Consider the following 57671-nt stretch of genomic DNA (forward strand, 5'->3'; position numbering starts at 1 on the left):
TCTGCTGGGCGCGGGCGGCATAGGCCTCTTCGCCGAGCACTTCACGGATGGTCTTGCCGTAGAGCTCCTGCGGGGTCAGGCCGTACCAGTCCAGGTAAGCGCTATTGTTCAGACGGAAACGCTCTTCGCGGTCCACGTAACTGATGAGGATCGGCATGGCGTTGATGATCAGCTGCAGCTCGGTCTGGCTCTGGCGCAGGGCTTGTTCGGTGCGCTTGCGTTCGGTCAGGTCCAGCGCCGCGCCAAGAAAACGCTTGGGTCGGCCGTGGCGATCCTTGTAGCAACGCCCACGCACGTACACCCAGCGCAACTCATCGTCGGGCTGCAGCAGTCGGTACTCCTCGGCGTATTCGGTGCCATGGGTGATGCAGTGCTTGATGCTGCGGGCAACCATCGCCCGGTCCTCGGGGTGCACGCCTTCGAGGTAGGCACTGATAGGCAACTGGCGTGACAGGCTGGGGTCGACGCCATGCAACAGGGCGAAGTGTGCATCGGCAATAAAGCGGTCTTCGCTGATGTCCCAATCCCAGGTGCCCAGCGCATCGGCGGCGGCCAGGGCCAATTGCAGGCGTTCTTCGCTTTCGTGCTGGGCCTTGAGGCTGGCCTCGGAGCGGCGTTCGAACTCCATGGCCAGGCGGCGGCGTTCGCTGGTCTCGATGGCGGTGACCAGGATGCCGGCGACGCTGTTGCTTTCGTCACGCACCGGGCTGTAGGTCAGGTCCAGCCAGACATCACAGAGACGGCCGGCGAAGGGTACGCGCCATTGCTGGTCGCGGCAGGAGTGTGTCTGGCCTTGCAACACCCGGTGATAAATCCCTTCGGTCGAGCTCTTGAGTTCGGGCCATGCTGTATGGGTCGGTTGGCCGAATGCCCGGGGGTGCTTGTCACCGGCCAGTCGGCCGAAGGCGTCGTTGTAGAGATGGGACAGCTGCGGTCCCCACAGCAAGGCCATCGCCATGGGCGAATGGAGCATGATGTCCACGGCGGTGCGCAGGCTCTGGGGCCAGTTCTGGGCAGCGCCCAGCGGGGTCAGGGTCCAGTCCACCTGGCTGATCAGGCGCTGTATATCGCTGCCGGCGGGTGTCGCGTGCATCAGGCGACCCCTGGCTGTCGTGTCTGTACCACGGCGTCTACTATCCTTTGAGGAACGTAAGTGCAGGTGGGTCTGAAGAGGTTCATGTTCGGCTCAGCTTGTTTCATTGGTGTCTCGCGGAAGTTTCAGTCCATGGAAATCGATCCGTTGTTGCGAATCCTGGCGAGCCAGAATGGTTCCGACCTTTACATGTCCACGGGGGCGCCGCCGTGCGCGCGTTTCGAGGGGGTGCTCAAACCCTTGGGTAACGAGGCGTTCAAGGTCGGCGACATTGCCAGGCTCGCCGGGTCTCTGATGGACGCCGAACAGCGCCTTGAGTTCGATCGGGAGTTGGAAATGAATCTGGCGATCTCCCTGGCCGGCGTCGGGCGGTTCCGGGTCAATATCTTCAAGCAGCGCAATGACGTGTCCATGGTGATTCGCAACGTCAAGCTGGATATCCCGCGCTTCGAAGACCTGAAACTGCCTCGAGTGCTTTTAGACACCATCATGCAGAAACAGGGGTTGATGCTGTTCGTCGGTGCGACAGGCTCGGGCAAGTCGACCTCCCTGGCGGCGCTGATCGATTACCGCAATCGCAACAGCAGCGGCCACATCATCACCATCGAGGACCCGGTGGAGTATATCCATCGGCACAAGAAATCCATCATCAATCAACGGGAAGTCGGTGTCGACACCCGCAGTTTTCATGCGGCCCTGAAAAACACGCTGCGCCAGGCGCCGGACGTGGTGCTGATCGGCGAAATCCGTGACCGGGAAACCATGGAGCATGCCTTGGCCTTCGCCGACACCGGGCACCTGGTGATTTCCACCTTGCATGCCCATAACGCCAACCAGGCCCTGGACCGGGTGATCAATTTCTTTCCGGAAGAACGCCGGCCGCAATTGCTCAATGACCTGGGCAACAACCTCAAGGCGTTTGTCTCCCAGCGCCTGGTGCGTACCCGCACCGGCCAGCGGCGGGCGGCGGTGGAGGTCATGCTGGGTTCGCCGACGGTGGCCGACCTGATCCGGCGCAACGAGCTTGGCGAGCTCAAGGGCATCATGGAAAAGTCAGAGGAACTGGGAATGCAAACCTTTGACCAGGCCTTGTTCAACCTGGTGGTCGAAGGTGCCATTGATGAGGAAGAAGCGCTGAAAAATGCCGACTCGGCGAACAACCTGCGGTTGCGGTTGAAGTTGCATACCGAGTCGGGCGCGGTGCCACCGGCCGATCCGGCGGCGGGTGAGTGGGGGCTTATGGATTGATCGTGTCGGGGACCGCCCCTGTGGCGAGGGGATTTATCCCCGCTGGACTGCGAAGCCGTCCCGATACAGTCGGCTCAATCAGTCTGACATGCCGGGGTGTAAGATTCAGGGGCCGCTTCGCGCCCCAGCGGGGATGAATCCCCTCGCCACAAAACTGCCTGTTGCGCTCAGTCGGCAAGCTCCGGTCGATCCCGAAACTGCTCCAACGCCTCGGGGTTGGCCAGGGCATCGGTGTTCTTCACCGCCTCGCCATGCACCACGTTGCGCACCGCCAACTCCACCACCTTGCCGCTGATGGTTCGTGGAATATCACTGACCGCGAGGATCTTCGCCGGCACATGACGCGGTGTGGTGTTGGCCCGGATGACCTGGCGGATCTGTTGCGCCAAGGCTTCATCCAGCGTCACGCCATCGCGCAGGCGCACGAACAGCACCACCCGGACATCGCCCTGCCATCGCTGGCCGATGGCGACGCAGTCCAGCACTTGCTCGACTTTTTCCACCTGCCGATAAATTTCTGCCGTGCCGATGCGCACGCCGCCTGGGTTGAGCACGGCATCGGAGCGGCCATGGATCAGGAAACCGCCGTGGGGCAGTTCTTCGGCGTAGTCGCCTTGGGCCCACACGCCGGGAAACTGGGCGAAGTAGGAGGCGCGAAGCTTTTCCTGCCGAGGGTCGTTCCACAAACCAATGGGCATCGCCGGGAAATGCCGGGTGCACACCAACTCACCTTTTTCACCGATGACCGGATTGCCGGCCTCGTTCCAGACCTGCACGGCCATGCCCAGGCTCTTGCCCTGCATTTCGCCCCGGCGTACCGGTGACAGCGGGTTGCCGTTGACGAAGCAGGACACGATGTCGGTGCCGCCGGACATCGAGGCCAGGCAGACATCGGCCTTGATGTCGCGGTACACATAATCGTAGCTATGGGGCGCCAGTGCCGAACCGGTGGAGAGCAGGGTTTTCAGGCTGTCCAAACGGTGCGTCTGGCGGGGCTTGAGGCCCTCGCTTTCCAGGGCGGCGAGGAACTTGGGGCTGGTGCCGAATACGCTGATGCGCTGCTGGTCGATCAGGTCCAGCAAGCGCTCGGGACCGGGGTGGAACGGCGAACCATCGTAGAGCACCACCGTGCTGCCCACGGCGAGGGCCGACACCAGCCAGTTCCACATCATCCAACCGCAGGTGGTGTAGTAGAACAGCCGATCCTCGGGCCCGAGGTCGACGTGCAGGCCATGTTCCTTGACGTGTTGCAGCAGCACGCCCCCGGTGCCATGGACGATGCATTTCGGCACGCCGGTCGTGCCGCTGGAATACAGGATGTACAGCGGGTGGTCGAAGGGCACGCTGACGAACGCCGGTTCGCCACCGCTCTGATAAAAGTCGTTCCACAACGCGACAGCGGCCGGGGTCTTGAAGTCCTCGACGCAGGCGTCAGGCTGGGCATAAGGCAGTACGATCAATTGCTGCAATGACGGCAAACGTTCAAGGATTTCGTTGACCTTGGTTCGCTGGTCGATGACCTTGCCCGCGTAGCGATAACCGGCGCAGGTGATCAGCACCTTGGGTTCGATCTGGCCGAAGCGGTCGATGACCCCTTGGGTGCCGAAGTCCGGTGACGAGCACGACCAGATGGCCCCCAGGCTGGTGGTGGCGAGCATGCCGACCAGGGTTTGCCAGGTGTTGGGCATGCACGCGGCGACTCGATCTCCCTGGGTGACGCCGGCAGCTTTCAAGCTTGTTTGCAGGCCAGCGACATGGGCGGCGAGTTCGGCCCAGGTCAGTTGTTCCTGGCTGCCGTTTTCGTCGAGCGCCACCACCGCGACGGCGTCATCGCGGCGGCGCAGCAGGTGCTCGGCGAAGTTCAGGGTGGCGCCAGGGAACCACTGGGCGCTGGGCATTTGCGCACCCTCCACCAGTACCGCGTCGGGAGCTTGGTGAAAGTGGATCTCGAAAAAATCGACAATGGCCTGCCAGAAGGCTTCGCGCTGGTCGATGCTCCAGGCGTGCAGGGCGGGGTAGTCGTGCAGTTGCAGGTGATGTCGCGCGTTGACGAACTGGCGAAAGGCGTTCATGCGCGACTGGGCGATGCGTTCGGGGCTGGGTTGCCAGAGGATGTCGGACATGGGGTGCCTCTTGTTTTTTCGGGCTTATAAACATTGCAGCACAAGGCGTTATTTATGGCGAGAACCGCTTCTGTGGCGAGGGAGCTTGCTCCCGCTCGGTTGCGTAGCGGCCGCCTAATGGGCCTGCTGCGCAGTCCAGCGGGAGCAAGCTCCCTCGCCACAAAACCGCGTTTGCCAGAGGATAGTGGGGTTATTGAGCCAACCACCCACCATCAATATTCCACGCCGCGCCGCGCACCTGGCTGCCGGCTTCGCTGCATAGGAAAAGCACCAGTTCCCCCAGTTGCGGCGGGGTGACGAATTCCAGGGACGGCTGTTTCTCGGCCAACAGGTCATGCTGGGCCTGTTGCGGATCGACGCCGGCGGCAATGCGATCATCGATTTGCTTTTGCACCAGTGGCGTCAGCACCCAGCCCGGGCAAATGGCGTTGCAGGTCACGTTGCTGGTGGCGGTTTCCAGGCCAACCACCTTGGTCAGGCCAATCACCCCATGCTTGGCCGCGACATACGCCGCCTTGCCCACCGAGCCGACCTGGCCATGCACCGAGGCGACGTTGATGATCCGCCCCCAGCCCTTGGCCCGCATGCCCGGCAGGCTCAGGCGGGTGGCGTGGAACACCGAGGACAGGTTGATGGCGATGATCGAGTCCCAGCGCTCCACGGGGAAATCCTCCACGGCGGCCACGTGCTGGATCCCGGCGTTGTTCACCAGAATGTCAACGCCGCCGAACTCGCGCTCGGCGTAGGCGAGCATGTCGGCGATCTGCGCCGGGTCGCTGACATCGGCCGGATGATGACCGACCTTGCCGCCGAACTGTTTCACCTCGGCGATCACCGCCGAGGCATCGCCAAAGCCGTTGAGGATCAGGTGGGCGCCGGCCTTGGCCAGGCTCAGGGCGATGCCCAGGCCGATGCCGCTGGTAGAACCGGTGACCAGGGCGGTCTTGCCCGAAAGAGGGGATGTCATAGGAACCTCACACAATGCCAGTGGCGTAGAACACACCGATCACGAAGAACACCGCGAGGGTCTTGATCAGCGTAATGCAGAAAATGTCTTTGTAGGCTTCGCGGTGGGTCAGCCCGGTCACCGCCAGCAGGGTAATCACCGCGCCGTTGTGGGGCAGGGTGTCCATGCCGCCGCTGGCCATGGCGGCCACCCGGTGCAGCACTTCCAGGGGAATGTTGGCGGCGTGGGCGGCGCTTATAAAGCTTTCCGACATCGCCGCCAAAGCGATGCTCATGCCGCCCGAGGCGGAACCGGTGATGCCCGCCAGCAGCGTGACGGTCACCGCTTCGTTGACCAGTGGGTTGGGAATGCTCTTGAGCCAGTCGGCCAGTACCAGGAAGCCCGGCAAGGAGGCGATGACCGCGCCGAAACCGTATTCCGAAGCGGTGTTCATCGCCGCCAGCAATGCACCGCCCACGGCGCTCTTGCTGCCTTCGGCCAGCTTGCTGCGAATGGCCCGGAAACCGAATATCAGGACCATGATGATGCCCACCAGCAACGCCGCCTGCACTGCCCAGATCGCGGTGAGCTTGGCGATGTCGCTGGTCACTGGCGTCGCCATGCCCGGCAGCGCCAGGCTGTGGGTCTTGCCGTACCACTGTGGGATCCACTGGGTGAACAGCAGGTTCATGATGCCCACCGCCAGCAGTGGCGAAACGGCGATCCAAGGGTTCGGCAGCTTGATGTCTTCGGCGGTTTCCGGCTCGTTGCGCAGTTCGGTGCCGTAACCTTCGCCCACACGCTGGGCCTTGTTGCGCTGGCGCTGCAGGAACAGCATGCCGAGGCTGAACACGAAGATCGTACCGATCACACCCAGCCAAGGTGCGGCCCAGGCGGTGGTGTTGAAGAACGTGCTGGGGATGATGTTCTGGATCTGCGGCGTGCCGGGCAGGGCGTCCATGGTGAACGAGAACGCGCCCAGGGCAATGGTGGCCGGGATCAAGCGCTTGGGAATATTGCTCTGGCGGAACATCTCGGCGGCGAACGGGTACACCGCGAACACCACCACGAACAGCGACACGCCGCCATAGGTCAGCAGGGCGCAGACCAGCACGATCACCAACATGGCCTGGCGCGTACCCAGCAGGCGAATCGCCGCGGCGACGATGGAGCGGGAGAAGCCCGACAGCTCGATCAGCTTGCCAAACACCGCGCCGAGCAGGAACACCGGGAAATACAGTTTGATGAAGCCGACCATTTTCTCCATGAACACCCCGGTGAATGCGGGGGCGACGGCGGACGGGTCGGTGAGCAGGACGGCACCGAGGGCGGCGATGGGGGCAAAGAGGATAACGCTGTAGCCACGGTAGGCGGCGACCATCAGCAGCGCGAGGGCTGCCAAGGCAATGATCACACTCATGGTGTGTCTCCTGGATTGTTATTGTTGTGATGAAGCTGTGGGAGGGGCTTTAGCGAGTTTTGTGCCAGGTATGTAACTGACTGAAATATAAGGAAATTAATTGAGATTGTAGGGCGCGAATGAGAGGTATGTCTCTGTTTTGAGAATTTTGTGGAGTGTACAGGCCTCATCGCGAGCAAGCTCGCTCCCACAGTTGACCGCGTACTTCAGAGGAACTCCTATCCCTGTGGGAGCGAGCTTGCTCGCGATGAGTGCAAAGCGCTCCAAAACTACAGGTCTATATTTTGAGAATGAAGTCTCTCTATTGAGACTCTGCAATCCCCAGAGCCACCATCTTCTTGTACAACGTCGACCTCCCCAACCCCAACCGCTCGGCCGCTTCCACCACCTTGCCCCCGCATTGCGCGAGGGTGGTTTCGATCAACTGTCGGTCGAAGCGTGCCCGGGCCTGGCTGAAAGTTTCTTGCGGCAACGGCTCCAGGCTCGGACTCGCCGGGCGGGTTACCGGTATGAACGTGCCGATGGCCGCGCGGATGTCCGCCGCCGTGAGCATCAGGTCGTCGCTGAGCAACGCGGCGCGTTCCAGCACGTTGCGCAGTTCGCGGATGTTGCCCGGCCAGGCGTGTTGGCGTAGCAGGGCGAGGGCGGTGGGGTTCAGTTCGTGCTGGCTGCGCAACTCTTCCAGGATCGCTTCGCTCAGGGCCGGCAAATCATCCAGGCGTTCACGCAAGGGCGGAACGTGGATCGGCAGCACGTTGAGGCGGTAATACAGGTCGGCGCGAAACTCTCCGCGCTTGATCGCCGCCTCCAGGTCCATGGAGGTGGCGGCGATCACCCGCACGTCGCTTTGCAGCACCTCGTTGGAACCCACCGGTTCGTATTCCTTTTCCTGAAGCACCCGCAGCAGCTTGCTTTGCAGCGGCAGCGGCATGTCGCCGATCTCGTCGAGAAACAGCGTACCGCCCTGGGCGATCTGCAGTTTACCGGCGCGGCCCTTGCGGTCGGCCCCGGTAAACGCCCCTGGCGCGGTGCCGAAGAATTCGGCTTCCAGCAGCGATTCAGGAATCGCCGCGCTGTTGATGCTGACGAACGCCTTGTGCGCCCGCGGCGAAGCACTGTGGATGGCCTGGGCCAGCAGTTCCTTGCCGGTGCCGGTTTCGCCGAGCAGCAGCACCGGCGAATCGGCGCTGGCGCTGCGCCGGGCACGACGCTTGACCTCAAGGCCGGCGTTGCTGGTGCCAATGAAATGGGCAAAGTTGTACTTGGTCTGCCGCGCCCGCAGCAGCGAGCGGGTGGAGGCCAGTTCTTCCTGCATGCTCAGGTAGCGCTTGAGCATCGGCGACAGGCTGCGCAACTCATCGAACAAGGCAAAGCCGATGGCACCGATCACCGCACCCGCGCTGTCGTGGATCGGCAGGCGCATCACCACCAACGGCTCCTTGGGCGTGTCTTGCATGTCCAGCAAGATCGGGCGCCCGGTGCGCACAACCTCGCGCAACAGGCTGCCGGGAATCACGCTTTCGCACGCCCGGCCAATCGCCTCCTGCGCCGAGTTCAGGCCGAAACGCCGGGCATAGCGTTCGTTCATCCAGACGATGTTCGCATCACGGTCGACAATCACCGTGCCTTCGCTGGACTGCTCGATGATCTCGAACAACGAACGGATCGCCAGCGTGCGCACGCGCTTGTAATCCTTGAGGCTTTCGGTGGGGTTCATCGGGCATTTCCAGAGAGAAGGGGTTTGTCGTCGCCACCGTGCGCGGCGATGAACATAGCGACGGCCGCCCGGCAATAGGATTCGATTTCGTTGTCGTCCTCTGCTCTGGCCTCATCGAAGCGCGCGATCATCAGGAGATCGGATCCTTTGAACAGTGCGGCAAACAAGCGGGCGGATCCCAGGGGGTCGGGCACGTTCAGAACCGCCTTCGCGTGCAACTGACCCAACAGCGCCTCGATCTGGGCGATGACATAGGCGGGGCCGGCTTCGTAATGGAGCTTGCTTAGCGACTTTTGATTGGTATTGGCGGCCACGATCATGGCTTCGACACTGCGCACGTCGGGGCTCAACAACGTGCGCAGCAGGGATGTTCCCACCGCCATGAGCTGATCTGCCGCCGAACCGCCGACGCCTTCAATGAGGGCCTGTGGTGCAAACTGATGGCAGTGGGCCGCAATGGCCGCACTGAACAGCGCCTCCTTGTTCTCGAAGTGCCGATAGATGCTGAGCTTGGAGATCTTCGCCCGCTGGGCGACCTTGTCCATGGTCGTCGCTTGAAAACCCAACTCCGCAAAAAGTTCGCCCGCGGCGTCGATTATCGTTTGGCCAAGCGCCTCGTTGGCAGGACGACCGCGCCGGGTCTGGTTGTTTTCGGTCATAAAAAATTCCAGTACTTGACAGTATTCTAATTCTTGAATTACGGTACTTCTAAGTATCTTAAAGTTGCAAGCCGATCTTCCTTCATCCATACGCGGAGCCCATCACCATGAATGACGTCATCATCATCGGCGGCAGCTTTGCCGGGCTCGCCGCCGCCCTGCAGCTCGGCCGTGCCCGCCGCAAGGTCACCGTTCTCGATACCGGCCTGCCGCGCAATCGCTTCGCCGACCACTCCCATGGCCTGCTCGGCCACGACCACAAGCCACCGCTGGAGATCCTGGCCGAGGCGCGGCAGCAGTTGGCACGTTATCCCACGATCCAACTGGTCAATGCCCGGGCCGAGAGCGTCTCCGGCGCCATCGACGATTTCTCCGTCCTCACGGGCGAGGGCGAAACCCTCAGGGCGCGCCGCCTGATCCTGAGCTATGGCGTCGCCGACCAGATGCCTGAAGTTCCCGGCTTTGCCGAAGGCTGGGGCTCCTCCATCGTGCCTTGCCCTTATTGCGACGGCTTTGAAGTTGCCGGCCGGCACTGGGGCCTCGTCTGGTCCGGCCCAATGTCGCACAACTACGTCAGGCTGTACCACGATTGGACTGACACGTTGACGGTCTTCGCCAATGGTCACGACATTTCACCCGACATGCGGGCCGATCTGGCGCGCCGCGGCATCCCTGTCGTCGATGGCCGGATCACCGAAATCGACCATGACGAGACCCATAACGCCACCGTCAGGCTCGACGTCGGCCCCTCTGTCGCGGTCGACATCCTGTTCGCGCATCCGCGCAACAAGCCGTCCGCACGCCTGCATGAATCGCTGGGTCTCGCCACGGTCGAAACGCCCCAGGGCATCGTCCTCAAGGTCGACGAGCGCCGCGAAACCAGCGTGCCCGGCATCTACGCCGCCGGCGACCTCGCCAACCCCGCAATGCCCTCGGTCACCACGGCATCATGGCAGGGCGCGACGGCGGGCATCTCCGCTCAGCAGTCGATGCTGGTTTGAGGGCAAGCAGCATCGATCTCCCCAGTTTCAATTGCACAATAGACAGGAGCGCCACCATGCCCGCCATAAAACCATTCAAACCTCTAGACGAGAAATTTCCATTTGACCGCCAACTCGGTATCGCGGCCGCGCCTCTCGTGCTGATCAACCTCTTCACGGTCGTCGATCCCGCCGATGAAGCGGGCTTCCTGGACGCTTTCAAGGCAGCTGCCGAAGTCATAACGAAGCAACCGGGCTTCATTTCCATGCAACTGCATCGAGCGATCGGCGATAGCCCGACTTACCTGAACTATGTGGTGTGGGAATCCACCGAGGCGGTCCGCGCCGCCTTCACTGATCCCGCGTTCCTCGCGAAACTTCCTGCATATCCGTCATCCGTTGTGGCCAGCCCGCACCTGTTCCAGAAGGTAGCCGTCCCCGGCTTTTGCGTGGCCTGAAGAACGACTCAAGACGAGGAGATGTCATGACAGAGCAAAATGCCCATCAAGTCGCCGACTGGAATGGCCAAAGCGGAGAGTACTGGGCCGCCAACCAGGCCCGGCTCGACGCCATGTTTGCGGTGTTCGGCCAGGCCGCGATCGAAGCCGCCGCGCCCGCCACGGGCGAACGCGTGCTGGACGTCGGTTGCGGCGCGGGCGCGTCGAGTCGGGCTCTGGCCGCCCGCGTCGGCGCGAGCGGTCATGTGCTGGGCGTGGACATATCCGAGCCGCTGATCGGCCGAGCGCGCGCACTGGCGCCACAGGATACGCCGGCCCAGTTCCGGGTAGCCGACGCCAGCAGCGCCGAGCTGCCTGAGGGCGCGTTCGACCTCCTGTTCTCGCGTTTCGGGGTGATGTTCTTCGACGATCCGACTGGGGCGTTTGCCCATATGCGGCGTGCGCTGCGGCCGGGCGGGCGGGTCGCTTTCGTCTGCTGGCGCGGCGTGGCCGAGAACGATTGGGTGCGCCTGCCGATGGGCGCGATCAAGGACATCGTCCCGCTACCCGCGCCGCCCGGTCCCGAAGCGCCCGGCCCGTTCTCGTTCGGCGACCGGGGGCGGCTGACACGCGTCCTGACGGCAGCCGGCTTCACCGATATCGCTATCGCGCCCTTCGATGCTGCCATCCCGTTCGGCGAGGGCGGGACGCGGGACGCGGCGATCGAGGACGCGGTGCAGATGGCGTTCGAGGGCGGCCCGCTGTCGCTTGTGCTCGCTGATCAGCCCGACGACATTCGCGCCCGCGCATGGGCCGCGGTTCGTGCCGCCTTCGCGGGCCTCCCTGGTGAGCGGTCGGTGATGATGGACGGCGCGGCGTGGATCGTCATGGCACGCAATCCGGCAAGCTGACGGAATTACCCGGGATGCGCCGCCGCCAACAGCTCCTTGGTGTAGGGATGCTGGGGCGAGTCGAACACGTCATGGCTGGCGCCTTGCTCGACCACCTTGCCGTCCTTGATCACGATCATGTCGTGGGCCAGGGCGCGAATCACCGCCAGGTCGTGGCTGATGAACAGGTAGGTCAAGTCGTACTTCTGCTGGAGCTGACGGAGCAGGGCGACGACTTGTTTCTGCACGGTGCGGTCCAGTGCCGAGGTGGGTTCGTCCAGCAAAATCAACGCTGGCTTGAGCACCAGGGCCCGGGCAATGGCGATGCGCTGGCGCTGGCCGCCGGAGAACTCGTGGGGGTAGCGATGACGGGTCGAAGGGTCGAGGCCGACCTCCTTGAGGGCCTGGATCACTCGGGCCTCACACTGTTCGGGGCTGGAAGGCTGGTGGACCTCCAGGCCCTCGCTGATGATCTGCTGCACCGACATCCGTGGGCTGAGACTGCCGAACGGGTCCTGAAACACCACCTGCATCTGCTTGCGCCACGGCCGCAGGGCTTTTTGCGACAGCTGATCGAGGGCCTGGCCCTGGAAGCGAATGCTGCCTTCGGACTCGATCAGGCGCAGGATCGCCTGGCCGAGGGTGGACTTGCCGGAACCGGATTCGCCGACGATGCCCAGGGTCTTGCCGCGCTGGATGTTCAGGCTGATACCGTCCACGGCGTGCAGGTATTCCTTGCGCCGGAACAGCCCGCCGCCCAGGGGAAAACTCACGCGCAGGTCTTGTACCTGCAACACCTCCTCGCGATCGTCCCGGGGCAGGGCTTCGCCTTCCGGTTCGGCGTGCAGCAGTTCACAGCTGTAGGGATGTTTCGGTGCGCTGAACAGGGTTTCGCACGGCGCCTGCTCGACGATTTCCCCGGCCTTCATCACGCACACACGCTGGGCGATGCTGCGTACCAGGTTGAGGTCGTGGCTGATCAACAGCAAGGACATGCCGAGCCGTTGCTGCAAGGACTTGAGCAGCAGCAGGATCTTGCGCTGCACGGTCACGTCCAGCGCGGTGGTCGGTTCGTCGGCGATCAACAGCTCCGGCTCGCAGGCCAGGGCCATGGCGATCATCACTCGTTGCCGCTGGCCGCCGGACAGTTGGTGGGGATAGGCCTTGAGCCGCTCGGCGGGTTTCTGGATGCCCACCAGGGCCAGCAGTTCCAGAATGCGCTGGCGCGCCGCTTTGCCGCCCAGGCCCCGGTGCAGCATCAGGGTTTCACCGATCTGCTTCTCGACGCTGTGCAGCGGGTTCAGCGAGGTCATCGGCTCCTGGAAGATCATTGCGATGCGATTGCCGCGCAACTCCCGCAGGGCCGTGGGATCGGCCCCCAGCAGTTCCTGGCCGCGGTAGCGAATGCTGCCGGTGGTGCGGGCTTCTGTCTCGGGGAGCAATTGCAGGATCGAGTGGGCTGTCACTGACTTGCCGGAGCCGGACTCGCCCACCAGGGCCAGGCACTCGCCGGGGCGGATGTCCAGGCACAGGTTGCGCACCACCGTCTGGTCGTTGAAGGCCACGCTCAAGTCGCGGATTTCGATCAGGTTGTCGCTCATCTCAAGGTTTCGCTTCATGGCTGTTTTCAAGAGCGTGGGTCGAACGCGTCTCGCAACGCCTCGCCGATAAACACCAACAGGGAAAGAATCAGGGCCAGGGTAAAAAACGCCGTCAGCCCCAGCCATGGCGCTTGCAGGTTTTGCTTGCCTTGGGCGATCAGTTCCCCCAGCGACGCGCTGCCGGCCGGCATGCCGAAGCCGAGGAAATCCAGGGCGGTGAGGGTCGAGATTGCCCCGGTGAGGATGAAGGGCAAGTAACTCAGGGTGGCGTTCATCGCGTTGGGCAGGATATGCCGCACGATCACCTTGCGATCACTGAGCCCCAGGGCCCTGGCCGCCTTGACATATTCCAGGTTGCGCCCGCGCAGGAACTCGGCACGGACCACGTCCACCAGGGCCAGCCAGGAAAACAGCGCCATGATCCCCAGCAGCCACCAGAAGTTCGGCTCCACGAAGCCGGACAAGATGATCAGCAAGTAGAGCACCGGCAGCCCGGACCAGACTTCCAGCAAGCGTTGCCCGAGCAAATCCACCCAACCACCGTAATACCCCTGCAACGCACCGGCGGCGATACCGATCAGCGTGCTGATGGCGGTCAGTGCCAGGGCGAACAGGATCGACACTCGCGCACCGAAGATCACCCGGGCCAGGACGTCCCGGGATTGGTCATCGGTGCCCAGCCAGTTCACGGTCGAGGGTGGGCTCGGGGCCGGCTGGCTGAGGTCGTAATTGGGTGTGTCGTCGCTGAACGGGATCGGTGGGAACCACAGCCAGCCGCCGTCCTTGTGGATCAGGTTCTGCACGTAGCTGCTGCGGTAGTCGGCCTGGAACGGTAGCTGCCCACCAAACTCCTGTTCGGTATGCCGCTTGAACACCGGGAAATACAGCGAGCCCTGGTAGCTCACCACCAGCGGTTTGTCATTGGCGATCAGTTCGCCGCCCAACGTCAGGATGAACAAGCCGATGAACAGCCACAGCGACCACCAGCCCCGACGGTTTTTCTTGAAACGCTCGAAGCGCCGACGGCCCAAGGGGGAAAACTTGAACATCAGGCGTTCCTCGCCGCGAAGTCGATGCGCGGGTCCACCAGGGTGTAGCAGAGGTCGCCGACGAGTTTGATCAGCAGGCCGAACAGCGTAAAGATGAACAGCGAGCCGAACACCACCGGATAATCCCGGGAGACTGCGGCCTCGTAGCTCATGCGGCCCAGGCCGTCGAGGGAAAAAATCACCTCGATCAGCAGCGAGCCGGCGAAGAACACGCTGATGAACGCCTGGGGAATACCCGATACCACCAGCAGCATCGCGTTGCGGAACACGTGGCCGTACAGCACCCGGCGTTCGCTCATGCCCTTGGCTCGCGCGGTGACCACGTACTGGCGGGTGATTTCATTGAGGAACGAGTTCTTGGTCAGGATCGTCAGGGTGGCGAAGCCGCCGATCACCAGCGACGTGACCGGCAGCACCAAGTGCCAGAAGTAGTCGGCGATCTTGCCCAGTGTCGACAGCGACTCGAAATTATCCGACACCAGCCCGCGCACCGGAAACCAGTTCAGCGAGGTGCCGCCGGCGAACACCACGATCAGGAACATCGCGAAGAGGAACGCCGGCATCGCATAGCCAATGATGATCGCCGTGCTGCTCCACACATCGAATGCCGAGCCGTGATGCACCGCCTTGCGGATGCCCAGGGGGATCGACACCAGATAGGTGATCAATGTTGCCCAGAGCCCAAGGGAAATGGTCACCGGCATCTTTTCCAGGATCAGATCGGTGACCGTGGCGCCACGGAAGAAGCTCTTGCCGAAATCCAGGCGGGCGTAGCTGCTGAGCATCAGCCATAAGCGTTCATGGGCCGGTTTGTCGAAGCCGTATTGTTTTTCGATGTCCTTGATCAACTGTGGATCGAGGCCGCGACTGGCGCGGGAGCTGTTGGTCATGGTATTGCCTGAACCGCCGACGCTGGCGCCGCCGACGCCTTGCAGGTGGGCGATGGCTTGTTCCACCGGCCCGCCGGGTGCGGCCTGCACGATGACGAAGTTCACCAGCAGGATAATCACCAGCGTGGGGATGATCAGCAGCAGGCGCCGCGCAATATAGGCCCACATCAATGCCGCCCTCCGGGTGTGCCGCGCTTGATGAGTTCGGCGCGCATCTGCTCGTTGGTCAACGGTGTGCTGCTCACTTCCCACCAGCTCTCGATGGCTTCGTCATTGCTGGCCTGTACTTTCGGGATGCCGAAGCGGTTCCACCACACGGTCGAGCTGCCCGGCGGGTAATAGTTGGGAATCCAGTAGTAATTCCATTGCAGCACCCGGTCCAGGGCGTGGGCATGGCGGAGCATGTCGGCTTGGGTGCTGGCCTTGACCAAGCCGTCGATCAGCGCGTCCACCGCCGGGTCCTTCAAGGCCATGTAGTTGTTGGCCCCTGGATCATTGGCGGCCGCCGAACCGAAGTAGTTGTAGAGTTCCATGCCCGGCGAGGTGCTGACGGGGTAGCCGGTGATGATCATGTCGTAGTCGCGACTCATCAGGCGATTGACGTACTGGGAGGCGTCGATGCGGCGAATGCTCATGTCGATGCCGATTTGCGCCAAGGTACGTTTGTAGGGCAGCAGCAGGCGATCGATACCGTTCTGGCTGTTCAGGAAGGTGAAGCTCAGCGGCTCGCCCTCGGCATTCACCAGGCGGTCGCCGTCGGGTTTCCAGCCGGCCTGTTCCAACAAGGCGAGGGCTTGCAGTTGTTTGTCGCGGATCACGCCACTGCCGTCGGTTTTCGGGGCCTGGAAGACTTGGGTGAAGACTTCGTCGGGAATCTGTCCGCGCAACGGCTCGAGGATCGCCAGTTCGCCGGCATCGGGCAGTTCTCGAGCGGCGAGGTCAGTGTTGGAAAAGTAACTCTGCTGACGCACATAGACGTTGCGCATCATCTGGCGATTGCTCCATTCGAAATCCCAGAGCATCGCCAGGGCCTGGCGCACACGGCGGTCCTGGAACTGCGGTTTTTGCAGGTTGAAGACGAAACCCTGGGCGGTCTGGGGAGCCTGGGTGGCCAGGTGAGCCTTTTGCAGGCGACCGTCGTGCAGGGCCGGGCTGTCATAGCCGATGGCATAGCCGGTGGCGGAGAACTCGCGATTGTAGTCATAGGCGCCACCACGCAGCACCTGGCGGGCCACATCGGTGTCGCCAAAATACTCGATGCTGAAATGGTCGAAATTGTAGAGGCCGCGACTGACCGGCAGATCCTTGCCCCACCAATCGGCATTACGTTTGAAGGTAATGCTGCGCCCGGAATCGACTTTGCTGACCCGGTAGGGGCCACTGCCCAGCGGGGGCTCGTAGCCGCCGCCGTTAGCGAAATCGCGGGTCTTCCACCAATGTTCGGGAAAGACCGGCAAGGTGGCGATGTCCAGGGGCAGGGTGCGGCTTTCGTTGTTCTTGAAGTTGAAGCGCACGGTGCGTTCGTCCTCGATCACGACGTCCTTGACCGCCGCGAACTGGGTGCGATAGCGCAGGCTGCCTTGGGTCATCAACAGCTCGAAGCTGAAGCGCACGTCCTGGGCGGTGATGGGCTTGCCATCGGCGAAGCGGGCCTTGGGGTTCAGGTAGAAGCGCAGCGACAGGCCATCGTCGGCCCGCTCCATTTTCTGCGCCACCAGGCCATAGACGGTATAGGGCTCATCCAGCGAGCGTTGGGCCAGTGGCGAGTAGAGCAGCCCGTCGATCTGGCTGACGCCGATGCCTTTGTCGATATAGGGCAGGATATGGTCGAAGTGGCCGATCTCGATGGCCGAGCGGCGCATGGTCCCGCCTTTGGGGGCCTGGGGATTGGTGTAGGCGAAGTGGCCGAAACCTTCGGCATATTTGGCCGGTTCGCCATAGACGGTCAGGGCATGTTGCGGTGCTGCATCGACTCCGACGGCGCCTGTCAGCAGGACCACGGCAGTCAATAGCAGGGAAGGGAACGCCAGTCGCATTGTCAGCCTTAAAGCCGGGTGATCGATGACACGAGTTGTACGCGAGCGGCGCCTGGATCGCCAGCCCCGTGTGACCCAAACACAACGGCCCACCGAAGGGCGGGCCGTCATGTCGATAAATCGGGATCAGTCCTGGCGGCTGGTGACTTCCAGCAGGTGGTAGCCGAACTGGGTCTTGACCGGGCCCTGGACCACATTGATCGGGGCACTGAATACCACGGTGTCGAATTCCTTGACCATCTGGCCCGGGCCGAACGAACCCAGGTCGCCGCCCTGACGGCTGGACGGGCAGGAGGAGTTGGCCTTGGCAACTTCGGCGAAATCGGCGCCGGCTTCGATCTGGGCCTTGAGTTCGTTGCACTTGTCTTCGGTGGAAACCAGGATGTGGCGGGCAGTGGCTTTGGCCATGGGGGAAATTCCTTTCGATATTTTTAAAGGTGTTGAGCCTACCGGATTCATTGACCGGTTGTTGTCAAAATTGCGTCAAAACCTTGAACCGGACGATCAAAGGCCGGCTTTGCGCAGGCGTTCGGCGTGGCGCAGGTAGAGCTCCGTCGGGTCGGTACCTCGGCGTACTGGGTCGGTCGCCGGGTTGAGGGTACTCATGTGGTGCAGGGGATAGTTGGAGCGAATGACCTTGCCCAGGTGCGAGCTGAAGCGTCCGACCATGCCATCGTTCTGCCCGGCTTCGGTAATGAAGTATTCGGAAAAGGCGCGGCAGAAGGCGTGCACAGGGTCCATGGCCGGGCGTCCTTCTTCCTGTGCATCTGGCAACGTGCCGCTCCAGGAGTAGTAGCGCACACCGTTGACCTTGTTCGGGCCACTTTCCCCCCAATGCCTTGGCAGGCCTTGGGGGTATTTGTCATTGAACGCGCCGACGCCTTCGGTGGTCAGCGCAGCCAGCGCGGCAACGGCGGCTGGCGGGAGCTGAGGCTGGCCATCGAGCAAGGAGATGAAGTCGGCGAACAGCGTGGCGACTTTACTGGCGACGGGGCCCGGCAGCCGCCCCGGGGTGAGGGCCTTGTGCAGGAAGTCGGCCAGTTCGGAACCATGGTTGGGGCCGCTGACCGATGTCACTGAGGCAACCCGGCCGGGCGCCAGGGCGGCGGCATAGCGGGCGGCCAGCGCACCCTGGCTGTGGCCGATCAGGTTGACCTTTGTGGTGTCGGTACCGCTCAGGATCAGGTCCATCTGCGCCAGCAACTGCTCGCCGCGGGCCTCATTGGAATGGGTGGCCGACAGGTAGGGGATAAACACCCGGGCACCGGCGAGGCGCAGTGCCTGTTTGATGCCATGGAAAAGTTCGAAGCCGCCGATCCTGTCAAACCCGAACAACCCATGGATCAGCAGGATGGGGAATTGAGTGGTTGCATTCCGTTGCATGTTCGTACCTTTTTCGAAGAGGTTCACGTTGAGATTGCGACCTCACTCTAATGCAGGCTTTTGTTGGGCGGTGTAGGAAGAAACCGCAGTGACTTACTGAAACTGGAATAAAAAAAGTGGGAAGAATCGGACAAGAAGCCCGGCGGCGCCAAAGGTGCCTGGATACTTCCGATGGCCCTTGTGGGTTTGCAGCTACAGCTTCAAGCGCCAAGGACCACTGATGCCGTTGTCTTGTCTGACTGCGGGGGGCGAGGCGGTCGGGTTTTAATGGCTGTGTCGGGCGCCGTCGTGTGGCGGAGCCTTCATCCAAGGACTGGAACCACGCATGACTACTTACCGATCCGCCCAACCACCCCAACTCAGATCGCCAGCGAGGCTGTTGGCGCCTTCTCTGCCTGCCGCCAAGGGCGGGGTGATCAACCCCGCCTGGAGGAAAGCGGTCATCACCGTGAAGCCTTATCCGCTGATGGCGTGTGGGGATGAGGTGTCGCTGTGTTGGCTAGGGCTCAATTCAGACGCCCAGCCCTACTGGCATGAAGAAAGCCGGTTCGTGACGGAGCGCCAGGTTGGGCGAGACGTCGTTTTCGTCGTACGAGAGCGGCATATCGCCGAGCTGGATGGCGGCTCGCTGGAGATTTCCTACCGAGTGACTGGCAAGCAATTGCCGGCCGCGCTGGACTCGGAGCCCCTTCAACTGCAGATCGGTGATGCACCCTTGCAACTGCTGGCCGCCGTTGCCGACGATGCGGTGGGTGGCAGCCTTGATCCGGCCCGGGTGCCAGAAGGCACGCGTTTGACCATCCGGCCTTATCCCAGAATGGCCGTAGGGGACCGCCTGATTCTGATCGCCAGTCGGGAGGATAAGGCGCTCTGGCGCGATGTGCTGGAGATAGAGGCCCACGCCATCGGTCGCGAGGTATCGTTCTGGATCGATCATTCGCAAATCGCGCCCCATGTCGGCCACGGACTGAGCTTGGCTTATGTCGTCCGCCACGGACATTCGGTACGCCGCGCCGAGCCCTTGTCGTTGCACATAGGCCCTCTGGTGCGCCCAGCGCTGAAGGCGCCTCGGATCCTGGGGGTGGCGGAGGGGGTGGTGGAGGTCGATGAGCTTCAGGGTGGGCTGACGGTCGTCATTGACGGTGCTGGACTTGAGGCGGGCGAGTTGGTCTGGTTCCAGTGCAATGGCAACTATGCCCATGTCGAAGAGCGGGAAATCACCGAGGACACGACCGGTCAGCCGGTCAGCTTCGTCGTGCCGGCGGCGTATTGGCAGGAGCAGCGCGACCGATCGGTGCGTCTGTTTTATCAGGTCGAGCGCCTGGATGATGTCAGCCAGCAATCCGACTGGGTCGCGGTCCAGGTGCGTTCCAAGGCGCAGAGTTGAGTAGATGAAAAAAAGTGGCGAGGGAGCTTGCTCCCGCTGGCTGCGCAGTAGCCCTTTTGTGTGAGCGCTTCGCACTCAAGCGGAAGCAAACTCTTGTAGAGAAAAATTTATCTAATTGATTTTAAAGATAAATTATTTGCCGATTTACCGGCATGTGCTCTGCGCGACAGCGCAGCCTCATCGCAGGCTGCGGGGGCTCCCTCGCCACATAACCCAGGAAAGTCTTAAGTGGACAGCCATTTCCCATGGGCCTGGCGCAACAACTGCTCGGTGGATTCCCAGCCCAGGCAACCGTCGGTGACCGATACGCCGTAGCGCATCGATGTGCCCAGCGGTTGGCAGCCTTCGAACAGATGGCTTTCGAGCATCATGCCGATCAGGGCGCGGTTGCCTTGCAGGCGTTGTTCCAGCACGTCATTGAACACCTGCGGCTGACGCAACGGGTCTTTGCCGCTGTTGGCGTGGCTGCAGTCCACCATGATCCGGGCCGGTATCTTGAGGCGGGTCAGGTCGTGGTGTATCTGCGTGACGCTCTGTTGGTCGTAGTTCGGCCCGCGATGACCACCGCGCAGCACCAGGTGAGTGTCGGGGTTGCCCGGCGTCTGGATGATCGCCGGATGCCCCTGGCTGTCTACGCCGAAATGCCGATGGGGATGGGCAGCAGAACGCATGGCATCGCAGGCGATGCCGACCCCGCCGTCGGTGCCGTTCTTGAACCCCACGGGCATGCCCAGGCCGCTGGCCATTTCCCGATGGATCTGCGATTCGGTGGTGCGTGCGCCGATGGCGACCCAACTGAGCAGGTCATCGAAGTAGCTGGCGGCCATGGGTTGCAGCAGTTCGGTGGCGACAGGTAAACCAAGCTGCAACATCTCTCGCATCAGTTCCCGGGACAAGGTCAGGCCCGCGGCCATGTCATCGCTGCCATCCAGGCCAGGATCGTAGGCCAGGCCTTTCCAGCCTACGGTCGTGCGGGGCTTTTCCACGTAGGCGCGCATGACCAGCAGCATGCTGTCGCTCACTTCATGGGCCACGCGAGCCAGGTTGGCGGCGTATTCAAGGGCGGACTTCGGGTCGTGGATCGAGCAGGGGCCGACGATGACCAGCAGGCGGGAGTCCTCACCGTCGAGGATCGCGCGGATGGCCTGGCGATGGGCGCTGACTTGCTGGCTCAACGCGGTGCTGAGCGGCAATTGGTGCTTGAGTTGCAACGAGCTCGGCAGACGCAGGGTCAGGGCTTCGTTGGCAGGGTTGAGCGTGGACAGCGGCAAAGCGGAGACGGACGAATTCATGATCTGGCTTCCTGGACGGGCGGCGGGTTCGTTCCCGCGCGCCGGTCCTAGTGGGGTGTTCGACAATTGGCCGGATTGGCCCGCAATTGAGGCTTGCCACCGGTAGGTGACCGATCGGAGGCGGCAGGCTGTCCCGAGCGGTGGCTGGTAAATCGCCAGGCGGAAAAACTGTCGTAACGGTAATAAGTGGCGTAGTTCATGGCTCAATCCTCAAGTTGTCTGGTGTCGCAAATGTGTGGGGCCTGAAAAAACAAAACCCCCGGTCGGGAGGCCGACCGGGGGTTTGGAAAACTCTGGAAGGCGACCCGTTTAAAGTGGGCGCCGGTTGGGTATCAGGCGCGCCAGTGGCTAAACCAATACCCAAAATAAAAGCTGACCGGAGTTTGAACACTGTTCGCCCAGGCAGCCGCAACCGAGCGCGGGGCGCTGGCGGTTTGAAGCGATGAGAGGGCGTTGAACATGGTCTGTCTCCGATGAATGGCCCTGAGCTTACTAGAGGGCGGGGCGCCGGTTCAATCAGAAAATTCTATCGAGGGCATGCAATTGTTCGTCCCGGCTTGAGTCCGCTGGGCTTTATGACAAACTTCAGGTTTGCAGCGCCTACCAAGGATGATCCATGACCGCTCCAGCCTTCGCCGCCGCCCAGTCGATCTCCATCGCGGGGGACGTTCGCGCCAACCTCCTGCGTCATCAGCATTTCATGCAGGCGGCCGCTGAACAGGGCGTGCAGTTGTTAGTGTTTCCTGAGCTATCACTCACCGGCTACGAAGGCGGCCTGGCGGCGGATCTGGCCATCCTGCCGGAGGATGCCATATTGCAACCGCTGCGCGACTTGGCCCGCGAGCTCGGCCTGACAGCGGTGGTGGGCATGCCGATTCGCCTGTCGGCGGACGCCCCGGTGTTGATCGGTGCGTTGGTCCTCGGTGCCGACGGCTCCCTCGGGGTCTACAGCAAGCAGCATCTGCACCCAGGGGAAGAAGTCGCCTTCGCCCCGGGGCATGGTGGCTCGATGCTGACAATGGGGCAGGATTGCATCGCCCTGGCGGTATGCGCCGATTTTTCCCACGCCAGCCATTCTGCCGCGGCAGCTGGGCAGGGCGCTACGCTCTATGCGGCGGGGGTGTTGATCACCGAGGCTGGCTACGTGTCCGATACGGCATTGCTGCAAGGATATGCCCGGCAGCATGCCATGACCGTGCTGATGGCCAATCATGGCGGCGCCACCGGAGGCTGGGAATCGGCTGGTCGCAGTGCCATCTGGGGGCCGGACGGTTCGCTGCTCGCGGCAGCGCCCGGCGCGGGCGAGCTGTTGGTGATCGCCCGCCGCGAAGTCAACGGCTGGGCAGGACAAGTCGTGCCGGTGGCAGTGCTTGGATGAGGTGTCCATGAGCTTCGAGTGGCGTGCGGCAACGGCAGGGGACATTGACTTCGCCCGGCAGCTGACCTGCGACAACATGCTTGCTTATTACCTCAAGCATGATTTGCTCTGGCAGGACGAAGCGTTCGACTTGGCCTGGATCATTCGCCAGAACTGGATAATCAGTCGTGCCGGTCAGGTTTTGGGCTTTGTCAGTCTCAGTCGTGACGCCCGGGCGTTGTATATCCGGGAGCTGCAGATCGACGAGGCGTTTCGTGGGCAGGGCGCCGGGACTTGGGCGATCGGACAGGTTTGGGGCTTGGTGGGCCTGGAGCGTCGCCCGGCGCTGCGCCTGACGGTGTTCAAGGAAAATCCGGCCAGGGCGTTGTACGAACGCATGGGCCTGCGCGTCGTGGGCGAAGACGAATATTTCCTGAGGATGCAGCGAGACGCCGGTGCTTGAAGCCTCGGACGTTGTGCCAATAAAGATGTGTTGTAACTTTTATCTGTTCCTTTGCGCTAGGTCTGCTGGACGCTTTTTGCTAAGGTGTTGTGCAACCCAAATAAGACCAAATCGTGAGGTGTCTGCTTGATTAGGGTGTTAGTGGTCGATGACCATGATCTCGTCCGTACGGGCATTACACGAATGCTGGCTGACATCGATGGCCTGCAGGTAGTTGGCCAAGCTGAATCCGGGGAAGAATCCCTGATCAAAGCGCGCGAATTGAAGCCCGACGTGGTGTTGATGGACGTCAAGATGCCTGGCATCGGTGGCCTTGAGGCCACGCGCAAACTGCTGCGCAGTCACCCTGACATCAAGGTGGTCGCGGTGACCGTATGCGAGGAGGATCCGTTTCCCACCCGGCTGTTGCAGGCGGGCGCGGCAGGCTACCTCACCAAGGGCGCTGGCTTGAACGAGATGGTCCAGGCCATTCGTCTGGTTTTTGCCGGGCAACGCTACATCAGCCCGCAAATCGCCCAGCAATTGGCGATCAAGTCGTTCCAGCCAACCAACGATTCTCCCTTCGATGCACTGTCGGAGCGGGAAATCCAGATTGCGCTGATGATTGTCGGTTGCCAGAAGGTGCAGATCATCTCCGACAAGCTGTGCCTGTCGCCAAAAACCGTCAACACCTACCGCTATCGTATTTTCGAGAAGCTTTCGATCAGCAGTGACGTCGAATTGACACTGTTGGCGGTGCGCCACGGCATGGTCGATGCCAGCGCCTGAAAATGACTGATTTGTTTGATCCAAGCGCGTTCCTGTCCACTTGCAGCGGTCGCCCCGGCGTGTACCGCATGTTCGATGGCGACGCACGCCTGCTTTATGTCGGCAAGGCCAAGAATCTCAAGAAACGCCTGGCCAGTTACTTTCGCAAGACCGGCCTCGCCCCGAAGACCTCTGCCCTGGTGGGGCGCATCGCGCAAATCGAAACGACGATCACCGCCAATGAAACCGAGGCCCTGCTGCTCGAGCAGACGCTGATCAAGGAATGGCGCCCGCCGTACAACATCCTGTTGCGCGACGACAAATCCTACCCCTACGTGTTTCTGTCCGACGGGGCGTTTCCGCGCCTGAGCATTCATCGGGGTGCCAAGAAGGCCAAGGGCAGGTATTTCGGCCCTTATCCCAGCGCCGGGGCGATTCGTGAAAGCCTCAGCCTGCTGCAGAAGACCTTCTTCGTTCGCCAATGTGAAGACAGCTACTACAAGAACCGCACCCGGCCCTGCCTGCAGTACCAGATCAAGCGCTGCAAGGCGCCTTGCGTGGGCTTTGTCGAGCCGCAGGTCTACGCCGAGGATGTGCGTCACTCGGTGATGTTCCTGGAGGGGCGCAGCAATGCGCTGACCGATGAGCTGTCGGCAGCCATGGAGGACGCGGCGGTCAACCTTGAATTCGAACGGGCCGCCGAGCTGCGCGACCAGATCGGCCTGCTGCGCCGCGTGCAAGACCAGCAAAGCATGGAAGGCGGCAGTGGCGATGTCGATGTGGTTGCCGCGTTCATCAACCCAGGCGGCGCCTGCGTGCACTTGATCAGTGTGCGCGGCGGTCGGGTGCTGGGCAGCAAGAACTTCTTTCCTCAAGTGGGCATCGAGGAAGACGTGTCCGAGGTCATGGCGGCGTTTCTGGGCCAGTACTACATCAGCAGTCCGGAACGCGACCTGCCTGCCGAGCTGATCGTCAACGTGGTCCATGAGGACTTCCCGGCCCTGATCGAAGCCATCGACAAGCTCCGTGGTCGTGAACTGACCATCAGCCACCGTGTTCGCGGTACCCGAGCCCGTTGGCAGCAACTGGCCGTGACCAACGCCGAACAGGCCCTGGGCGCACGCTTGGCCAACCGCCAACACGTGGCGGCGCGGTTCGATGCCTTGGCCGAAGTGCTGAACCTGGACGAGCCGCCGCAGCGGCTGGAGTGCTATGACATCAGCCATTCCAGCGGCGAGGCGACCGTGGCGTCCTGCGTGGTGTTCGGTCCGGAAGGCCCGATCAAGTCCGACTACCGCCGTTACAACATCGAAGGCGTCACGCCGGGCGATGACTATGCGGCGATGCATCAGGCGTTGATGCGGCGCTTCGGCAAGCTGAAGGACGGGGAGGGCAAGTTGCCGGACATCCTCCTGGTGGACGGCGGCAAAGGCCAGTTGTCCATGGCCCGCGATGTGCTCAATGAGTTGATGGTCCCGGACCTGATCCTGCTAGGCGTGGCCAAGGGCGCGACGCGCAAGGCTGGTTTCGAGACCTTGTACCTGAACGATGCCGCCCATGAATTCACTCTCAAGGGCGATTCGCCAGCGCTGCACCTGATCCAACAGATTCGCGACGAAGCCCACCGTTTCGCCATCACCGGACACCGTGCCCGCCGTGGCAAGACGCGCCGGACGTCTACACTGGAAGGTGTGGCAGGCGTCGGCCCGACGCGACGCCGCGACTTGTTGAAACATTTTGGTGGATTGCAGGAACTGTCTCGTGCCAGCATCGAGGAGATAGCCAAAGCACCCGGTATCAGTAAAAAGCTCGCAGAGTCGATTTATGCAAACCTGCATAGCGAGTAGAATGCCCGTCAACCTCGTAGCCAGTTGTGCCGATGAATATCCCAAACCTGATTACCGTCCTACGCGTCCTGCTCATCCCGATCTTCATATTGCTGTTCTATTTGCCGTACCACTGGAGCTACGTGGCCTCCGCCTCGGTCTTCGCCTTCGCCGCCGCGACGGACTGGCTGGATGGTTACCTGGCCCGACGCCTTGAGCAGAGCACGCCGTTCGGCGCGTTCCTCGATCCGGTGGCCGACAAGCTGATGGTCGCGGTGGCCCTGGTGCTGCTGGTGCAGGAACATGGCAACCTCTGGCTGACCTTGCCGGCGGCGGTGATCATTGGCCGCGAAATCGTCGTCTCGGCACTCCGGGAATGGATGGCTGAACTGGGCGCTCGTGCCCAGGTCGCCGTGTCGAACCTCGGCAAATGGAAAACCGCGGCGCAGATGCTCGCGCTGGTGATCCTGCTGGCCAACCCGTCGGACTTCAGCCTCTGGGTGCTGTTGGGCTATGCGCTGCTGCTGGTTTCCGCTGGGTTGACGTTGTGGTCAATGGTCCAATACCTGCGCGCCGCCTGGCCGCATCTGCGGACGGATGTAGAGCCGAAATAAAACTTTTTTGAATCAAAGGGTTGACGGCGTAATCTGAATCTATAGAATGCGCCACACCAAGACGCGGGAATAGCTCAGTTGGTAGAGCACGACCTTGCCAAGGTCGGGGTCGCGAGTTCGAGTCTCGTTTCCCGCTCCAATTATTTTTCTATTGGCTTCTATTGAAGCCTTTAGAAATTAAAAAAGAGACTTCGGTCTCTTTTTTTGTTTCCGGTAAGTTCCACTCGATACCACGACTAGCCACGATTTTTCAGTACATTTTTTAGTACATCAATTCGGCATTTGGGTAAATCACTTTTTCGTGGTACTCGCCTCACTGGAAACCTTACAAATCTCCTCTATTCAAACGAGACGGAGTTTGTACAATGGCTCTCACCGACACTGCAGTCCGGCATGCTAAACCCCGTGCGAAGGACTACACCCTCCCTGACTACAATGGCCTCGCTCTTTTCGTGAATATGAAAGGCGCCAAGTACTGGCACTTCCGCTTTTCCTGGGCGGATAAGCAACCCCGTATTTCTCTCGGTACCTATCCTGAAATTAGCTTACGAGATGCTCGCGCTCTGCGTGACGTTGCCAGAGCGCTGGTCGCCAGGGGCATCGATCCGCGTGTCTATCGGCAGCTGGAGCGTAATGCTAGACGCCTGGCCACGGAAAACGCCTGAAAAACGGTTGTTCAGCATTGAAAGTGATACGCAAGTTGAGCTGGTCGAGACCAACAACTCCGCCATCAGTGTGTCCGGCCTGACCAACCGCTTCGCCTTGCTCGCCCGCTCCGAGCAGGCTGTACCGGGCCTGTGGCAGCCGGCAGCGCAAGGCTCGGGTGACGTGCGACATGGCTAACAACAGCCGGGTAATCGTCGTATGCTCTTTTTATGGCCTCGCCGTCATTGGCTTGTGCACAGATGCCACTGTGGCGTACTGACGCCTCGGCCTGGACGAGGCGAGTTTGTACCGAAATTTGGGTGATATGTTCAGCTCTGGAGGGTACTTTGAACGTGAATTGGGAAGGGTTACAGCCAATTCGAGGGGAGGTTATCGTCATCGAAGATGACCCCATCTTACAATCGCTGCTCACCAACATCATGGTAGAGATTGGCGCTAGAACTATCGCATTTGACACGGCTGATGATGCCTTAACCTACCTGCTCGAAGGACAGGGCCGGTGCGCCATCGTTATTGCAGATCATGGTGTTCCTGGTCAGGTAAAAGGTATCGAATTCATAGAAATGGTTAAAGGTCGTTGGCCTCACATTGCCGCAATTCTTACCTCCGGGTACCAAATTGAATTAGGCGCTGTTCCGGCAGACACCATTTACCTGCATAAGCCTTGGTCATTGGATGAGATGGTTGTCGCTGTGGCTACGCTCCTTCAGCCGGAGACCCCGATACAGAAACCCTGAGTCACGCCACCCTCACATTTAAGCTGAAGTCCGATCCACACGAGTAGAATGAACAGTTCTCGGGTGTTCCGTTCCAGATAGGTCGACATGTACAGGTCTGCCGATGGGCCTAATCAGCTATCGGAGTAATCACCGGCAAACCGCTCAAACAACCGCCGGCCAGCATGGAGAGTGTAAATGCAGCACCTGGATCATTTCTCCTTGCACCTGTTCATTCTGGTTTGCGAGGAAGGCACAATCGCGCGGGCCAGTCAGCGGGCTTTCATTGCTCCGTCGGCGGTAAGCAAACGAATCTCAGACATCGAAGCACGTTTCGGCACGCCATTGTTCAAACGCAGCAAGCGCGGGGTAGAGCCCACACCGGCGGGGCAAGCCTTGCTTCGGCATGCGCGTTCGCTCACGCGGGCGATGGAAAGGCTGGACAGTGAACTCAGTGAATACGCCGAAGGCGCTCGCGGGCATGTTCGGGTCTTGGCGAATGTGTCATCGATCATGGAGTTTTTGCCGGAAGAGCTGTCGGATTTCATGTTGAACAACCCCAGAATCCAGGCCGATATCGAAGAGCGCTTCAGCCCGGAGGTGGTCCGTGGGGTGGCTGAAGGCAATGCCGATCTAGGTATTTGTCGGCAGTCAATGGCAGTGGGAGATCTGGAGTTCCTGCCTTACCGCCAGGACCATCTGGCGGTTGTGGTCAGCGCAACTCACCCCTTGGCGGATCACACTCGCATAACCTTCGAAGAAACGCTGGCCTTTGATCACCTGGGGCTGTCCGCCTTCGCCACACTCAATACCTTCATGCGTGAAGAGGCGAAAAAGCAGGGCAGGGAGTTGCGCTTCCGATCTTATGTATCGTCGTTTGATGCTGCATTCCGCCTGCTTCAGTTCGGTCTGGGTCTGGCCGTGTTTCCGCTTGAAGCGGTGGCGCGATATGCGCAGTTGTTCGACCTACGCGTTATCCCGTTGGCTGACGATTGGGCACTGGGTGAGTTCGTGATTTGCGTGCGTGACCGCGAAGCGCTGTCACTTTCAGCCCGCCGGCTATTGGATCATCTGCTGTTACGTGCGCCACCGCGACAAACTGCCCGCTGAGGGATGAGCCTATCCATCGTGGCTGACGATGGATCAGGCCGTAAATGAAGTCTTTTCGAGGGGATGACGTCTCTCTAGTCTGAGGGTGTGCTCCAGCCTATGAGAGACCTTCATGACAACAATAACGATCAATGAAGTCGGCATGCGCGATGGCTTGCAAAGTCTTCAAGCCATCATGCCGACCGCTGCCAAATGCCAATGGATCGATGAAGCCTATGCCGCTGGTATGCGCCATATGGAAGTCGCGTCCTTCGTGCCGGCTAAACTGCTGCCGCAAATGGCCGATGCCAGGGAAGTCGTTGCCCACGCCTTGAGTTTTCCGAATCTGGTCGTGTCGGTCCTGGCCCCGAACCTGCGTGGCTGTCGTGATGCGCTTGAGTCCGGTGCCCATCGAATCATAGCCCCCGTTTCCGTCAGCGCCGCTCACAGTCTGGCCAATGTGCGGCGCACGCCATTGGAAATGGTCGAAGAGCTCTCGCGGATGTGCCAGTTGCGCGATGAGTTGGGGCTGCACCAGGTTCAGATCATCGCCGGCATGTCCGTCGCGTTCGGCTGCACCCGCCAGGGGGATGTGCCATTGAATGATCTTTGCGAACTAACCGGCCATGTACTGGAGGCTGGTTGCGATCTGGTGTCGCTCGGCGATACGACGGGCTATGCCCACCCAGGCCAGGTGGCGCGCACGCTGCAGGCGGTCCGGGCCATCGCCGGCGAAAAGCTCAGGGCCGCGCATTTCCACGATACCCGTGGTCTGGCCCTCGCCAATAGCCTGGTCGCGGTGCAGCAAGGCATTACCGAGTTGGACTCTTCACTGGCGGGCCTGGGCGGCTGTCCGTTCGCACCGGGAGCATCCGGCAATACCGTGACCGAAGACTTGGTGTTCATGCTGCAAAGCATGGGTTATGACACGGGCATCGATCTGGTTGCATTGATCGCATCACGGGAGGTGCTGCGCGCCGCCTTGCCGGATGAAACTCTTTACGGCTGCGTCGCCCGCGCCGGATTACCACTCAACTACAAGCCATCTGCCTATCGCGCTTGAGCCTGTTGCGATCAAGGAAAACGCTAATGTCCAGACTTCCATTGGACGGCATTCGTGTCGTCGAAATTTCTCATATGGTGATGGGACCGACCTGCGGAATGATCCTGGGAGACCTCGGCGCAGAGGTCATCAAGATCGAGCCAATTCGTGGCGACGGTACGCGCCGTCTGCTGGGGGCCGGTGCCGGTTTCTTTCGTACCTTCAACCGTAACAAGCAGTGCATCGCTGTCGACGTCAATACCCCACAAGGGCGAGATGCGGTGCTGGAACTGATCGACACCGCCGACGTGTTCATCGAAAACTTCAAGCCCGGGCGGATGCAAGAACTTGGATTCGGTTACGCAGCGATTCGTGAACGCAACCCGCGCATCATCTACGCCTCGCATAAAGGTTTTCTCAACGGACCTTACGACAATCGCCTGGCGCTGGATGAGGTGGTGCAGATGATGGCGGGGCTGGCCTACATGACAGGGCCTGTCGGCAGGCCATTGCGCGCTGGCAGTTCAGTGAACGACATCATGGGCGGTATGTTCGGTGCAATCGGCGTGCTTGCGGCACTGAACGAGCGCAACATCACCGGCGCCGGCCGTGAAGTCCAGAGTGCACTGTACGAGAACTGCGTATTGCTCGCGGCCCAGCACATGCAGCAATACGTCGTCACCGGCCAGGCGGCCGCCCCGATGCCGAACCGTATCAGTGCCTGGGCCATCTACGATGTATTCCAGTTTGCCGGAGGCGAGCAGATGTTCGTCGCCGCCACGGGCGAAGGTCAGTGGAGCGCCTTGTGTCAGTTGCTGGGCCAGACGGCCTTGCTCGACGACCAAAGCCTCGCCACCAATAACGACCGGGTGCTGCAGCGCCCCCGGCTATTGGCCGACCTGGCAGAAGTATTCGCGACCATGGATGCCAAGGCGCTGGCTCTTGAGTTGGAAGCGAACGGTATCCCCTTTGCACCGATTCGTCGTCCCGAGGAATTGTTCGCGGATCCTCATCTGCTGCAAAGCGGCGGCCTGGCGGATCTGCAGCTTGAGGACGGGTCCCTGACTGCCATGCCCCTGCTGCCGTTGTCTCTGGATGGCGAGCGGCTGCAACCCCGTCGATCGATACCTCGTATCGGTGAACATACCCACAAGGTTATGCGGGAGCTGGGTTACAGCGACGAGCATATAGCCCAGCTGTGTGCGGCCGGTGTCCTGAAAACCGACGATCAGCCTGAGGAGGCGTTGCCATGGCTATCTATCAGTACGACACGTTTATCCCCGCGATCCACGCCGAAACCTTCGTTGCCGATGAGGCCACAGTCATTGGTGCTGTCACGCTGGAACAAGGAGTAAGTATCTGGCCCCAGGCCGTTTTGCGCGGCGACAACGAACCGATTCGAATCGGCCAATGCAGCAACGTACAGGAAGGCGCCGTGCTGCATGCTGACCCTGGATTCCTGCTGACCGTGGGGGCGGGGGTCACCATCGGCCACCAGGCCATGCTGCACGGTTGCACGATCGGCGATGGCGCGTTGATCGGGATTCAAGCGGTTGTGCTCAACGGTGCGGTCATCGGCAAACACTGCCTGGTTGGCGCCGGGGCGATTGTGACCGAGGGCAAGGTATTTCCGGACAACTCCCTGATTCTGGGGGCACCGGCCAAAGTCGTGCGCGAACTGAGCTCTGAAGCGATTGCCGACATGCAACGTAATGCCTCGGGCTACGTCACCAAGGGGCTTGCCTTCAAGGACAGATTGACTCGAATCGGTTAATCCCGGAGGACACCCGTCCGGAAGCATTTCCTCTCCAATAACTACAAGAATGGAGAAACACTATGGTAGCCATGACTGGCGCGATGACGCTTGCGCGCAGTGAAGAAATCAATGAACTGCTGCTCTATCGACGTGTGGCCTGGCGCATCATGCCCCTGGCGATAATCTGCTTTCTTTTTTCCTATTTCGACCGGATCAACATCAGCTTTGCCAAGACCCAGATGCAGCATGAGTTGGGCTTGACCGACGCTGCGTACGGCCTGGCCGCGAGTATGTTTTTCATCGGCTATGTGCTTTTCGAAGTCCCCAGCAGTATCGGCCTCAAACGGTACGGAGCGCCCGCCTGGATCTGCCGAATCATGGTTTCCTGGGGGCTGGCCACGGCCGCACTGATGTTCGCCTATACCCAATACACACTTTATTTCCTTCGGTTTCTGATTGGTGTCATGGAGGCCGGCTTCGGCCCGGCGATCCTGTTCTACCTGGCTTGCTGGTTTCCGAAAAAGCACCTGGCCAAGATGAATGGTCTGTGGTTCCTGTCGGTCCCCCTGGCGGGCGCCGTCGGCGGCCCCGCTGCGGGTATTTTGCTTGGGACGATGGATGGCGTGTTCGGCCTTGCCGGATGGCATTGGTTGTTCCTGATGTCCGGGCTGCCGTGTGTCGGACTGGGTGTGCTGGTCCTGTGGAAACTTGACCGCGACATCGAGTCGGCCAAATGGCTGACCCGGGGCGAGAAAGATCTGCTTGTCGCCAACCTGGAGCAGGACAAAGCCAACCAGAAGCCGGTACTGGGATCACTGTGGCGAGTGTTGTTCACGCGGGAAGTAGCGATCATGGCGTTCATCTACTTTGTGATCAAGACGGCTTCCTATGGACTTAATTTCTGGATGCCGCATCTGATCAAATCTTCGGGTATTCAAAGCCTCTTCTGGGTGGGGATGCTCTCGGCATTGCCATATATCGTCGCGTGTGTCGGTATGATTCTGCTGACCCGCCGCTCCGATCGTACAGGCGAGCGTAAAGGCTATCTTGTCCTGTGTCTGATGGCGGCCGCCGTCGGCTATGTGTTGGCCTGCCTGTTCTCTGAATCATCCTGGGCGATGATGGCGGCGCTGGTCCTCGCAACGGCGGGCACCTTTATAGCCATCCCGATTTTCTGGACGATTCCGCAATCTACGTTTTCTGGACTGGCCATTGCCACGGGAACTGCAGCGATCAATTCCATTGGTCAGCTCAGTGGCATGATTGCGCCTGTCATGGTGGGCAAGATTAACGATGTTTCTGGCACCACCTATATGGGCATGCTTTCCATCGCTCCGCTGATTGTGATCGCCAGCTTCGTTGTCCTGCGCTACGTCAAGAATCCCAAGTCCTGACAGCGTGTCCACAGCAGATGCCCTTCGCATGGAGGGCCGCTCTCTGTCATGCTTGCCGATGTTCGCCTGGCAGCATTCCCGACCAACGTTTAAAAGCGCGCCTGAAACTATGCGCATCGCTGAAGCCTATGGCGTGGCCGATATCGGCGATCTTCATATCCGTATGGCGGAGTAAATCGCGGGCCCGCTCGTGCCGTATCTGGTCGAAAAGCTCGCTGTAGGTTATCCCTAACTCAGTCAGTTTTCGGCGTAGCGTGCGTTCACTCATATTCAGTTGGTTCGAAATCACCTGCAGCGCCTCTGGGTTCTGCAGGTTGAGGCGGATCTGGCTTAAAACGGTTTCAATGAGCTCGTTGCGAATGACATGTCGAATCAGCATCTTGTCCAGGTGGGCGCGCAGGGGACCACAGGTAATATCGTCATAGTCTGGAAGCTGTGTATTCAACCAATGGATTCCGCTCACCAGACGGTTGCCACCGGCCATGAATTTGACGGGGCAACGGAAAGATCGCCTGTAGGCATCGGCATAGGCTGGGCGAGCATAAGACAACTCCACCCGCAGGGGATTGAAGGACGGACCCACGAGCCGTCGCACGATGGCCACGGCACTGGAGAACGCTTCCTCGACCAGAAAAGGTTCGATTTCAATATCAAAAACCTTCGACTTGACCGCGATGACCAATTCACTGGCGTTAAACTTGGCTCGGTGCTCCAACAAGGCGCCGGTGTCGCCCTGGTGTTCCAGGCCATAGGTGATCGCCTCTCCGAGCGTCTTGCACGTTAGCATCGCCAAGCCAGCCAATCCCCAGGACACGGTCGTCTGGCGACTGCCGGTGGAAAGACCCAGTGCAGGATCGCGTAACGCTCGCTGCGTTCGGGTGATCAGCGACCGTGTTTGCCGGTAGGACAAGCGCATCTCAAGATCGAGCAGTTCATCGTACCCGAAGCCCAAGCCACGGCAGACCCGTTCCGTCGAAAGTCCGCTTTCACTCAATAGGCCGAGGAGGGCACGCGCAACGTTGGGGACTACAACCGCTTCGTTATGCTGAGGATTGTCTGTCCAATGAGTGGTTCCGGCCTTGATCTTTAGCATGGTCACACGAGCTCTCTTGGCATCGGGCATCTTGCGGGGCGGGTATTTTTCCTCTGTATCGCATTATCATCTGCCTCCAACGTTCTTGATGACGTCGTGCGGCTTTATTGTAAGCGCACGGGCAAACCGTCTTGCACGACTAAGCCGGACGCCACCTATGTGGTAGCAGCGCTGCAATCTCACTCGCCCGCTGCGTAGGCAGGCGCGTCAGCACATCCTTCAGGTAGGCATACGGATCGCGCCCATTGTTTCGGGCCGACTGGACCAAACTCATGATCGTAGCGGCGCGTTTGCCGCTGCGTAGCGACCCAGCAAAGAGCCAATTCTTGCGCCCCAGCGCCCAAGGCCGTATCTGGTTTTCACACTAATTATTGTCAATGGGCACAGCCCCGTCATCGAGGTAGCGCGACAGCGCCGTCCAGCGTTTCAAGCTGTAATCCAGGGCTTTGCCAATGGCTCGAACCTTTGTGCACTATGTCGCGCGGGGGCGGGCATTGGCAGTTTCTAGTGTGGGGGCTTGCGTTCAAGGATAGAACATGCGGATTGACGCGGTTCGCGGTGCACTTGGCAGACCGCAGTCTCTGTGGGAGCGAGCTCTGCTCGCGATAGCGGTCTGCCTGAACCGGTGATGTTGGATGTGCCACGCTATCGACCCCAGAAGCGTGCCTTGGATTACCGGATCTTTGGTTTGCTCTGGCTCATCCTTACTGGCTGCTACGTTCGCCCTCCGGCATTTGGCGTGCTTTTCCGGTCAATGGCAATCGCCAGCTGGTCTTGAGGCGTTTCACGCAGCTTGGGACGCAGCCCATTGCCCACCGGTGCATCTGCTAGCAAAGTGGTCATGCGGGTGGCCAACTTGATAGAAAAGCGCCGCAGCTCGGGTACTGCCGTGGCCTCCCAATACTGGGCTTTGAGCATGGGCCCCACGTAACTAAGCCAGGGTATCGGTTGATAGTGCTGATCCAGTACGCACAATTGCTCGTCCACCAAGATCCCGAAACCACAAGGGGCGGCGCTGATAAGTCCTTGCTCCAGCAAGTTATTGACCAAGGGAGACTCGACTCGCTGGATATCGAGATTGGGACCGGTGCAATTGATAATTCTGCTGACCTTGAGCGATTCAGTTGCCTGGTCGCTGCGCCGTCGAAAGTCAACAATCAGGCCTTCGCCCAGCAGCGCCACGTTAATCAGCCTGCCGGCATGAATAGCCAACTGGCCAGTGTTCAGATAGTGCTGAAAGTGTTCGAAAGTCGCTGGTGCCAAACGGTGACGGTGGACGTCCCACCAAGGCTGGACATGTCGCAGGAATTGTCGCTGCTGCGTGGTATCCATCGCCGACCAGAGTTTTTGTACCCAGGGGCGTAGGCTGTCAACCACGGCTCGCCAGTCGCCGCCTTGGTGCTGGTGCGCTTTGACCCGCTTGCGCAGCGTCGCCATCAATTGTCGAGGTGAACCGCGTCCCAGGTGCAAGGGAGCGGAAAGAGGCGCAACGGCCTCCTGGAGATGACCCAAGGGCAAAAGTCCGCGCCGCGAGAGTAGATGGATAGGACCTCGATGGCCCTTTTGGACCAGCTGCAGCGCCATGTCCACCGCCGTCAGGCCAGTGCCGATCAACAGTACCGCGGCGGCTGGATCAGACGCCAAGCAAGTAGGTGGTTCCCAGGGATCGTGCACATAAGTTTCCGGGCGCAAGGTCTTGTTCAAGTTGCAGCAGTCGGCGGGAGGGAAGTTGCCAAAGGCGAGGATCACATGATCCGCCTCAAGGATACGCCCGTCCGACAGCTTGAGCTGGGCGCCGTCGCCGTAGGGTTGCACCTGTGTGACCTGCGCGACAATCCGTGACAGTTGTACGCCAGGATTGAATCGTTCAGCGCTGTCGAGGACATCGTTCAAGTAGCTGCCATAGAGGCTGCGACTGACGTACGAGGTGGGCTCGACATGGTAGTGCCGGCTTTTGCAGAACCTCAGAAAGTCTTCCGGAACGTCGTCCAGCGCGCTCATTTTTCCAATGCTGGCGTTCAATAAATGGAGGGGGCTGTTGGTGCCGTAGGCCAGCCCCCGGGCCATAGCCCGCGTGCGGTTGATCAATATGATGCGCAGGTTGGTGAAACCGCTGCGTAGGATCTGTGCCGCGGTGGCCACACCGCTGAAGCCAGCACCGACGATAACAAGCGTCTTCATGATGGTTGTCCTGTGGTGATGTAATGGCTAGTTCCAGCACCGACGGTGGTGCAGGAATGTTTCGATAGCGTGTGCAGCCTGCTCGACAGAAGCCGCTGCGCTATCGATCACGATGTCGGGGGACAGAGGGCGCTCATAAGGGGAGTCGATACCGGTGAAATTCTTGATTAGGCCCTGACGTGCCTTGGCGTATAACCCTTTGGGGTCTCGTCGCTCCAGGACTGCCAGTGGCGCATCAATGAATATCTCAATGAAGTCGTCAGGGGCGAAGAGAGCCTTGGCCATGCGCCGCTCTTGTTCGAACGGCGAGATCAGGCACACCAAGGTGATCACGCCAGCGTCCACCATCAATCTGCCCACCTCGGCCGTACGCCTGATGTTTTCCTTGCGATCGTCATCGGCAAAGCCCAGGTCGGCGGTCAGACCCTGACGAAGCCGGTCGCCGTCCAACAGGCAGGTGTGTAGTCGATGCTTATGCAGGTTGGCCTGGACCCGGTTGGCAATGCATGACTTGCCCGCGCCGGACATGCCGGTGAACCACAACAGGAGAGAACGATGGCCTTTCAGGTCGGAGTGGTCCTGACGTCCGATTTCGAAGTCATGGAGGACCAGATCCGAATGTGAATGGACGGTTGACGGTAGTGCCAGCGAAGAGGGCATGAGGTATCTCCGTGGAGCTTGTATGATCAGAACTCAATGACCGCGCGATAACGCACCTGGTTGTTGCGCAGCGCATCCAGGGCATGGTTGATGCGTGTCGCCGGGAAGGTTTCGACCAACGGCCAGACGCGATGCTCGCTGGCAAATGCCAACATTTGCAGCATGTCGTGACGCCCGCCGACGTTGGCGGTGGAGACGGTCAGGGTTTTGTAGGTCATGGCTGCGATGTCTAAGGTGATCGGGTTGGGCATGCCGGCAAAACACAAGGTGCCGCGGGGGCGCAGCAAGGCGATGGCGCTGGCCCAGTCCTGATCGTTGGAGGCGGTCACCAGCAGGAAGTCCAGGGTGTTTTCCAGTGCGTGCAACGTGACAGGATCCAGGGTGTGGAAGTGGCGAGCACCCAGCTCCATGGCCTGGGCTTTCTTGTCTTCTGAGCTCGACAGCGCGGTCACGGTGCACCCGAACTTGGAGGCGAACTGAATGGCCAGGTGGCCCAGCCCTCCGATTCCCAGAACGCCGACCCGCATGTCCGGACGCGTACCATGCAGCAGTGCGGTGAATACGGTCTGTCCTGCGCAAAACAGAGGCGCTGCCATGGGGGAGGGCAGTGCATCGGGGATGGCGAATACGAACCGTGCGTCGCAGGTCAAAAAGTCCGCGAAGCCCCCTCGGTGTCCATCGCTGCAGGTAGGCACCACGTTTGGACAATGCTGCTCTTCACCCTTCAAGCACCACTCGCAGGCCAGGCATGCACCTTTGTACCAACCGACGCCGACCCGTTGTCCCAAGGGGAGCCCCACTACCAAAGATCCGGTGCGAACTACTTCCCCTACCACCTCATGACCACACACTTGTGGGTATTGAGATGCTTCGCCCCAATGACCTTCAATCAAATGCAAATCACTGGTACAGGCTCCACAATGGGTGACCCGGATCTCGACTTCATTGGGGCCCGGGTCCGAGCGTGGATAAGTAAAGGGCTCCAACGGCGAGCCCGGGCTATGTGCCGCCCATCCGGTGGTGGTATGCGTCATGGGGTCTCTCCTGTGTGTAGGTGGAGCGCCGTGAGGTATTGCTGCGTCCATTCGGCATCGATCACCGGGCATTTCAAATGCGCGAGTTGTAACGGGGCTGGATGGCTGAAGTGATCGAAGTCGGCAATGATCATCGGAAGAATCAGCAACGTGCGCTGGAGCACGGGGTTGCCGGGTGCCTGGGTCTTGAGTCTGGCTTGCCATTCGGCTAAAGGGAGGGCAGTGAACCGGTTCGTCCCCAAGAGTGTCTGGATCCAGGTGCAGATCTGTACCCAGCGGGTGTTCACTGGGTTGTAAAGGTGATGGATCGATGTCGAGTGCGTCATCGGCTGGCCGAGGGCGCAGTGCACGAAGATCCGGGCGACATAATCGACCGGCGTGAGATTCAGCGACCAGTCGCTTTGCGCTGGCCAGGCCTTGAGTGCGAGGCAGCTTCGAATCATCAGTCCGACATAGTCGTCGGGGTTGATGCGGTCGCAGGCAATGGCCTGGGCGGGGGCGCTGATGTCACCGCATCGCAGGATGTTCAGATCTATCCCTGTCCGTTTACAGAACGTTATCGCCACGCTTTCGGCAACCAGCTTGGCTCGGTTGTAGCCGGTCGTCGGGATCGTTTCCGGCAAGGTCGAGGCGAAGATGACGCCGGCACCGCCCAGGGCAGCCAGGCGCAGCATCTCCAGGACGCCGCCAACATTGGTCTCGGCTAGGCGTTCATAACGCTTGAGCCAGTTAACCTCGGCGCCGCAATGAATGATGCAGTCGACCTCCGAGGACAGTTGCCGGTAAGCCTCGGGTGACAGGCCTAGCCTGGGTTGGCCCAGGTTCGCAGCCACGACCTCTACTGGCCCCAGATCGGCTACCCGCTGCTGCGCGTGAGCCGGGCTATCGGCCCGCACCAGGCACAGAATGCGCTCCACGCCCGTCGTCTGTTGCAATTGGCGAACAATCACTCGTCCCAGGTACCCAGTAGCCCCTGTAACCAGCATTGTCCGCCGTGCTCGGCGTGGCGGCACATGCGCCCCAGATGCTTGCAGCCGGGACAGGTAAAGCTCGGTTTCGGCATCGACCGAGAAGGGGGCCTCCTGCACGGATTCCCCTTGGAGCCTAAGAGCGAGCAACTGAGTAATGCCTGCAAGGGTCGCATCGCGGGTGATGTCGGCAACAGACAGATCGGCGCGGAAAGTGCGGTTAATCAGGTTCATCAGTTCCAGCAGCAACAGGCTGCCGCCCATGTCGAGGAAGTCGCTGTCAGGGCCCAGGATGACATCCTGTAGGTGCAGGCAATCGCCCCACAAGGCGGCGACCCGGGATTGCAAGGGCGTGAGCGACGGTTTGTCATCCGGAAGAGAAACCAATGGCTGTTGCAACAATAGGTGCGCGCCCAGGCGCTTCTGGCTGGCTCCGGCCGGGATCGAGGGGCTCAGGTAATAGGCTACCGGAACGCTGAAAGCGGGCAGGTGTTGACTCGCCCATTGCCGCAGCACCGTGGCCAGGGGCGGATGTTCGGGGTCCGCCGGCGTGACGAAGGCGACCAGTTGCAGGTCAAGTCCGTCGCCTCGCGTGGTGACCAAGGCCGTGCGCACCTCAGGGTGAGCAACCAGGATACGTTCCACGTCGTTGCTGAATACCTTGAACCCCCGCAGTTTCAAATGCGTGGTGCTGCGGCCCAGCAAATGGATGTTTCCGGCCTCGGTGAGTCGCACCATATCACCGGTACGCAGCAGCCGTCGGGCCAGTTCCGGCTGGGTCAGCGCCAGCGGGTTGGTTACAAAGGCGGCCTGGTTGGCCGCATCGTCCTGGAGATAGCCCGGCGTGAGTCCCGGTGTGTGCACATAGAGTTCGCCAGGACTGCCCAGGCGAACGCATTCAAGTGTCGAGTCCAACACGTAGGCCTCGGTGCCGGGGGTGAGGTGCAAGCGGCCTCTGAGGCCGATCAGGGCGATGTCCCCGGCTTCGTTCGAACCATACAGATCGAGTATCCGGCAGTGGGGCAGGCAGCGTCCGAGCTGTTCGCGAATCGCGTCGGGCAGTTGCTCACCACTCAGCCAAAGGGTGTGCACGGTGCGAAATGCCTGTTGGAACGCCTGCTCGTTTTGCAGCAGGCCGGCCACCAGGCTGGGCGTTATCATAAGTTGAGAAAGACGGCTGTCCTGGATAAAGCCTGTGAGGGCGTGAGGATCCAGCACCATGGCGTCTGGAATCAGGCAGGCAACCGCACCGCTGAAGATAGGGTAATACACATAGCCGGTCATCCAGGCATTGAGCCCCACACGGTCACCGGGTCGGATGTGCTGTTGCCAGAATGCGAGGGAATCGAGACGACCGTCGTCAGCAATAGTGACCACCTTTGCCATGCCCGTGGTGCCGGAGGTCAGCAAGCCATAAGCGACATCACCGAACGGCTGCGACCGCAGCTCTCGTGCTTCGCAGCAGTGCTCCGGCAGATGATCCAGCAATAGCGACCGGTAGCGGCCTGCCAGGGGCTTGAGGGTGAGGGTATCTCCCACCACAGCCACTGGATCGAGTTTCGCCAGGATGTTCGCGGTCGCGTCGGTACCGTACCAGTGAGGGATGTCCAGGTATGGCCAGCGCAGTAGGCTGCAGGCGGTCATGGTCACCAGCGTGCGCAGGTCCTTGTCCAGGCGGATTGCGACCCAGCCCCCATGGGGACACATGTCGAGGAGGCGCTCAGCCAGATTGCAGGCCTGGGCATTCAGCTCGCGGGCGCTCAGGCTGTGTTGGGGGCTGACCGCGACAATGCTGTCAGGTGCATCGCACAACAACGTATGCAGGCGCGTGTGCCAAGAGGGGGCTGGTGCGCGGATTGAGGCGTTGAGACGTTGGGTCCTGATCTGCTGTTGGCGGCTATGTTGGGCTGCCGCCCATTGATGCTGGGCAATCCGTGAACTGATTTCATCCGTCGTGGGGTTAACTCGGTCGATGATGATCAGCGCAACCTCGGTCTGGCGTGCTTGCGGGCTGTCGGGGCCGATCAGGCAGAGCTGGCGATGGCCCAGGTGCCTTACGAATTCAAGCGACACGGGTTCTTTATCGGTTGTCAGTGTCACGAGGGGCAAGTCTTGCAGTTGTTCGACTTCGCGGGTAAGCGCATCGAAATGACTGCGCGCAGGGCTGCTCCATAACCAGACAGCGTAGTCGTCAGGCAATTGCGCTGCCCACTGCAAGGCACGTAGATGCTGCTGCCTTGTCGATGCCAGCAACAGCACACGTAGCCGTGCCGCTACCGGTTCATAAAGGCAATCGAGGTGATCCGCCGTGGATGGCGCGCGTTGCCAGGCGGCCGCCAAGTGGAAAAACCTGTAGAGGGGCTGTTTGTCCCGCGCCGTGGATTCGACGGCTTCCGGGAAGGTGATTTGCGGGTGCGCGACTTGGGCAAAGCCGCAGGAGCGCTCGGCATCGTCATGCCAGCCTTGGAAAAATTGCCACTGTTCGACTTTTTCCGGTTCCCAGCTCAAAAGGCGAGGCGAAAAGTCGATACCGGCAAAATCACAAAAGCGCGCCAGGGTGCCCCGCGTATCACCCATCAAGTCGGCATCACTGTCCAGATACAGCACCTGGCCGGCATCGCACTGTTCAAGTACCCGCTCATGGATGCGAGCCAGCTCATCGAAGCCGGATTCATCCGCGTCGAAATAGGTCGTGCCGCCGCTCTGGCTGACACGGTACAGCGACCGCATCACATCTAACGGTTGGCGGACCAGGAACACATGCCTGAACTGTGCCAGCCACGTGCTATCAACCGAGTCGAAGTCGACGAAGTAGGCAATTTCCTTGGAGAATTGCAAGCGGTGTGGTGGTGCTGGAGGTTCACCGAGCAATGCCATCGCATCGACGTAGTCGGTGATTCCGGGCGGCCCGTTATTGATCCGACGGGTTTGTTCAATCAACGCATGTTTTTCGGGAAAATGCTTGGCCAGAAAGGGCTCGGAGAGCCTTTCATGCAACACCCTGACGTCTGGGTGCTGCATTACGGCCCGCTCGAAAGCGGTAGAGCGGCTGCGAGACACCGCCCACAGGATCACATTGGGCAGGTAATGAGATGACGTCAGCATAAACAGCTCCTTGTTAAGGCCTGTGCATGTGAAGCGTTCAGCGAGTGGCGGTGGGCTTTTTCAGCAAGATGAAGCCTGAAATCAGGATCAGGGCCAGACCGGCCGCGGTGCGGCCATTGAGCACTTCGTTAAACAGCAAGGCCCCCCAGGCGATGGCGAAGATCAGGTAGGTGTAGTCGAATGCGCCGATGATCGCGGTCTCGCCGATTTGATAGGCCCGGGCAATGCCGGTGCTGACCAGTACCATCAGGACCGCTAGCAGCACCATCACGCCCCAGTCACTGATCGCCATCGGCGACCAACCGCCCACCAGGAAACGCAAGCCCTCGTTGCCCGGTAGGTGAGGCCCGGTTTGTGCGACGACAACGCTGCCGACCATGCCCATCAATAGCAGGACGATGTTGAGTGCCAAGGCCAGGTGCATCGGTACCTCCTTCGCGCACTTGCCCTTGGTCACGACCGCTGCGAGCGCATAGAAAATGGCCGCGAGCACGGGCAGCAGTGTCCATAGGTTGAAGTCACCCTGACTTGGCCCGAGTGTAACCACCACCCCGACGAACCCCACCAAGATGGCCAGCCACTTGCGCGGTGTGACATGCTCTTTCAGGGTGATTGCCGAGAACAAAGCGATAAACAGAGGTGTCGTATAGATTGCCAACGCGGCGATGGTCAGGCTGATAAAAGGCAGGGCGCTGTAAAAGGCGATCCACATCAAGGCAAGCAACAGGCTTCTCGTTCCTACCCATAAGGGGGAGAGCGGCCACTGTTGCGTTGTGTCGCGGCGGTACAGCAATAAGGCGGCGAGCATGCCAATGGCCAGGAGCGAGCGGATCACATAAAGCTGCCACATCGATGTCTCGGTACTGGTGGCCTTGATAAGCGCGTCTGACATTGACAACAGGAACACCGAACCCACGACGATGAGGATGCTTTGTCGGTTTTCGGCGGCCGTAACCGTTGTTGTTGCAGACATGACGGGTCCTTTATGTGATCGACCTCAAGGATTCTGATTGAGCTCGAATTGCAGTTAAAGTGACTTATGGTTACGCAGGAGGAATGAAAATTATGGATAACTTCAAACGCTCACTGCCCCCACTTTCCAGTTTGGTTCCCTTTGAAGCCGCGGCCCGTTTGGAAAGCTTTTCCAAGGCCTCGGACGAGTTGCATCTCACCCAGGCTGCGATCAGTAAACAGATTCGAGCCCTGGAAGAGTTTCTCGGTGTCGCGTTGTTTATCCGTAGAAATCGAGCCGTATTCCTGACCGAGGCGGGCGCCGAGTTTCGCGACGCAGTGCGCACAGCGTTCCTGGGAATTGCGTCGCGGGCCGAAGACCTGAAATCAGGACGACACAACAGCGAAATCGTCCTGGAGGTTCAATTGTGCGAAGCCTTCTACTGGTTGACGCCGAATATCTCTCCCTTGCACAGGAAGTACCCTGATCTGGAGGTTCGCCTCAATGCGTCCATCCAGCCCATTACCGAAGCTGCCGAAAAATTTGATATCGCCATCCAAACCTCAGGCCGGCCATCCGGCGATCACACTCTGCTGTTTACCTTAAGTGATGATGTGTTTCCGGTGTGCAGTCCCGGTTACCTGGCATCTTTGGGTAACCAGCCGCTGACCTTGCAGGCGTTAGCGGATTTGCCTTTGCTGCATCATGTCGCCACGCCCCAGTATTGGAGTACCTGGAGCGACTGGCTGGGGGAGTTCCACATCAGGGCCGGAGAACTCAAGGGCAAGTTCTACGACAGCTATCCGGTCATGATGCAGGCCTGTGTCGAAGGCCTGGGTTTCGCCCTTGGGTGGCGCCGGACCAGTGAGAAGATGCTCGCCAGTGGTGAACTGGTGCGTCCTTTCTCCGAATCGATTCATCTCCCAGAAGCCCTGAGTGTGTACAAGTGGCGTGATGAAAACCTGAGTCCGCCGGTTCGCCAGGTACTGGAATGGCTGACTTCATCCTTCGGGGAATGACCCCTCCCGGCCTGCGTGCAGCAGTCCCAACGCAGCCAGGGTTTTTTTCTGAATGTCGTGCACGGCATGTTCGCTGTTGGCTCCCAGTGCTGGGTCGACGATGAAGCGACCTTGTTGGTAGCCATCACTGTTCAGGCCGCGCTGTACACTGGCGCACAAGGGAATATCTTCTTCACGGATTACGGCGACGAAATCGATGACCTCCTGCTCTTCCTGGGAGGGTATTGCTTGTGTGCAGAACCATTCGACCACTTGAAGGGTCTTGTCGACGCTGATTGGCAGATGATGCAATACATTCATGTAGCCCCCGGGGTAGACCTCCAGGCAAAAGTTCGGCCACAGATACCATGCACCGAATTCGCGAGACCGGGCCGAGCTTTCCTTCATCGTATAGCCCTGGTTCGCACCACTGTCGCTACTGAGGTGGGCGTGATAGTGCTCGTGGATCGTCAGGTGATAACTCTTCAGGTCAAGGGTCGCCGTCGAGAGTGTGGGATGGCACATCGGGCAGTGGTAGCACTCCGAGTAGTTTTCCACGGAGACTTTCCAATTGGACTGCACGCCATATTCTTTGGAGTAGGCGTGAAAAAGCTTTTCCGGTGCTGGTGAGAAGGTTCGAATTGATGCTTCAAGGCCAGGCAGCAAGGCCTGCATAGGCCGCGCGTCCAAGTCGAAGTTGATGAATATGAAACCGCAGAATACGTCCAGGCGTACCGGTTTGAGTTGAACCTGATCCGTGCTGAAGTCTTTGAGGTGTTCGGATTTACGGGCGCTGATCAGCTGTCCACGGGTGCTGTAGGCCCAGGCATGATAGGGGCAGGCCAATAATCCAGGTACATGGCCGCTGCCTTCGACCAGTCGATGTGCGCGATGCTGGCAGACATTATGGAACGCCTGCAGCGTACCGTCCTTGTCCCGAACCACGAGAGCACTGCGCCGACCGAGATCGCGCACTCGATAGTCACCCGCGTTGGGTAGAGCGGAGATGTGACAGACGTATTGCCAGGTACGTGCAAAAATCGCTTCCATTTCCCGGTCGAACAACTGGCTGTCAGTGTAATGTTCGTTGGGTAAGGTAAAAGATGCAAAAGGGTCGATGTCGAACCCGCGAACCAAGTGCAAGGGTGAAGGGGCGCTGGTCATGGAACCTCCATGGATCAGTTTGAAAAAACGTGAAATTCATCCGTACTGTGCGACGGGATGCTCGAACTGCCGAGGGTCAAGGGCCAGTCCCAGACCTGGGCTGTCATGCAGGTAGGCACGACCCTGGCTGATTTCGAAATCCACCTCGGCCAGTCGTACCTCATGGTGTCGGCAGCAGTTCCAGCTGGCGCGATGCAGGCGGCTGGGAGTCGACGCGGCCAGGTGCATCACGGCACTGTCACTGATCTGTGTGCCGCCGACGTCTTCGATGTTCATCCGGATGCCGTGGTAGGCGCAGAAGTCCCGAAGTTGCCGGGCTTTGGTCAGGCCCCCGACGCGGCCAATCTTCAACCCTATCAACTGGGCGATGTTCTGGCGCTGGCCTTGCACCAGATCGCCAAGGGTAACGATGGATTCGTCAAGAATGATCGGGTTGCGTGTCAACTCACGCACGGCTCGGCACTGTTCCATTGATTCACAGGGCTGTTCGAAGCACACAGTTGGGTCCTTCACGCTGTTCATCACGGCGACCGCTTCCGCCACTGTCCAAGCACGGTTGACATCGAACGTGATGACCTCGCCGGGCAGTCGCTGCTCGAGCAGGTGCCGGATTTGGGCAACATCCTCATCCACCCCGATGCCGACCTTGCAAGAGTGGGTGCGATAGCCCTCACTGCGGGCGAGTGCCAGATAGTTCGCCATCTGCTCCGCGTCGTCGGTGGGGATGCTGCTTTGCAAGGCAATCGACTCTTGGAACCGGCCGCCGAGCAACGCATATATCGGCAATTGGCAATGTTTGCCCAGGATGTCCCAGCAGGCCAGATCAATTGCTGCTTTCACGTAGGGATGACCCGGTAGCATGACATCCATGCGTGCATTGATCTGATCCAGGTGCAAGGGGTTCTCCCCAAGCAGGTGTGGGGCCAATTCGTCGATGCCGGCTCGCACGCCTTTGGCGTAGGCCGGCAAGTAAGTGGCGCCCCATGGGCAACTCTCGCCGACGCCCACCAGACCGCTGTCCGTGGTGATCAGGACGATGGTGGCGTCGAGTGAGTCGTAGTGCAGTCGACCGCCGCTGAGGCTGTATTTGTTCTTGAGTGGTACATCCAGTTGGTAGACCTTGATAGAGGTGATCTTCATGGCGTGACCACTCCCTCTCGCAACCCATGCCCAACTGCCCGGGCAGGGGATGGGAAGCCCAGAATCGACTGATGAAAGATTTGTTCGATGACGGGCAGTTGCAATGCCTGCTGGAGTTCGTCAACGACTGCGATACTGTCCAGGCACGGTTCGTAGCTATCCAGGTGCTCGGCAACCCAGCTGGGGCCGCAACTCCAGTTCACCACCTGCTCGATCAGGGCGTCCGAGAGGCCCATTGCGCGGCCGATCTGACAGGCCTCGTCGAGGATGACCTTATTGATGCAGGCCAGAAACTCCACCAGGTGCGAGGCCAGTTTGATCTTGCTGTCGTCGGTGAATACGACGCCCGAATGGAACATCGGTGCGAGGGTTGGTGTGACACGGCCCAAGGCGTCTTCAACCACATCGCCGCTGTGGCGATAGTTGCGATCGGCTCCATAGGGCGAAGGGGCATGAAAATTGGGCAGGGTGAGGCACAGATCGTTTTCCCGCTCACTCAAGGCAGCCACTTTTACGTGATTGTCCTGGCTATCGAACAGCGTCCCCGCCTGGCAATAGCGCTGGGCGACGATGCGTCCCAGCGGCATTGCCACCCCCAGTTCATCGGCCAGTGCCTCGGTGAGGCTCGTGTCCTTGACGGTGATCTCCAACGTACAGGAATGATCGTAGCTGGCGTCGAATATGAACGGAGTCAGCTGGTTGCTGACAAAACAGTTTCCCCGCGAGACTTTCACGTAGTCCCACAGCCAATGCAGGGGAATATCGTTGGCCCTGGCTATGATCAGCAATTCGGCCCATACCACAGTGGCGGTGTAGAACAGCAGGTTGGTGAGCAGCTTGACCGATTGGCCGGCTCCAATTTCTCCCACATAGAAGGATTTGCGGCCCATGGTTTCAAGCATGACCTGGCTCAAGCGGTAACCGCGTTCATCACCGCCGATGTAGAAACACACATTGGCGAAATCCACGCCCATATGCGACAGGTTGCTGACGGGCGCTTCCAGGCTGAAGATGTTTTTTTGCCTGGCCAGTTCAGCGATATGACGGGTGTTGTGATAGTCGGTGGTGGATGTGTCAATCCAGACCGTCCCTTGCGCCATTCCTGCCAGGGCGCCGTGCTCGCCCGTCATGTTTTCCAGCACGTGGTGCGGTAGCGGTAGGCAGGTCACCACGATCTGGCATGTATTAGCGCACAGCGCAGGAGTGTCTTTCCAGGAGGCGCCCAACTCGATCACCGGGCGAGCATGCGTGGGGTCGATATCATGCACCTGGACCTCGTAACCCGCGTTCAGCAGACGTTCTATCAATGGACGGCCCATGTTCCCGGTACCGATGAAGCCGACTTTCGGCTTGGCAGCTTGCATATCGATTCCTCCTGATGGTGGGGTCAAGCGAGTTCGCGAGCCCTGCCAGCACCCTGGCCGGTTACCCAGATTGAGTTGAAGTTTTCAAGCATGACTTGCTGGCACGATACGACCTGGTCGCTGCCCAGAGGGTTGAACTCAGCGTCCACGTTCGGATATACAAAAAACGGCAGCGACACCCTGCCCCTGTTCGCACGGTGGATGACTTGGTGGGGTGTACTGGTAAAGAGGCCATTACTCCACTTCATCAGCATGTCCCCCAGGTTGACCACCACCTCCTGCCCGCGAGGCGGTACATGGATCCAGCGTCCTTGGGAAAAAGCGCGTAGCGCGCAGGCATCACCAGCTTCTTGGAACAACAAGGTGAATATGCCGTTGTCGGTATGTTTGCCCGCGCCACTGCGCTGGGGTGGGTAGTACAGGGCGCGCTGGATCAATACTGGGTCGGAAAAGAAGGGCTCGAAGAACCGCTTGTCCAAGCCAAGTGCAAGCGCCAGCCCTTGTAATAATCGAGGCACCACGTTGTGCATGACTTGATCCTGCAGGGCCAGCATCGTCTTGGCGAAACCGGGAGCCGTTTGCTCGTCGGGCAGCAGGTTTGGGCCGGTGAAGGGTTTTGCACAACTCACGGCCTCCCTTCCCATGTCGAAGTGCTGTTTACAATCGGGGCCGGTAGGAGCATGCAACGTCTCGCCAAAGGTATGTACATAACCCCGGCAGGTTCTTGGACTGACCTGTTGGTGGACTTGGGAAAACTGATTCTTAATTTCCAGCGGCAGGGCGAAAAACTGTCGCGTCGCAATAAACACCTGATCGATTAGATGCGGATTTATACCGTGATCAGTTAAATAAAAGAATCCGTCCTGAATACAGGTTTCCCGCAGGCGCCGCACTTCATGCGACGTATCGATAGACTCAAGCATCTCAAGTGAAATACGGTTCAAGGCTTCCATGCTCTGATCCCCTTATCGGGCAATTCTAAATGCCAGGTAGTGAGCGTGTACCTCATCTAAATAAGGAGCATTCATCAGTGACGGTAAGGGTGATATTTTTTTTGCCGCGACTAAACTATCCAGCATGCTCGCGAAGTTTTCTGCTTCATAGAACGTGCAGCGCGTGCTAAACAGTAAAAGTCCGCCTGGGGTGGTCATGCGGATAAGCTCGTGAATGGCTTCTATGGGCAGGTGCCCCTCGATGAACGCACCACAGCACAAGGTGGCGTCATACTGGTTGTCCGCAATCAATGTGTTGTGTTCGGTCAGGTCCACCCCACCGTACAGAGCCCTATACGCCTGGGTTTGACGCGCCAACCGGGTCATCGCCGGTGACAGATCGCAACCTTCTACGGCGCTAAAACCTCGCTGGACTAGCTCTTTACCCACGAGTCCGGTTCCGCAGCAGGCATCCATGATGCGCAAAGAGCTACGTAGTTGTCTGTTGTTTGCGTCCGCGTGGCCAAGAAGTGATGTCAGCAAGTCGCTGATCATAAGTGGGCCGCAATAGTTCTTTTCCGACACATCATTGTCGTAATCAACAGACCACGTTTCATAGTAGTCCCTCAGGCGAAAGTAGTCGCGATTGAAGTTCAGGGCGCGATTGACTGATGTTGGGGTGTTGACGTTGGAACTTCTAGTGACGTGATTTTCGCTGGCCATTCTGTATTCTCCGGAAAATTATTTTTCAGGTTGAATGAATCAGGGTGGTGGCGTAAGTGGGTGTTCATTCTTATTCGCCGGCCGCCGCACTGTAAAGGCCAAATAGATGACTTATCCTCCGGATTTTTCCTACATGGTTAACCAGATGTTATACATGCCGTGTATACGTGGGGCGTCAGGCAGGGATTTGACAAGGCATTTCGATTTCAAAGTACGCTTGGGTAGTCTGTCATATAATTGCACGAAATGGGCACAGCCCGAAGATTTGCCTCCGAGGGGCGATATTTCGAGGGTTGTGAGCTGACTGGTGAGCCGGGGAAGGTTGGAACGTCTATTCGGGAAGTTCATACGCTGTTGGTACTATGGGCATCACACTGCCAGCTTGATGATCGTGCATCCCCATCGGCTTTGGATAGAATCCAGAAACGTTGCTTGGAATTACCCCAGCTCTTGCCCTTGAAACACCCCGATAATAAGTCCAGAATTGAGTCTTTTCCTGCCCCGGCAAGAAAAGAAACCCCTTATATTTCAATGAGTCGGACGCCAGATACGAGTCTCGTTTCCCGCTCCAAGATTCAGAAAAAAGCCACTCAGATGAGTGGCTTTTTTTTGCCTGAGATTTATGTGCAGGAGCGTCAGCCTTTAGCGTTTGTGGTCAATCGTTGGGCAGATGCAACTGCACCTCCATGGCGTCATGGAGGAGTCGGACGATCTCAATCACGTCGCCGTCTCCCACACGATAGAACACGATATGTCGCGGACTTTTGACCACGCCATGAAGTAGTTTGGCCTGCTGGCGTGAATAGATGAGGTGATAGCTGCGAAGGCCCGGTGCAAGCTCATCACGGTCGTGGCTGCCAATGCGATAAGGCGTGTCGGCAATCGCTTGCAGCGCCGCGAGGATCAGCGCCTGGTAGCGCTGGCGTGTTTGATCGTCGGACTGCGTCGGGTCTCGCATCACTTCGCTGGCATTCTAATAACGCATCGGTGTCATAGCCGGCATCGGAGGGGCGCGTCAGGACGGCTCGCTGACAGATTACTGGTTGAGGGTTGAGTCGATATCTGCATGCCCTATCTCGTAGCGAGCTGCTGAATCTTCATTTCATGAACGACTGACCCTGGGCCGTTGGTCGTAAAAATTATCCGTCAACAGAGATGCGGGTTGATAGGGTAATTTAAGTGATAGAATTAAAATGTTATATAAATCAATATGTTGTATTAGCTCCCTGCCGACGATCCCCCCCATACATGTCGTGTCTCGTCAAAAACGCTGAGAGGAATGACAGTAGGGAATAGACATGCATGATGTCGTTTTGATAGCATTTTTTGGTCGGGTGCATTTGAGTATGGCCGGCAGTTGCACGTCAAATTGTCAAGGGGGCGGCCCGGATTTAAATAAGACTCTGCGTCTATTCAATACTAGTCTTCGCTCGTTATGAGTAGTGCTCAGATTGAAATCTCTATTATTCAGATTAGAAACGGCCGCTTTTACAAAGCCTGTAGTTACTCTCAAAGTCAGGACTGTTTAATTAGATTGAAATGCGATTGATATTATAGCTAAAGGTTATAGTGGTTCGTGTTCGAAAATGGAAATGTTAATTTCTTGATTTTATTGGGTTTTTTTATTTTGGGTGTGTCGGTTCATGGTGACGGCGGAGCGAATCTGGCTGTCTCGGAAATAAAAATAAAGATTCTCGTTGCGCAGCCGAACCAAACGGTATGAGCATATGATTCAACAGCGTTTGGGTAAATGATGAAGCTTTATTATTTGGCGTGTTGGTGTGTTTCTTTGGCTGCTAGTTTCTTCAGCTCATATGTCTTCTCTGCTGAAAAGCTTTCATCAGTTCATGCAGATCTAATTGGTGTGTATCAATCTGCTTTTCAAAGTGATGCGCAACTATCTGCCGCCCGTCATGCATATTTGGCGCAACGAGAAGCGGTACCTCAAGCGCGTTCAGGACTACTGCCGAATCTAACGGCAGGTGCAACGACCGAAGCAACTCGACTAGAGCGTGACGAGCCCTCCTTGAGTCGTGCACGCAGCGGAACAACCTTTCGTGCGAACCTCAGCCAACCGCTTTTCCGCATCGACCGTTGGTTCCAACTGAAAGCCGCACAATCCAGTGTAGCTCAGGCGGATCTGGAGCTTTCCGCGAAGGTACAGGGGTTAGCGCTGATTGCTGCGGAGGCTTATTTTGAAACATTACGTCAGCTTGACGCCCTAGCGGCAGTCCAGGCTGAAGAAGCTGCTCTGTTGTATCAGCGTGACCAAGCACAAGGCCGATTAGAAGACGGTGCCTCTAGCATTACGGATGTATATGACGCGCAAGCGGCCTATGACAACGTACAGGCGAGTCGGCAATTGGTACAGCGAAAAGTCGATGATGCATTTGAGGCTTTAAATCGATTGACTAATCAATCTTACAGCTCTATAGCCGGGATGGGGCATCAACTCCCGGTCGAACCACCAATCCCCAACGAAGCTCAATCCTGGGTTGACACGGCTGTACGTCAAAACCTGCAACTCCAAGCCAATGAACAGGCTGAGCGAGCCGCAGAGCAGACGTTAAAGCAATACAAAGCAGGGCACCTACCAACGATTGATGCGGTGGCCTCATATCGTAAGGGAGACAACGATAGCTTCGGTTACAGCAACCCTACAGATTTTGGGCGAGACGGATATCGTGAAAATGTTGCGCAAAGCAGCATCGGAATTGAATTAAATATTCCAATTTATTCAGGCGGAATGACCAGCTCCAAAATTAAGGAATCTGTCGAGCGGCTTCTACAGAGTCAAGATGAAACAGAAGATCGACGCCGAGAAGTAGTGTTGAACACTCGTAACTCGTTCCGAGGGGTCAATACGGATATCGCTCAAATCCATGCGCGCCGACAAGGTATTACTTCGGCCCGAAAATCGGTGGAGGCGAACCAGGTAGGCGTAGATATTGGGTCGCGTAATATTGCTGATGTGCTCAATGCACAAAAGCAGCTGTATACGGTTGTGCGTGACTACAACAACGCACGTTACGACTATATCGTTGATAATCTTAAATTAAAGCAGGCGGCCGGAACCTTAAGTGTTGATGATTTGGAGGTTTTATCCTTATATTTGAAGCATGATTACGTCCCCTCTAGAGATTTTCTTCCCCCAGGAGTTTGAATAAGCGTTGCCTTAATCGCGAAACGTTCTTTGAATTCGCTCCAGTTTACCTGAAGTACGTGTATTTTATGTATGGCCTTTGGCCATATCTCTTGCGAAGTAATGCCCGAGCACTATATGACATGACTGAGACCGTCCAAGACGATTCTGCGCCTGAAAATGCCCCTATTTTTGACTCTGGCCTGGCTTCTCTGGTCATGCTTGCCCGGTTTCATCAAGTTGCAGCTTCTGCTGACCAACTCGCCCATGAGTTCGGAAGCGTTGATGGTCCATTTGGTCAGGCGAACATGTTGTTGGCTGCGCGTAAGCTCGGCCTCAAAGCTAAGGCTGCGTCCACCTCTGTTGACCGCCTGCACCGCACGCCGCTGCCTGCCATTGCCAGCGACGTGAATGGGACGTTTTTTATTATCGCGCGCATGGACCAAGGCAATGTGTTGATCCATGACCCGGCAGTGCAGCGGCCGGAAGTGATCACTTTCGAAGCGCTTCAATCACGTTGGACAGGACAGCTTTTGCTGATCCGTTCCGAGGCAAACACTCCAGGAGAATCCTCTAGGTTTGACTTTACGTGGTTCATCCCAGCGATTGTCAAATACCGAAAACTGCTCGGCGAGATCATGTTGGTGTCGTTTGTTCTGCAGATCTTCTCTCTGGTCACCCCATTGTTCTTCCAAGTGGTTATGGACAAGGTGCTGGTGCACCGAGGGCTGACGACCTTGGACGTCATTGCGGTAGGCTTGGTCGTGGTGATGCTTTTTGAGTCTGCGCTGACGGGGTTACGCAGTTACGTATTCGCGCATACGGCAAGCCGTATCGATGTAGAGCTGGGTTCCAAGTTATTTCGGCACTTGATCACTCTGCCGCTGGCTTATTTCCAAGCGCGGCGAGTGGGGGACTCAGTGGCTCGGGTTCGCGAGCTGGAGAATATCCGCAGCTTCCTGACAGGTAATGCGATTACCTTGATACTCGACGTGCTTTTTTCCGTCGTGTTCATTGCTGTGATGTTCTATTACAGCGGCTGGCTGACGTTGATCGTCGTGATATCGCTACCCCTGTACATATTGGTGTCGGTATTGATCACGCCGGTCCTGCGCGCACGGTTGAATGATAGCTTCGCCCGGGGAGCAGAAAACCAGGCCTTCTTGGTTGAGACCGTCAATGGTATCGATACCCTCAAGTCGATGGCTGTTGAGCCTCAGGCCATTCGCAAGTGGGACAACCAGTTGGCCGGATATGTAGCGGCCGGCTTTAAAACTCAGACTCTGTCCACCATCGCTAACGAGAGCGTATCGCTTATTGGGAAGCTGGTCACCGTGGCGACTTTGTGGGTCGGGGCTCGCCTGGTGATCGAAGGGCAGTTGTCTGTGGGGCAATTGATAGCATTTAACATGCTCGCCGGCCGCGTCGCGCAGCCGATCATGCGTCTGGCGCAGCTATGGACTAACTTTCAACAGACCGGCGTCTCGGTGCAGCGTCTGGGTGACATCCTCAACACACGCACCGAGATCGCTCAGGCAACGCGAAGTTCGTTACCGCCAATCCGCGGCCGCATCGAGTTTGACCAAGTACATTTTCGCTACCGTCCCGATGGGGCGGAGATCTTGCGTGGCGTCAGCCTCAGTATTAACGCGGGGGAAGTGATTGGTGTGGTCGGGCGTTCGGGGTCCGGCAAGAGTACCCTGACTCGTCTGCTCCAGCGGCTCTACGTACCGGAACGCGGACGTGTGCTGGTGGATGGAATGGACCTGGCGCTGGCGGACGTATCTTCGTTGCGCCGTCAGATAGGTGTTGTACTCCAAGACAACATGCTGTTCGCTCGCAGCATCCGCGAGAACATTGCCTTGGCCGATCCTGGCGTGTCGCTGGAGAAGGTCATTCACGTAGCCAAGCTTGCTGGCGCCCACGACTTCATCCTTGAGCTTCCCGAAGGCTATGACACCGTAGTGGGTGAGCACGGAGCGTCGCTGTCAGGCGGACAACGTCAACGTGTCGCCATTGCCCGTGCTTTGATGGGCAACCCCCGGATCTTGATCTTCGATGAAGCCACTAGTGCGCTCGATTATGAGTCGGAGCGCGTAGTGCAGCAGAACATGAAGGACATCTGCAAAGGGCGCACGGTCATCATTATCGCCCACAGACTTTCCGCTGTACGTGACGCCAACCGCATCGTGGTGGTGGAGCGTGGCCAGATTGTGGAGCAGGGCACTCACGCAGAACTATTGACCCACCAGGCCGGACACTACTCGCGCCTGCATCGTTTGCAGCAAGGAGCTGGCAATGTCTAACGCAGAGTCGGCAGGCTTGCTGCAACGGTATCGACACGCCTGGCGCCAGTCCTGGAAGGCTCGCCGGGAAATGGATGCTCCGAGACGTCTGTCACACGAGATTCAGTTTCTGCCAGCTTCCCTTGAATTGCAGGAGCGACCGACTCATCCGGCCCCTCGCGTGTTCATGTGGGCGATTATGGCTTTTGCCGCTATTGCACTGGTTTGGGCCTGTGTCGGCAAGATCGATGTCGTGGCGACAGCTACGGGCAAGATCATCCCCAGTGGTAAGAGCAAGGTTATTCAGTCCAGCGAAACAGCAGTTGTAAAGGCCATCCATGTGCATGACGGCCAGACCGTCAAAGCTGGTGAGTTGCTTTTGGAGTTGGATTCCACTTCGGCCCAGGCTGATGTGGGTCGCGTGCAAAGCGATCTATTGGCCGCGCGGATCGACAGCGTGCGGGCCGCTGCGATGATCGATGCAATCGATCATCAACGAGCACCTAGAACGTTAACTGGAGCCATCCAGGGTGCCGACCCTGAGCACGTACTCGCTGCCGAGCGTTGGGTGCAAGGCCAATACCAAGAGTATCGCAGCAACCTGGACACTGTTGACGCTGAGATTGCTCAGCGACAAGCCGACATTCAGTCGGCACGAGGCCAAGTCGTGAGTCTGCAGAAAACACTGCCTATCGTCGCGAAGCTGGCGGATGACTATCAAAACCTCTTGGAAAAACAGTACATCGCTCGCCATGCCTACCTTGAAAAGGAACAGGCGCGGTTGGACGTCGAACGTCAGTTGAGCGTGCAGCAAGCCAGCATGCTTCAGTCTTCTGCGGCGCGTCAGGAGGCTGAAAGACGGCGGGCCGGCGTCATAGCACAAACACGACGTGCGATGCTGGATCTGCTGCAGCAGGCCGATCAGAAGGTGGCTTCGTTAAAGCAGGATTTGGCCAAGGCCGAGTATCAAGATGGCCTGACTACCCTTGAAGCACCGGTAGATGGAACGGTACAGCAATTGAATGTGCACACGGTAGGCGGAGTGATAACTCCAGCGCAGCCGTTGCTGACAATCGTACCGACCGGACAGCCTGTTGAAGTTGAGGCTACTCTAGAAAACAAGGATGTCGGGTTCGTTCACAAAGGGCAGGCGGTCACGGTGAAGGTCGAGACATATACCTTTACTAAGTACGGAGTAATTGATGGAGAGGTTGTGAGTATTTCATCAGACGCAATAGAAGATGAACAGCGAGGGCTGATTTATAACGTGAAGATTCGGCTCGCAAGTAACTCCTTGTCAGTTGAAGGGGGGCGGCTTGATTTGGAACCTGGAATGGGGGTCACTGCTGAAGTGAAAACCGACAAGCGTCGAGTGATTGAGTATTTTCTGAGCCCCTTGCAAGCGCATTTCAAAGAGAGCATTAGGGAGCGGTGACTTGAATAAGACAACGTTAATAACAGCGATAGTGAGGGTTGGGTGAAAAATATATTATTTCTACCTCTGTATTTCGGTGGCGGTGTTTTGCTTTACCAATGGATCGAATTCTTGCGGCCTGCTGGGGAAGGGTTAAATACTTTCTATTCATGGCTTTTGTTAGATACCAATCCTGAGCTCGCGATTCGTCAGGGTTTAGGTTTTATTTATGCTAGTTTTTTTCATTTGGGTTGGGCTGCACTGTTTTCTGAATCAGCGAAGAATTGGGTGCAAACGGTAAGTAAAGGCAACGTTGTTTATCTTTTTTTTCGAAGTGCAGCTTTTTTTGTCGCATGCTTGGTGATTCTCGGCATGGTGGGGGTAGGGTTGGCGAGACGTCCATATTCCCCGTTCCACCAGTACTTTTCGCTACTAGTTACGTGTGTGCTCTTAGGTGGTTGGACCTGGTCTCTAAAAGATTTTGTTCTGGCGGTATTTGATATTATGGGAAGGAAGTCTAAATGAGCATACCTACAAAAGTGCTTGGGCAAGCCGCTACGGTAGTTTACATTTACGATAAAGCTGATGCGGCCATCAAGTGGTACAATATTGGTCGTGATGCGACGGATCCGGCTACGCGAAATGAGGCCTATCTAAAGGCGGGAGAAGAAATAGCAAAAATGGCGGGTATAGGAATACCCGTCTACTATATCGAAAAAATACTTCAAAAAAGCGGGCTCGATTTAGTATTTGACTCAATGAAAAATAATCAGACGCTGCAAGAGTATCTTGTGCGTCAGGGATTTAAGGCTGAGTTATTCAAATTTGGACTTGCAAAGACTCTTGAGTTTTTTATTGATGAGTTCTCTGAGTACTCGGGCGAAAGAGGGTGGCTTGATCCCATTTTTGACGCCGTTAATGGGAAATTTACGTCTGCCGAGAATTTTGTGTTCCGGATCGATCCATTAGCGCTCGATCTTGATGGCGACGGCATAGAAACTGTCGGTACATCATCTGGAGTGAAATTCGACTTCGATGGCGATGGTGTCAAGACCGGCACTGGATGGGTAAGCCCTGATGACGGGTTTCTTGTTTTAGACCGAAACCTGAATGGAGTCATTGACGCTGGCGCGGAGTTATTTGGCGTCGATACAATAAAATCAAATGGCAGCAAAGCTATTAATGGATTTGATGCGCTTTCGGATCTTGATTCTAACGCCGACGGTGTGTTTGACGCTAGAGATAATAAGTTTAATAGCGTCAAAGTTTGGCAAGATAAAAATCTTGATGGGATATCTCAAGCGAATGAATTAAGGACGCTCAGTGATCTGAAAATTCAATCGATTGGTCTAAGCTCGGTGTCATCGGGCAGTGTGCAACAAGAAAATATTATTGCTTCTGTCGGTGTTTTTACTTATGAAGACGGGCATACGGGATCTTCGAATGGTAATCAAAGCCTTGCAGTGAGTCTGGATTTAGCCTCGAACCCGTTTTATACACAATTTCCGGCTGGAGAAGTGAGCGAAGAGGCATTGTTGCTTCCGAACATGGCTGGATCGGGTGCTGTACGAGACTTAGCCGAGGCCGCCACACTCAGCCCGGAGCTTCTTGCCAAATTGAAGGAGTATTCGCAAGCTACCTCTCGAGAGCAGCAGCTTTCGTTGATGGATGCGCTTCTAGAATCCTGGAGCGTAA

The 57671-nt window shown here is 58.7% G+C and carries 49 protein-coding genes, 1 tRNA gene and 2 pseudogenes (2 of these 52 running past the window's edge); 25 read left to right on the forward strand and 27 right to left on the reverse strand.

Annotated elements, in window-relative coordinates; genetic code table 11:
* On the reverse strand, positions 1-1093 hold the 5' portion of the coding sequence (locus BLU76_RS19930) for a hybrid sensor histidine kinase/response regulator (RefSeq protein ID WP_092224005.1). 1445 nt of this gene lie to the left of the window's left edge; 1093 of the gene's 2538 nt are visible here — the first part of the coding sequence; its start codon is at positions 1091-1093; the stop codon falls past the left edge of the window.
* Positions 1094-1225: 132 nt separating this feature from the next.
* Here BLU76_RS19930 and BLU76_RS19935 point away from each other — a divergent pair, with 132 nt between their 5' ends.
* A complete protein-coding gene (locus tag BLU76_RS19935; RefSeq protein WP_092224007.1) occupies positions 1226-2341 on the forward strand; it encodes a PilT/PilU family type 4a pilus ATPase in 1116 nt (371 codons plus the stop codon).
* A 167-nt stretch (positions 2342-2508) separates the two neighbouring features.
* On the opposite strand, the gene BLU76_RS19940 is transcribed toward BLU76_RS19935, so the two are convergent.
* The 5 genes from BLU76_RS19940 to BLU76_RS19960 all read right to left on the reverse strand — a co-directional run bounded on the left by BLU76_RS19940 (position 2509) and on the right by BLU76_RS19960 (position 9206).
* Entirely contained in the window at positions 2509-4464 is a 1956-nt protein-coding gene (locus BLU76_RS19940) for an acetoacetate--CoA ligase (protein WP_092224009.1), read from the reverse strand.
* 190 nt (positions 4465-4654) lie between these two features.
* On the reverse strand, positions 4655-5431 hold the full coding sequence (locus BLU76_RS19945; protein WP_092145637.1) for a 3-hydroxybutyrate dehydrogenase: 777 nt from the start codon (positions 5429-5431) through the stop codon (positions 4655-4657).
* A 7-nt stretch (positions 5432-5438) separates the two neighbouring features.
* Positions 5439-6830 carry a GntP family permease gene (locus BLU76_RS19950; protein WP_092224011.1) on the reverse strand — a complete coding sequence of 464 codons (1392 nt, stop codon included), beginning with the start codon at positions 6828-6830 and terminating at the stop codon, positions 5439-5441.
* Positions 6831-7131: 301 nt separating this feature from the next.
* Positions 7132-8547 (reverse strand): sigma-54 interaction domain-containing protein, encoded by a 1416-nt coding sequence (locus BLU76_RS19955; protein WP_092224013.1) that lies wholly within the window; start codon positions 8545-8547, stop codon positions 7132-7134.
* Positions 8544-9206, reverse strand: a complete 663-nt coding sequence (locus tag BLU76_RS19960) for a TetR/AcrR family transcriptional regulator (RefSeq protein WP_092224015.1) — start codon at positions 9204-9206, stop codon at positions 8544-8546. Before BLU76_RS19960 ends, BLU76_RS19955 begins: the two co-directional genes overlap by 4 nt.
* A gap of 107 nt (positions 9207-9313) precedes the next feature.
* Here BLU76_RS19960 and BLU76_RS19965 point away from each other — a divergent pair, with 107 nt between their 5' ends.
* From BLU76_RS19965 to BLU76_RS19975, 3 genes are read left to right on the forward strand one after another with little or no spacing between them, the layout of a single operon-like run.
* Complete coding sequence (locus tag BLU76_RS19965) at positions 9314-10207, forward strand: NAD(P)/FAD-dependent oxidoreductase (RefSeq protein WP_092224017.1); 894 nt, start codon at positions 9314-9316, stop codon at positions 10205-10207.
* A gap of 56 nt (positions 10208-10263) precedes the next feature.
* On the forward strand, positions 10264-10644 hold the full coding sequence (locus BLU76_RS19970; protein WP_092170273.1) for an antibiotic biosynthesis monooxygenase family protein: 381 nt from the start codon (positions 10264-10266) through the stop codon (positions 10642-10644).
* A 26-nt stretch (positions 10645-10670) separates the two neighbouring features.
* Positions 10671-11534, forward strand: a complete 864-nt coding sequence (locus tag BLU76_RS19975) for a class I SAM-dependent methyltransferase (protein ID WP_092224019.1) — start codon at positions 10671-10673, stop codon at positions 11532-11534.
* A gap of 5 nt (positions 11535-11539) precedes the next feature.
* Here BLU76_RS19975 and BLU76_RS19980 read toward each other — a convergent pair whose 3' ends face one another.
* The 6 genes from BLU76_RS19980 to BLU76_RS20005 all read right to left on the reverse strand — a co-directional run bounded on the left by BLU76_RS19980 (position 11540) and on the right by BLU76_RS20005 (position 18472).
* Complete coding sequence (locus tag BLU76_RS19980; protein WP_092224039.1) at positions 11540-13114, reverse strand: ABC transporter ATP-binding protein; 1575 nt, start codon at positions 13112-13114, stop codon at positions 11540-11542.
* A gap of 26 nt (positions 13115-13140) precedes the next feature.
* On the reverse strand, positions 13141-14163 hold the full coding sequence (locus BLU76_RS19985) for an ABC transporter permease (RefSeq protein ID WP_092224021.1): 1023 nt from the start codon (positions 14161-14163) through the stop codon (positions 13141-13143).
* The gene (locus BLU76_RS19990) at positions 14163-15221 is read right to left on the reverse strand and encodes a microcin C ABC transporter permease YejB (protein ID WP_092224023.1); all 1059 of its coding nucleotides are present in this window, start codon (positions 15219-15221) and stop codon (positions 14163-14165) included. The genes BLU76_RS19985 and BLU76_RS19990 overlap by 1 nt, the downstream gene beginning before the upstream one ends.
* Positions 15221-17089, reverse strand: a complete 1869-nt coding sequence (locus tag BLU76_RS19995) for an extracellular solute-binding protein (protein ID WP_092224025.1) — start codon at positions 17087-17089, stop codon at positions 15221-15223. Before BLU76_RS19995 ends, BLU76_RS19990 begins: the two co-directional genes overlap by 1 nt.
* Before the next feature lie 126 nt (positions 17090-17215).
* Entirely contained in the window at positions 17216-17497 is a 282-nt protein-coding gene (locus BLU76_RS20000) for a peptidylprolyl isomerase (RefSeq protein WP_003200262.1), read from the reverse strand.
* A 96-nt stretch (positions 17498-17593) separates the two neighbouring features.
* Positions 17594-18472 (reverse strand): esterase/lipase family protein, encoded by an 879-nt coding sequence (locus tag BLU76_RS20005; protein ID WP_092224027.1) that lies wholly within the window; start codon positions 18470-18472, stop codon positions 17594-17596.
* A gap of 325 nt (positions 18473-18797) precedes the next feature.
* Between BLU76_RS20005 and BLU76_RS20010 the strand changes: the two genes are divergently transcribed.
* Positions 18798-19859, forward strand: coding sequence for a hypothetical protein (locus tag BLU76_RS20010; protein ID WP_256572683.1), 1062 nt, complete (start codon positions 18798-18800; stop codon positions 19857-19859).
* A 224-nt stretch (positions 19860-20083) separates the two neighbouring features.
* On the opposite strand, the gene BLU76_RS20015 is transcribed toward BLU76_RS20010, so the two are convergent.
* Positions 20084-21151: a 3-deoxy-7-phosphoheptulonate synthase gene (locus BLU76_RS20015; protein WP_092224029.1), complete on the reverse strand. Its 1068-nt coding sequence runs from the start codon at positions 21149-21151 to the stop codon at positions 20084-20086.
* A gap of 616 nt (positions 21152-21767) precedes the next feature.
* On the opposite strand from BLU76_RS20015, the gene BLU76_RS20020 reads away from it, so the two are divergent.
* The 14 genes from BLU76_RS20020 (at position 21768) to BLU76_RS20080 (ending at position 32821) form a co-directional block, all read left to right on the forward strand.
* Positions 21768-22529 (forward strand): carbon-nitrogen hydrolase family protein, encoded by a 762-nt coding sequence (locus BLU76_RS20020; protein WP_092224031.1) that lies wholly within the window; start codon positions 21768-21770, stop codon positions 22527-22529.
* 7 nt (positions 22530-22536) lie between these two features.
* Positions 22537-22971: a GNAT family N-acetyltransferase gene (locus tag BLU76_RS20025; protein WP_092145659.1), complete on the forward strand. Its 435-nt coding sequence runs from the start codon at positions 22537-22539 to the stop codon at positions 22969-22971.
* 126 nt (positions 22972-23097) lie between these two features.
* Positions 23098-23739 carry a response regulator transcription factor GacA gene (gene uvrY, locus BLU76_RS20030; RefSeq protein ID WP_003200277.1) on the forward strand — a complete coding sequence of 214 codons (642 nt, stop codon included), beginning with the start codon at positions 23098-23100 and terminating at the stop codon, positions 23737-23739.
* A 2-nt stretch (positions 23740-23741) separates the two neighbouring features.
* Complete coding sequence (gene uvrC, locus BLU76_RS20035) at positions 23742-25565, forward strand: excinuclease ABC subunit UvrC (protein ID WP_092145661.1); 1824 nt, start codon at positions 23742-23744, stop codon at positions 25563-25565.
* A 32-nt stretch (positions 25566-25597) separates the two neighbouring features.
* A complete protein-coding gene (pgsA, locus tag BLU76_RS20040; protein ID WP_092224033.1) occupies positions 25598-26158 on the forward strand; it encodes a CDP-diacylglycerol--glycerol-3-phosphate 3-phosphatidyltransferase in 561 nt (186 codons plus the stop codon).
* Between the two features lie 63 nt (positions 26159-26221).
* A tRNA-Gly gene (locus tag BLU76_RS20045) sits at positions 26222-26297 on the forward strand.
* Positions 26298-26523: 226 nt separating this feature from the next.
* Positions 26524-26823: an Arm DNA-binding domain-containing protein gene (locus BLU76_RS20050; RefSeq protein WP_092145663.1), complete on the forward strand. Its 300-nt coding sequence runs from the start codon at positions 26524-26526 to the stop codon at positions 26821-26823.
* A gap of 7 nt (positions 26824-26830) precedes the next feature.
* A complete protein-coding gene (locus tag BLU76_RS31580; protein WP_170867308.1) occupies positions 26831-27001 on the forward strand; it encodes a hypothetical protein in 171 nt (56 codons plus the stop codon).
* A gap of 155 nt (positions 27002-27156) precedes the next feature.
* Complete coding sequence (locus BLU76_RS20055; protein WP_371856950.1) at positions 27157-27561, forward strand: response regulator; 405 nt, start codon at positions 27157-27159, stop codon at positions 27559-27561.
* A 177-nt stretch (positions 27562-27738) separates the two neighbouring features.
* A complete protein-coding gene (locus BLU76_RS20060; protein WP_092145667.1) occupies positions 27739-28650 on the forward strand; it encodes a LysR family transcriptional regulator in 912 nt (303 codons plus the stop codon).
* A gap of 112 nt (positions 28651-28762) precedes the next feature.
* Complete coding sequence (locus tag BLU76_RS20065; RefSeq protein ID WP_092145669.1) at positions 28763-29692, forward strand: hydroxymethylglutaryl-CoA lyase; 930 nt, start codon at positions 28763-28765, stop codon at positions 29690-29692.
* A gap of 26 nt (positions 29693-29718) precedes the next feature.
* Entirely contained in the window at positions 29719-31026 is a 1308-nt protein-coding gene (locus BLU76_RS20070; RefSeq protein ID WP_256572684.1) for a CaiB/BaiF CoA transferase family protein, read from the forward strand.
* Positions 30921-31445 carry a gamma carbonic anhydrase family protein gene (locus BLU76_RS20075; RefSeq protein ID WP_092145671.1) on the forward strand — a complete coding sequence of 175 codons (525 nt, stop codon included), beginning with the start codon at positions 30921-30923 and terminating at the stop codon, positions 31443-31445. Before BLU76_RS20070 ends, BLU76_RS20075 begins: the two co-directional genes overlap by 106 nt.
* A gap of 62 nt (positions 31446-31507) precedes the next feature.
* Complete coding sequence (locus BLU76_RS20080; RefSeq protein WP_092145673.1) at positions 31508-32821, forward strand: MFS transporter; 1314 nt, start codon at positions 31508-31510, stop codon at positions 32819-32821.
* 46 nt (positions 32822-32867) lie between these two features.
* On the opposite strand, the gene BLU76_RS20085 is transcribed toward BLU76_RS20080, so the two are convergent.
* The 8 genes and pseudogenes from BLU76_RS20085 to BLU76_RS20115 form a co-directional block, all read right to left on the reverse strand.
* A complete protein-coding gene (locus BLU76_RS20085; RefSeq protein ID WP_092145721.1) occupies positions 32868-33914 on the reverse strand; it encodes an AraC family transcriptional regulator in 1047 nt (348 codons plus the stop codon).
* A gap of 139 nt (positions 33915-34053) precedes the next feature.
* Positions 34054-34371, reverse strand: a pseudogene (locus BLU76_RS20090) (transposase); the annotation flags it as partial.
* A gap of 257 nt (positions 34372-34628) precedes the next feature.
* Complete coding sequence (locus tag BLU76_RS20095; RefSeq protein WP_092145675.1) at positions 34629-36095, reverse strand: FAD/NAD(P)-binding protein; 1467 nt, start codon at positions 36093-36095, stop codon at positions 34629-34631.
* A 27-nt stretch (positions 36096-36122) separates the two neighbouring features.
* On the reverse strand, positions 36123-36755 hold the full coding sequence (cysC, locus tag BLU76_RS20100; RefSeq protein WP_256572685.1) for an adenylyl-sulfate kinase: 633 nt from the start codon (positions 36753-36755) through the stop codon (positions 36123-36125).
* A gap of 26 nt (positions 36756-36781) precedes the next feature.
* On the reverse strand, positions 36782-37351 hold the full coding sequence (locus BLU76_RS31945) for a zinc-binding dehydrogenase (RefSeq protein WP_256572686.1): 570 nt from the start codon (positions 37349-37351) through the stop codon (positions 36782-36784).
* Positions 37352-37378: 27 nt separating this feature from the next.
* Positions 37379-37861, reverse strand: a pseudogene (locus BLU76_RS32350) (alcohol dehydrogenase catalytic domain-containing protein); the annotation flags it as partial.
* Complete coding sequence (locus BLU76_RS20110) at positions 37786-41862, reverse strand: SDR family oxidoreductase (protein ID WP_092145679.1); 4077 nt, start codon at positions 41860-41862, stop codon at positions 37786-37788. The gene BLU76_RS20110 and the pseudogene BLU76_RS32350, both read right to left, overlap by 76 nt.
* A 37-nt stretch (positions 41863-41899) precedes the next feature.
* Positions 41900-42835 carry a DMT family transporter gene (locus BLU76_RS20115; RefSeq protein ID WP_092145681.1) on the reverse strand — a complete coding sequence of 312 codons (936 nt, stop codon included), beginning with the start codon at positions 42833-42835 and terminating at the stop codon, positions 41900-41902.
* 92 nt (positions 42836-42927) lie between these two features.
* Here BLU76_RS20115 and BLU76_RS20120 point away from each other — a divergent pair, with 92 nt between their 5' ends.
* A complete protein-coding gene (locus BLU76_RS20120) occupies positions 42928-43833 on the forward strand; it encodes a LysR substrate-binding domain-containing protein (protein ID WP_092145683.1) in 906 nt (301 codons plus the stop codon).
* Here BLU76_RS20120 and BLU76_RS20125 read toward each other — a convergent pair.
* From BLU76_RS20125 to BLU76_RS20150, 6 genes are all read right to left on the reverse strand, one after another.
* Positions 43816-44976, reverse strand: coding sequence for an aromatic ring-hydroxylating oxygenase subunit alpha (locus BLU76_RS20125; protein ID WP_092145684.1), 1161 nt, complete (start codon positions 44974-44976; stop codon positions 43816-43818). The genes BLU76_RS20120 and BLU76_RS20125 overlap by 18 nt on opposite strands.
* Before the next feature lie 36 nt (positions 44977-45012).
* Complete coding sequence (locus BLU76_RS20130; protein ID WP_092145686.1) at positions 45013-46116, reverse strand: mandelate racemase/muconate lactonizing enzyme family protein; 1104 nt, start codon at positions 46114-46116, stop codon at positions 45013-45015.
* The gene (locus BLU76_RS20135; RefSeq protein WP_092145688.1) at positions 46113-47480 is read right to left on the reverse strand and encodes an NAD(P)-dependent oxidoreductase; all 1368 of its coding nucleotides are present in this window, start codon (positions 47478-47480) and stop codon (positions 46113-46115) included. The genes BLU76_RS20130 and BLU76_RS20135 overlap by 4 nt, the downstream gene beginning before the upstream one ends.
* A 23-nt stretch (positions 47481-47503) precedes the next feature.
* Entirely contained in the window at positions 47504-48433 is a 930-nt protein-coding gene (locus BLU76_RS20140) for a 2-oxoglutarate and iron-dependent oxygenase domain-containing protein (protein ID WP_175456227.1), read from the reverse strand.
* A gap of 12 nt (positions 48434-48445) precedes the next feature.
* Positions 48446-49135: a class I SAM-dependent DNA methyltransferase gene (locus BLU76_RS20145; protein WP_092145689.1), complete on the reverse strand. Its 690-nt coding sequence runs from the start codon at positions 49133-49135 to the stop codon at positions 48446-48448.
* A gap of 655 nt (positions 49136-49790) precedes the next feature.
* A complete protein-coding gene (locus tag BLU76_RS20150) occupies positions 49791-50093 on the reverse strand; it encodes a type II toxin-antitoxin system RelE/ParE family toxin (RefSeq protein WP_092152614.1) in 303 nt (100 codons plus the stop codon).
* 792 nt (positions 50094-50885) lie between these two features.
* Between BLU76_RS20150 and BLU76_RS20155 the strand changes: the two genes are divergently transcribed.
* The 5 genes from BLU76_RS20155 to BLU76_RS20175 form a co-directional block, all read left to right on the forward strand.
* Positions 50886-52298: a TolC family outer membrane protein gene (locus BLU76_RS20155; RefSeq protein WP_092145693.1), complete on the forward strand. Its 1413-nt coding sequence runs from the start codon at positions 50886-50888 to the stop codon at positions 52296-52298.
* Positions 52299-52420: 122 nt separating this feature from the next.
* Complete coding sequence (locus BLU76_RS20160) at positions 52421-54583, forward strand: type I secretion system permease/ATPase (protein WP_092145728.1); 2163 nt, start codon at positions 52421-52423, stop codon at positions 54581-54583.
* On the forward strand, positions 54576-55997 hold the full coding sequence (locus BLU76_RS20165; RefSeq protein ID WP_092145697.1) for an HlyD family type I secretion periplasmic adaptor subunit: 1422 nt from the start codon (positions 54576-54578) through the stop codon (positions 55995-55997). Before BLU76_RS20160 ends, BLU76_RS20165 begins: the two co-directional genes overlap by 8 nt.
* 42 nt (positions 55998-56039) lie before the next feature.
* Positions 56040-56501 carry a hypothetical protein gene (locus tag BLU76_RS20170; RefSeq protein WP_092145699.1) on the forward strand — a complete coding sequence of 154 codons (462 nt, stop codon included), beginning with the start codon at positions 56040-56042 and terminating at the stop codon, positions 56499-56501.
* The coding region annotated (locus BLU76_RS20175) for a calcium-binding protein (RefSeq protein ID WP_305882122.1) crosses the window boundary (this coding region is incomplete at its 3' end): on the forward strand, positions 56498-57671 show 1174 of its 3147 nt. Its footprint extends 1973 nt past the window's final position. The genes BLU76_RS20170 and BLU76_RS20175, both read left to right, overlap by 4 nt.

The organism is Pseudomonas sp. NFACC08-1, assembly GCF_900106735.1.
GTDB lineage: Bacteria > Pseudomonadota > Gammaproteobacteria > Pseudomonadales > Pseudomonadaceae > Aquipseudomonas > Aquipseudomonas fluorescens_Q.

Bases quoted from the DNA above. Each gene is read 5' to 3' on its own strand.
- BLU76_RS20070 (WP_256572684.1), top strand. From the start codon at position 29,719: ATGTCCAGACTTCCATTGGACGGCATTCGTGTCGTCGAAATTTCTCAT.
- BLU76_RS20160 (WP_092145728.1), top strand. From the start codon at position 52,421: ATGACTGAGACCGTCCAAGACGATTCTGCGCCTGAAAATGCCCCTATT.
- BLU76_RS20080 (WP_092145673.1), top strand. From the start codon at position 31,508: ATGGTAGCCATGACTGGCGCGATGACGCTTGCGCGCAGTGAAGAAATC.
- BLU76_RS20010 (WP_256572683.1), top strand. From the start codon at position 18,798: ATGACTACTTACCGATCCGCCCAACCACCCCAACTCAGATCGCCAGCG.
- BLU76_RS20130 (WP_092145686.1), bottom strand. From the start codon at position 46,116: ATGAAGATCACCTCTATCAAGGTCTACCAACTGGATGTACCACTCAAG.
- BLU76_RS19965 (WP_092224017.1), top strand. From the start codon at position 9,314: ATGAATGACGTCATCATCATCGGCGGCAGCTTTGCCGGGCTCGCCGCC.
- BLU76_RS19960 (WP_092224015.1), bottom strand. From the start codon at position 9,206: ATGACCGAAAACAACCAGACCCGGCGCGGTCGTCCTGCCAACGAGGCG.
- BLU76_RS20110 (WP_092145679.1), bottom strand. From the start codon at position 41,862: ATGCTGACGTCATCTCATTACCTGCCCAATGTGATCCTGTGGGCGGTG.
- BLU76_RS19980 (WP_092224039.1), bottom strand. From the start codon at position 13,114: ATGAGCGACAACCTGATCGAAATCCGCGACTTGAGCGTGGCCTTCAAC.
- BLU76_RS31945 (WP_256572686.1), bottom strand. From the start codon at position 37,351: ATGGCAGCGCCTCTGTTTTGCGCAGGACAGACCGTATTCACCGCACTG.
- BLU76_RS20165 (WP_092145697.1), top strand. From the start codon at position 54,576: ATGTCTAACGCAGAGTCGGCAGGCTTGCTGCAACGGTATCGACACGCC.
- BLU76_RS20145 (WP_092145689.1), bottom strand. From the start codon at position 49,135: ATGGCCAGCGAAAATCACGTCACTAGAAGTTCCAACGTCAACACCCCA.
- BLU76_RS20020 (WP_092224031.1), top strand. From the start codon at position 21,768: ATGACCGCTCCAGCCTTCGCCGCCGCCCAGTCGATCTCCATCGCGGGG.
- BLU76_RS20005 (WP_092224027.1), bottom strand. From the start codon at position 18,472: ATGCAACGGAATGCAACCACTCAATTCCCCATCCTGCTGATCCATGGG.
- BLU76_RS20060 (WP_092145667.1), top strand. From the start codon at position 27,739: ATGCAGCACCTGGATCATTTCTCCTTGCACCTGTTCATTCTGGTTTGC.
- BLU76_RS19950 (WP_092224011.1), bottom strand. From the start codon at position 6,830: ATGAGTGTGATCATTGCCTTGGCAGCCCTCGCGCTGCTGATGGTCGCC.
- BLU76_RS19935 (WP_092224007.1), top strand. From the start codon at position 1,226: ATGGAAATCGATCCGTTGTTGCGAATCCTGGCGAGCCAGAATGGTTCC.
- uvrC (WP_092145661.1), top strand. From the start codon at position 23,742: ATGACTGATTTGTTTGATCCAAGCGCGTTCCTGTCCACTTGCAGCGGT.
- BLU76_RS20050 (WP_092145663.1), top strand. From the start codon at position 26,524: ATGGCTCTCACCGACACTGCAGTCCGGCATGCTAAACCCCGTGCGAAG.
- BLU76_RS20095 (WP_092145675.1), bottom strand. From the start codon at position 36,095: ATGAAGACGCTTGTTATCGTCGGTGCTGGCTTCAGCGGTGTGGCCACC.
- cysC (WP_256572685.1), bottom strand. From the start codon at position 36,755: ATGCCCTCTTCGCTGGCACTACCGTCAACCGTCCATTCACATTCGGAT.
- BLU76_RS20115 (WP_092145681.1), bottom strand. From the start codon at position 42,835: ATGTCTGCAACAACAACGGTTACGGCCGCCGAAAACCGACAAAGCATC.
- BLU76_RS20075 (WP_092145671.1), top strand. From the start codon at position 30,921: ATGGCTATCTATCAGTACGACACGTTTATCCCCGCGATCCACGCCGAA.
- BLU76_RS20025 (WP_092145659.1), top strand. From the start codon at position 22,537: ATGAGCTTCGAGTGGCGTGCGGCAACGGCAGGGGACATTGACTTCGCC.
- BLU76_RS19970 (WP_092170273.1), top strand. From the start codon at position 10,264: ATGCCCGCCATAAAACCATTCAAACCTCTAGACGAGAAATTTCCATTT.
- BLU76_RS19985 (WP_092224021.1), bottom strand. From the start codon at position 14,163: ATGTTCAAGTTTTCCCCCTTGGGCCGTCGGCGCTTCGAGCGTTTCAAG.
- BLU76_RS20135 (WP_092145688.1), bottom strand. From the start codon at position 47,480: ATGCAAGCTGCCAAGCCGAAAGTCGGCTTCATCGGTACCGGGAACATG.
- BLU76_RS20125 (WP_092145684.1), bottom strand. From the start codon at position 44,976: ATGACCAGCGCCCCTTCACCCTTGCACTTGGTTCGCGGGTTCGACATC.
- BLU76_RS20140 (WP_175456227.1), bottom strand. From the start codon at position 48,433: ATGGAAGCCTTGAACCGTATTTCACTTGAGATGCTTGAGTCTATCGAT.
- BLU76_RS19995 (WP_092224025.1), bottom strand. From the start codon at position 17,089: ATGCGACTGGCGTTCCCTTCCCTGCTATTGACTGCCGTGGTCCTGCTG.
- BLU76_RS20150 (WP_092152614.1), bottom strand. From the start codon at position 50,093: ATGCGAGACCCGACGCAGTCCGACGATCAAACACGCCAGCGCTACCAG.
- BLU76_RS20065 (WP_092145669.1), top strand. From the start codon at position 28,763: ATGACAACAATAACGATCAATGAAGTCGGCATGCGCGATGGCTTGCAA.
- BLU76_RS20120 (WP_092145683.1), top strand. From the start codon at position 42,928: ATGGATAACTTCAAACGCTCACTGCCCCCACTTTCCAGTTTGGTTCCC.
- BLU76_RS19955 (WP_092224013.1), bottom strand. From the start codon at position 8,547: ATGAACCCCACCGAAAGCCTCAAGGATTACAAGCGCGTGCGCACGCTG.
- BLU76_RS20015 (WP_092224029.1), bottom strand. From the start codon at position 21,151: ATGAATTCGTCCGTCTCCGCTTTGCCGCTGTCCACGCTCAACCCTGCC.
- BLU76_RS20085 (WP_092145721.1), bottom strand. From the start codon at position 33,914: ATGCTAAAGATCAAGGCCGGAACCACTCATTGGACAGACAATCCTCAG.
- BLU76_RS20000 (WP_003200262.1), bottom strand. From the start codon at position 17,497: ATGGCCAAAGCCACTGCCCGCCACATCCTGGTTTCCACCGAAGACAAG.
- BLU76_RS19945 (WP_092145637.1), bottom strand. From the start codon at position 5,431: ATGACATCCCCTCTTTCGGGCAAGACCGCCCTGGTCACCGGTTCTACC.
- BLU76_RS19990 (WP_092224023.1), bottom strand. From the start codon at position 15,221: ATGTGGGCCTATATTGCGCGGCGCCTGCTGCTGATCATCCCCACGCTG.
- pgsA (WP_092224033.1), top strand. From the start codon at position 25,598: ATGAATATCCCAAACCTGATTACCGTCCTACGCGTCCTGCTCATCCCG.
- BLU76_RS20155 (WP_092145693.1), top strand. From the start codon at position 50,886: ATGATGAAGCTTTATTATTTGGCGTGTTGGTGTGTTTCTTTGGCTGCT.
- BLU76_RS19940 (WP_092224009.1), bottom strand. From the start codon at position 4,464: ATGTCCGACATCCTCTGGCAACCCAGCCCCGAACGCATCGCCCAGTCG.
- BLU76_RS19975 (WP_092224019.1), top strand. From the start codon at position 10,671: ATGACAGAGCAAAATGCCCATCAAGTCGCCGACTGGAATGGCCAAAGC.